Below are 57061 nucleotides of genomic sequence, written 5' to 3' on the forward strand. Positions count from 1 at the left end.
CGATCCCCACACCGCCGTAGCCGATCTCCCCGACCTCCAGGAACGGGTACGGATAGTGCCGCACCACCAGCCCGCGTACCAGCGCGAAGCCGAGGTAGCCCAGCGGGAAGGCGAGCCACCAGAGCGCGTACCGCGGGCGTAGCCGGCCGCGCCGGTCCAACAGCACCCAGTCGGCGAGGGCGAGCAGTGGCACCACGGTGTGCAGGAACTGGTTGCCCAGCGCCTCGCCGAGGGCCCGGTCGGGCTCCGGCATGGCGAACGGGCTGGCCGGGTTGGCCAGCACCAGGTGGTACACCACCGCGGTGATGGTGATGTAGAGGGTCACGGCAGCCGCCGCCGGTCGACGCCGCAGACTCATCGCGGCACGTTACCAACCGGTCGCCCCCGCGGTCACCGTCCGACGGTCGCCGATCCGTCCGCCCGCGATGCCCCGCCGCGCTCCGGCTGGCGCCCGCGTCCGGCCCGCCAGGCCGGATCAGCCGTGCCGGGACACCCCTTCCGGATGCATCCCGGTCGCCTCCTCCAGCGCGTTGTCCGGTAGGTCCTCACCGGCCACGTCGTCCGGGAAGGTACGCCGCGACGGCGCCGGGTCCGGTGGCGCGCCCGGCCCGGCCGCCGGCGTACCGGTCGGCTCCACCGACCCGAATCCGTGCCGGCCGGCGGGCCGGTCCGCGTCGCGGTCCGTCGGTTCGCCCGCTCGCCGCTCACCGCGCCGTCCCTCGGGCACGGCGGTCTCCTCGCTGCCCTCGTCCATCGGCGAGTCCGTACCGGCTCCCCACGGCGGATCGGCGTCGAAGCCGTCCGTGGTGCCCCAGGGCGCGACGCCCTCCGGCCCCCGGTCCTGCCTGTCCCTGTCGGTCATGGCCACCTCGCTGGTCGGTGCGCCGGCGTCGGTGCCGGCCGGCGACTGCGGTCCTGCCGTCGGCGGTCAGCGGCCGGACATCGCCATCTGCCGCCGGACCGCCTTCACCGCCGCGATCCGGCCGGCGTTGCGGCCCATCGCCCGGCCCCCGCTCATCATGCCCATCGCGCGGCCCCCGGCCATCATGCCGTTCGCCCGGCCGAGCATGCCGCGCAACATCTGCCCCGGCTTCTGCTGCTCGCCCATGTACGCGGTGACCACGATCAGCGCGCCGGTCAGCGCCGGGATCGCCCATTGCAGCATCTTCAGCTTGCGCTGGTTGGCCGCCACGCTCGCCGGCGTCTGCTGGTTCGGTTCGGTGACGCCCTGCACGGAGGGCGCACCGGAGCGCGCCAGCCGCATGCCGAGCAGCCGGCTGTAGCCGGTCGCCGCCAGGGCGCTGACGGTCAGCGCGGTCTTCAGCGTGCTGGCCCGCCCCACGCCCGCCTGGGCGGCCATCCGTGGGCTCTCGGTCACCAGCTCACCGACCGCCCCGGCGAGGTGGGCGCCGATCGCCGCCGCGTTGACCGGGGTCCACCGGGCCCAGCCCGCCGACGCGATCGGCAGCCGCTGGGTCGAGTCGTCGATCCGGGCCGCGGCGCCGTTGACGCCGAAGGCCCCCATCAGGGACCCGCCGAACCAGGCCGCCAGTCCCAGGTCGTGCATCGAGCGCAGTGTGGTGTGTGTGTCCGACATTCGGTCCCCTTCCGCCGTCTCGGGCGCAGCGGCTTACCCACGTCCCCGAGGACTAATCCCCGGCCCGCGGGTGACCATGGACGGCGGCGCGGCACCGGGCCGCCCAGAACCGGAAGCCGCTCAGAACGGGAAGGCGCGCGGACTGTCCCTGGTGGTCAGCCACTGGGTCTCGGTGAAGTCGTCGGCGGCGAAGCCGATCCCGAACCGCCCCCAGCCGCTCTCCTTGACCCCACCGAACGGCATCTGCGGCTCGTCGTTCACCGGCTGGTCGTTGACGTGGACGATGCCGGCCTCCAGCCGCCGGGCGATGGCGACGCCACGCTGCGGGTCGCCGGTCAGCACCGCGGCGGTGAGCCCGAAGCGCGACTGGTTCGCCCGGCGCACGGCCTCGTCCGCGTCGGCGACGATCTCAAGCACGACCACCGGGCCGAACGTCTCGTCGAAGGCCAGTTCCGCGTCCGCCGGCACCTCGGTCAGCACGGTCGCCGGATAGCAGGGCGGCACCGGGGCGCCACCGGCGAGCACCCGGGCGCCGGCCGCGACGGCCTCCTCGACGCGACGGGTCAGCAGCGACAGCGACCACTTGTTGATGACCGGCCCGATCACCGTCGCCGGGTCCGCCGGGTCGCCGGTCGGCAGCGTGGCGACCTTGGCGGCGAAGCGCGCGACGAACGGCTCGGCGATCCGGTCCTCCACGTAGATGCGCCGCGCGCACATGCAGACCTGGCCCTGATGGACGAACGCGCCGTAGGTGGCCGCGTCCACCGCGTGGTCGAGGTCGGCGTCGGCCAGCACGATCAGCGGGTTCTGCCCGCTGAGTTGCAGCACGACGCGCTTGAGATGGCGACCGGCCTGCTCGGCGAGGCGCCGGCCGGTGACGGTCGAGCCGGTGAAGTTGATCCGCCGTACCCGCGGGTCGGCGATGAGTTCCGCGCCGATCGCCCCGGCGTCGCCGGGCGCGTGGGTGACCACGTTGAGCGCGCCCGCGGGGAGCCCGGCCTCGGCGAAGATCTCCGCCCAGATCGTGCCGCCGCTGGTCGGCGACTCCTCGGAGGGCTTCAGCACCACGGTGTTGCCCAGCGCCAGCGGGCCGACGATGGCTCGGCCGCCGAGCACCAGCGAGGAGTTCCACGGCGCTATCGCGCCGACCACCCCCACCGGTCGCCGCACCGCGACCGCCGTCGTCCCCGCGACGTCCGAGGGAAGGATCTGCCCTGTCGACTGGTACGGCAGCGCGGCCGCCTGCCGCAGCAGGGAGAGGCTGAAGTCGAGCTGGACGTTGGCGAAGTGGTGCCCGCAGCCGGTCTCGGCGGTGAGCAGCGCCCGGACCTCCTCCCGCCGGCGGGCGAGGATCTCCGCCGCGCGGAGGAAGACCGCCTGCCGCTGGCCCGGGAGGCTGCCGGCCCAGCCGGGGAACGCCTCGTGGGCGGCGTCGATCGCCCGCCGGGCGTCCTCGGCGTCACCGGCGGCGACGGTGGCGAGTACCGCGCCGGACCACGGGTCGTGGTTGGGGTACTCGCCACCGTTGGCCGCGTCGGTCCACCGGCCGCCGATGAAGTGCCTGACCAGGTTCACGGCCGCAGATGGTAGCCGACGGGCAGCAGCCGGACCCGGTCGTCGACCAGGCTCCACAGCCCACGGGGGAGGAAGAGCGCGAAGGCGACCGCGACGAGCCCGAGCCCGATCAGATACCAGGCGCCGAGGTCGGCGAACCAGTACTGGACGGCGAAGAACAGGACGGCCCCGACGATCGGGCCTTCGAAGGTGCCGATCCCGCCGACCAGCACCATGAAGATCATGTATGCCGACCAGTGCACTCCGAAGATGGACTGAGGCTGGATGAAGAGGGTGTTGGCGAGGATCAACGCGCCCGCCGCCCCGCACCCGAAGCCGGCGAGCACGAAGAGCAGGAACTTCACGGGAGCGACCCGCACCCCCAGCGACGCGGCTGCCTCCGGGTCGTCGCGGATCGCCTGTAGGGCCACGCCGGTACGCAGGCGCAACAGCAGGAACACCAGCACCAGCAGGAGCACCGCGACGGTGAGCGCCAGCCAGTAGGTGAGCGCTCGGCGCACCGCGGGGGCGTAGACGTTGAGCCCGCGCAGCGAGATGCCGGTGCCGCCGCCGAGCGTCTCGTCGAGCACCACGATCAGCGCGATGGTCTCGGCGACGACCCAGGTGCCGACCGCGAACTGGCCGCCCCGCAGGCGCAGCACGAGCGGCGCGAGGAGGGCGGCGAGCGCGGCGCAGGCGAGCGCCGCGAGCACCATCGCCAGGTACGGCGGGACCTCCCGCTGGGTCAGGTAGATCGTGCCGTACGCGCCGAAGCCGATGAACGTCTGCTGCCCGACGGAGACCATCCCGCCGTACCCCGCGAGGGCGTTCCACATCACCGCGAGCATCACGAAGATGAGCAGGCTGGTGAGCTGCGCGACGACGTTGGCGGTGAGCACCTGCGGGACGGCGAAGAACGCGACGAGGAGCGCGATCAGCATGGCCCCACCCCAGCGTCCGGTCGCGCCGGTCCGCGAGATGGTCCACGGCCGGGTTTCCCGGGCAGCGGCTGTCGCGGTGGTGCTCACGCCGACCTCCTGCGTGCGACGATCGACCGGCCTCTCGGGCTGGCCAGGATGGCGAGGAAGACGAGGTGCCCGGCGAGCACCGAATACTGCGGGTCGATCGTCGCGCCCACCGTCTGCGCGACGCCGAGCACGATCCCGCCGACGAGGGTGCCCCAGAGCGAGCCGATGCCGCCGATGACGACCGCCTCGAACGCGAAGATGAGCTGCGTCGGCCCGCTCGACGGGTCGAACGTCGAGTGGATGGCGAGGAACGTGCCGGCCACCGCGGCGGTGCCGACGGCGATCGCGGTGGCTCTGGCATAGACCGTGGCGGCCGGCACGCCGACCAGCGTGGCGGTGTCCGGATCCTGGGCCACCGCCCGCAACTCGCGCCCGGCGCCGGTGCGTCGCAGCAGCGCCTGCAACCCGCCGAGGACCGCGACGGCGGTCGCGAGGATCAGCACCCCCAGATAGGGGATCGCGAGCGGGCCGACCTGCCAACTCCCGGTGGCGAGCAGGCCGGTGGCGCCGCCGAGCGACCGCACGTCCGGGGAGAAGACCTGTAGCAGGGCATTCTGTAGGACGATCGCCAGGCCGAACGTGGTGAGCAGCGGGGTCAGCTCGCCCGAGCGGAGGCTGCGGGCGAGCACCGATCTTTGCAGGAAGTAGCCGAGCAGCAGCATGACCGGCAGGGCCGGGACCAGCGCCACGAACGGCGACAGGTTGAGCGAGGTGGCGATCCACCAGACCAGGAAGGCGCCGAGCACGGCGAGGTCGCCGTGCGCGAGGTTGATGATCCGCATGACGCCGAAGAGCAGCGAGAGGCCGCAGGCGAAGAGCGCGTAGACGCCGCCGAGGAAGAAACCCTGGACGACCGCGTTGACCCAGTTCACGAAACCCCACCTCCGCGGGTGCTGTCGGCGGCGGCCCCGCCGGTGGTGCGGGAAAGCCCGAAGTACGCCTCCGTCACCTGCTCGCGGGTCACGTCGGCGGTCGGGGCGTCGAGCACGATCCGGCCCTCCAGGAGGCAGACCACCCGCCCCGCGACCGACATCGCGCGCTGGAGATCCTGCTCGACCAGGATCAGCGTCGCCCCGCTGCGGAGCACGGTGGCAAGTGACGCGTAGACGGTCTCCACGGCCACCGGCGACAGACCCAGCGACACCTCGTCGACCAGGAGCAGGCGCGGATTCGTCAGCAGCGCCCGGGCGATCGAGACCGCCTGCTGCTGGCCGCCGGAGAGCGCGGCGGCGCGCCGGCCGCGCAACTCGGCGAGCATCGGAAAGGCGGCGAGGATTGTGTCGAGCCGCCACGGCCCGGGCCGGGCGCGCCGGGCCGCGACGAGCAGGTTCTCCTCGACGGTGAGGTCGGGGAAGAGTCGCCGGCCCTCCGGGACGAGCGCGATCCCGTCGGCGACCCGCTGGTGGGCCGGGCGGGTGGTGACGTCGTCGGCTCCGAAGTGGATGGCGCCGGCCGCGCTCGGGTGCGCGCCGGCGATCGTGCGCAGCAGCGTCGACTTGCCCGCGCCGTTCGCCCCGACCAGCGCGACCACCTCGCCGTCGTCGACCGTGAGCGAGACCTCCCGTACCGCCGTCAACAGCCCGTGCCGGGCGGTGAGCGACTCGACCCGCAGCGCCTTCGGCCCGTCGCCACGCGCGCTCATCGGTGGGCCTGCCCCAGGTAGGCGTCGATGACGGTGGCATCGCGCAACACCGTGGCGGGTTCGCCGTCGGCGATCACCCGGCCGGCGTCCATGCAGACCAGGCGCTCGATCACCTGGACCAGGACGTGGACGATGTGCTCGATCCAGACGATCGCGATCCCGCGCTCCCTGAGCCGGCTGATCGTGTCGATCAGCTCGGCGGCCTCCGCGTCGGTGAGGCCGCCGCCGATCTCGTCGAGCAGCAGCACCCGGGGGTCGGTCGCCACCGACCGGGCCAGCTCCAGCCGCTTGCGGTGCAGGAGGCCGAGCGTCTCGGCCCGCCGGTTCGCGAGTTCGCGCAGCCCGCAGAGTTCGAGAACCTCGACCGCGCGGGCGTACGCGGCGCGGCGGGCGAGGCCGGCGCCGTAGGTGGCGCCGACCAGCACGTTCTCCAGCACCGTCAGCCCGCCGAACGGCCGGGGCACCTGGTATGCGCGGCCGATCCCCAGCCGGCAACGGGCCTCGGGACGCAGCCGGGTCACGTCGCGGCCGTCGATCCGCACGGTGCCGCCGAGCGGCTTGATCCCGCCCGCGAGCACCCCGAGGAGCGTCGTCTTGCCAGCGCCGTTGGGGCCGACGATGCCGACCGCCTCACCGGGGGCCACCGCGAAGTCGACCGCGTCGAGGACCACCAGGTCGCCGTACCGCTTGACCAGGCCGGCGCCGGCCAGCACGGGAGCGGCTGTCATGAGCCCAGCGGGTAGGGCCGGAGCGTGCTCGCCACCGGCACGTTGGGGTCCGACGAGTTCTCGCAGATCACGAAGTCGAGCTGGTACGGGCTGCCGGCCGGCGAGGGCCGCCACTGCCCACCGAGGATCGGGGTGGCGACCACGTTGGCGTTCGGACCCTTGCCCCACTCCAGCCGGCCGATCGGCGTGTCCACGCCGAGCGTGCCGATCGTGGTCGCCAGCGCCTCCCGGTTCGTCGGGTCCGGCGCGGCCTGGAAGGCGGCTGCGGCCGCGTCGAAGAGCGCGAGGCTGGGTCCGAGCTGCTGGGTCCACTGCTTGCCGGCGGCGGCCTGGTAGCCGGTGGCGAGGTCCGCCGACGAGACCTTCGTCAGCGACGAGGTGTACGGGTAGGTCGGCGTCCAGTAGGCGGCGCTACAGAGCCCGACTCCGATGTCACCGACCGCCTCGACCTGGGACGGGAAGAGACCGGTCTTGGCGAGCTGCGCGATCTTGGGCCGGAACCCCTGCTGGGCGGCCTGCCGCCAGAAGGTGGCGAAGTCCGAGGGGATCGGGAAGGTGTTGAAGATTTCGCAGCTCTCGCGCTTGAAGAGGGCGATCTGGGAGCTGTAGTCGTTGGTGCCGTTGGTGTAGGCGCCCGGGTCGACGATGGTGAACCCGGCCTTCTCCAGCAGCGGGCCGAGCGAGTTGCGGATCGCGTTGCCGTCGGAGTCGTTCGGCCACATCACGCCGACCTTGCGGTTCGTCGCGACCTGCGGCCACAGCGTCGAGTACGCGCTGGCGAACTGCTCGACCCCGAAGCAGAAGTGGTACGTGTACTTGTAGGCGGCCTGCTCGTCCGGCTTCGCGCCCCGCCCGAAATACCACGCCTGCCAGGGCACGACGGTCGAGATGCACGGCACGCCGGCCGCCTCGCAGGCGTCGGAGACCGGGTTGACCGTCTCGGGCGTCGAGGTGGTCAGCATGAGGTTCACGCCGTCGGCGTTGATGAGGTCGTTGGCGACCTGCGCGGAGCGCTGCGGGTTGGACTGGCTGTCCTTCTCGATGATCTCGACGGTGTACTTCGTGCCGCCGACCGTGATGCCGGCGGCGAACGCCTTGCGGGCGAGGTCGAGCACGTACGCGTCGGGTTCGCCGAAGCTGGCGGCCGGGCCGCTTCGGGGGCTGACGAAACCGATCTTCAGGGTCGACGAGCCGCCGGCGGTGGACTCACTGTCTCCCGCACCGATCTCGCAACCGGCGAGTGGGGCGGCGATGGCGGCACCGGTGATGCCGAGTCCAGCGGTCCGGAGCAGTTGGCGGCGGTCGAGACGAAGGGGTCGAGCGGGCTTGGGGGTGGGGGTGGTTGCCATGTCGCCTCCAGGGGCGGGTAGCCGAGGTGCAGGGACCGTACGAAGGGGTGTACCGGAAGTCAACACGGCGTTCGATTATTTGAAACAGTGCGCGTTACCATGCGGCATGACCCGCGAACCTGACATGGCCCCACCCGTGAAGCCGGCGGCGTCCCCCGCCGGCCCGGCGCAACCGGCGTTCTCCCAGTCGCTTGAGCGCGGGCTCCAGATCCTCTCCTCGTTCAGCGAGGTCAGCCCGATGCTCGGCATCGCCGACCTGGCCCGTGCGGTCGGCCTCAACAAGAGCACCACGCACCGGTACGTCGCGACCCTGGCCAAGCTCGGATACGTCCAGCAGGACCCGGAGTCGAAGAAGTACTCCCTCGGGCCGCGGGTGATCGACCTCGGCTTCGCCGCGATCAACTCGATGGAGATCACCCGGGTGGCCGGCGGGCTGCTACAGGCGCTCTCCGACGAGACCGGCTACACGGTGAGCATGGCGGTGCTCGACGGACCCGACATCGTCTACATCGACCGCCGACGCAGCGGCCGGGCCAGCAACTTCGCGATGGCGCTGAACCTCAACGTCGGCTCCCGCCTGCCGGCCTACTGCACCTCGATGGGGAAGGCGTTGCTCGCCTTCAAGGAGCCGGCCGAGCTGCGTACCCTCCTCGATCGCACCGACCTGGCCCGGCGCGGGCCCAAGACGATCACCGCACGGGAGCAGCTCACCGCCGGCCTGGCCCGGGTACGCCACACCGGCATCGCGGTCAACGACGAGGAACTCGCCGCCGGCCTGCGCTCGGTGGCCGCGCCGGTGCGCGACCGCGCCGGACGGGTGGTGGCCGCCGTCAACATCGCGATCCACCTGACCGTCTGGAACGCGTCGGTGGAGTCGGTGGTGAGCCGCCTGGAGGGACCGCTGCGCAACACCGTCACCGAGATCTCCAGCCGGTTGGGCTTCCGCTCCGGCCGGTGAGATGGTGTTCGAGCAATCGAAACGCCATCTCGCTGTCCGCAACGTCAGTCGCGAGGCTCAGCCGATGCGCTCGGCCAACGAGACGATGATCCAGGCTCCAAGATCGCGCCCGATACCGGATCGAGTGGCTATTTCTGCGCTTCGATGCCACTCGATCATGGATCGAGCGCGATTCTGCAGGTGGTCGAGCGATCGTTTCGTGTTGGCGACCGGCGGGATCGGCGTGCTACCGGCCGGACCTGGTGGGGAGCGTGGCAGCGAAGGTGGCGACTCGGGCGGCCAGCGGTTCGGCTGCGCGTACCCAGGTGAAGTGGTCCAGGGTGGCGCCGGGCGGCGCGGGATGGCGCTCGCGCACGACGGGGGCCGCGGTGAGCTTGGCGCAGAGCCGGTCCAGGGTGGGGTGCGGGGTGTACTGGTCACCGTCGACGCTGACCGCCAGCACCGGGGTGCGGATCCGGCCCACGGCGGCCTCGGCGTCCACCCCGTCGAGGTGTGGGAAACGGCCGGTCCGGGCGGTGTGCGCCCAGTCGCGGATCACCCCGCGGGCCTGCCGGCCGCCGAACCCCCACCCGGGCCAGACGCCGAGCAGCCGGGTGGTGGCGGCGATGCCCTGGGTGTACGGCAGCACGCCGTAGCGCCGCGGGCCGGCGAAGTCGCGCCAGTACGGGATGCCGACCGCCACCAGCGCCAGCCCGTCCACCTCCTGCTCGCCGTGCAGCGCCAGGTGCAGCACGGCCGCCTGCCCGCCGAGGGAGTGCCCCAGCAGGAGGGTTCGCCGCCCGGCCAGGCGGGCCGTCAACGCGCTCCGCACGGCCCCGATGTCGGCGGCCAGTTCGGCGTAGCCGTACCGGCAGGCCCGGCTGGGTCGGGGTGTGCTCTCGCCGGTGCCGCGCAGGTCGGCCACGACCACGGCCAGCCCGGCGTCGCGCAGCGCGGCGGCGAGCGGCCGGTAGTAGCGGGCCCGGACGCCCATCGCCGGCACGACCAGCACCACCGGGGCCTCCGTCCCGCCCTCGGGCTCGGGGTAGACCTGGATGCCGAGGCGGGCCCCGTCGACCTGGACGAACTCCTGTGCGTATGCCGGCGTCGCGCTCACGACGCCAGGCTACCGGCCAGTAGCCACGGGGTGTGGGGTGGCCCCGGCGCGGGTGGTGGACGCGCCGGGGCCGGACCCCGCTCAGGAGACGGCGATCGTGCCGTCGGAGCCGCGCAGGCAGGCGACCGAGCGGGCTGCGGCGCCGGCCGCGCCGGCGAGGCACCGCCCGAGCACCTCGTGCCCGGCCGCGTTCGGGTGCCACGACTCCTGGCAGCTCTGGAAGTAGGTCACGCAGGTGTTCGCGATCCGCTGGATGGCGATCTTGTCCTTGCCGGCGAGGCTGGTCACGAAGGTGCCGTTGGGCGGGTTGTCCATCAGCCGGATCGGGGTGGCCAGGGTGCCGGTCGGGCTGTTCGGCCGCTCGCAGAGCCGGGCCCCGTCGAAGGCCCGCTGGACGTCGAGGTAGACCAGGTCGGCGCCGGGGAACTCGGCGGCGAGGGTGTCCCGGGTGGCGCGCACGATGCTGCCGAGACCCTGCGAGAACCGGTGGCCGGGAGCGAGGCTGGCCCGGTGGATCGGGCAGCCGGCCGCGTACCGCTCGGCGCCGAGGGCGCGGAACTTGTCCCGGGTGTCGTCGCGGCCGTCCTCGGAGTGGAACGCCGGGTCGAGTTCGAGCGGCAGCGGGTTGGTGTAGTCCTGGAGCACCACCCGGTGCTGGCCGTCGGCGTCCACCTCGCGCAGGGCGGCCAGGATCTGGCGTACGGCCGCGGTGGTTTCGGCGGTCGCGGCGGCGACCTGGGCGGCGGTGGCCAGGTCGGCGTCCGTGCACGGCTTCTGCTCCACCGGCCCGTTGAGGTACGCCCAGAACTCCCACCAGCCCGTCCAGGCGTCGGCGATGAACCGGTTGGCGCACTTCTCGGCGACCCCGCCGAAGGTGAACGAGCTGTTGTTGGAGCCGAGGCCGATCAGCACCAGGTCGATGTCGTGGGTCCGGGCGACCGCGCGGAGCTGGTCGAGCTGGGCGGCCACCTGCCGCCCGCCGGTCCGGGCCGACGAGGCGGCGGTCACGTCGCGCGGCTGGCCGCCGGAGCAGGCCAGGTTGAACCGGTCCTGGATGCCGGGCAGCGCCGCCCGGTGCAGGGAAGCGTTGGCCGAGCGGTGGCAGAAGAAGGCGTTGCTGTTCGGTGCGGTCCAGCCCGGGAAGCCCTGCGCGACGCCGGCCGCGTCGACCACCGGCTGGTACGCCCCGGCGCCCTCGCCGCTGACGAAGCTGTCGCCGAGGGCGATCGCCGCGGTGGGCATCGCCGCCGTGGCGGGGGCGGATGCGGTGACGGTGGCGGAAACGGCCGACACGGCGATGACCAGGGCCATCGCGACGGTACGACGCAACGGGGACATGACATCCCATCCGTTCATAGAAATATGAAAGATCCTCTCGTATGGTGATGAGACCACGCGGGTGTGACGTACGTCAACAGCGGGAAACAGATGTGACACGTGGGGCGGGAGGCACCATGAGGCGCCCCCGGTACGGTGGGACGGCGGCCCGCCACCTGCCGGACCGGCGACGGCTTCGGGCATAAGGCCCCGGGCCGGGGCGTTGACCGCGACAGGTCCGCCAGCAGCGGCCCGCGGCGTGCCGCGCGGGTGTCCGCGTCGGCTTGTCGGGGCGTACGGCTACGCTCGCTGCGGCGTGCCCGCGCCGGGCCGACCGCCGACGGTGCGGGGGAGCACATCGCCGAGACCGGGAGTACGACCAGTTGACCGCAGAGCCTGAGACCCTGTACGGAGCCGACGACCTCACGCATCTTGAGGGGCTGGATGCCGTCCGCAAGCGGCCCGGCATGTACATCGGCTCCACCGACAGCCGTGGCGTGGGTCACCTCGTCAACGAGATCCTCGACAACTCCACCGACGAGGGCGTCGCCGGCCACGCGACAAAGGTCGAGGTGACGCTGCACGCCGACGGCTCGGTGCAGGTCGACGACGACGGCCGGGGCATCCCCACCGACGTGCACGCCCGCTCCGGCATCTCCGGCGTCGAGCTGGTGCTCACCCGCCTGCACGCCGGCGGCAAGTTCGGCGGCTCCGGCTACAAGACCTCCGGCGGCCTGCACGGCGTGGGCGCCTCCGCGGTCAACGCGCTGTCCCGCCGGTTCGACGTCACCGTCCGCCGGGGCGGCAAGGTGCACGCCATGTCGTTCCGGCACGGCGTGCCGGGCATCTTCGACGGCGACGGACCGGACGCCCCGTTCACCCCCGGCCCCGGGCTCCAGGTGGTCGGGGCCATGAAGCGCGGCCACCGCACCGGCACCTCGATCCGCTACTGGCACGACCACCGCTACTTCGAGACCGGCGCCGCGCTGGACCACGACGCCGTCCGCGCCAAGCTGCGCAACACCGCCTTCCTGGTGCCGGGCGTCAGCTACACGCTGCACGACCGCACCGGCGAGCAGCCGACCGAGGAGCGCTTCCACTACCCCAACGGGCTCACCGACATGGTCGAGTTCCTCGCCCCCGCGGGCGACCGCCCGGTCTCCGGCATCCTGCTGGTGACCGGCGAGGGGACGTACCGGGAGAACGCCGCCGACGCCAACGGCGTCATGCAGTCCAACGTGCAGCGGCGCGCCGAGGTCGAGGTGGCGTTCCGCTGGGGCACCGGCTACGAGCGCACCGTCGAGTGCTTCACCAACACCATCCGCAACGCGCACGGCGGCACCCACCGCAAGGGCTTCGAGCGGGCGTTGGCGCGCACCCTCGCCGACGCCGTCCGCAACACCCGCGGCCTGCTCAAGGCCAAGGAGGACGCTCCCACCCTGGATGACGTCCTGGAGGGGATGACCGCGGTGGTGCACGTACGCGTGCCCGAGCCGCAGTTCACCTCGCAGACCAAGGACGAGCTCTCCACCGCCGGCCTGACCAAGGTGGTGCAGGGCCTGGTCGAGCAGCACGTCAAGTCCTGGCTGGACGACCGGAAGACGAAGACCGAGGCCCGCACGGTCCTCCAGAAGATCGTCGACGCGGCCCGGGTGCGCCTCACCCAGAAGCAGCAGAAGGACGCGGCCCGGCGCAAGACCGCCCTGGAGGGCGCGGCCATGCCGCCCAAGCTGGTCGACTGCCGCGCGACCGGAGTGGACCGCAGCGAGTTGTTCATCGTCGAAGGAGACAGCGCCCTCGGGTGCTTCACCGGCGATACCATGGTCGCGCTGGCCTCCGGGGTGAGCCGCTCGTTCGCCGACCTCGCCGATGACTGGCAGCGGGGGGTCACCCACTTCGGCTACACCACCAACAAGGCTGGCCGCGTCGTCGTCGCACCACTGGTCGAGCCGCGACTCACCAAGCGAGATGCATCGTTGATCCGGGTGACTCTCGACAACGGCGAGTCGGTCAGATGCACCCCGGACCACCTCTTCCGGCTACGCGACGGCTCCTACCGCCGTGCCGATGCCCTTACGCCCGGCGATTCCCTCATGCCGCTCTACCGCAGCCTTTCCAGCAAGGCCGCCGGTCAGAAGCTTCAGGGGTACGAACGGGTCTGGATGAACGACAAGGAAGAGTGGGTGTACACCCACTACCTCGCCGATGCGTGGAACCTGCGACACGGCAGGGACAGCGCGGCCAACGGCAACGTGCGGCACCACATCGACATCGACAAGCGCAACAACGACCCGCGCAATATCCAGCGGATGACCTGGGTCGATCACTCGGCGTTGCACGCTGCGATGATGGGGGAGCACGTCCACGCCGGTTGGCGGGAGTGGTTCGCAAACGGCGGACGAGAGTTCAAGTCTGCGATGCTCACCGCTCAGTGGCGCGATCCCGCCTTCCGCGAGGCATGCCTCGCCCGGCTGTTCGCGCTCAATGAGTCGCCTGCCTTCCGAGCCAAGCTGGAGAAGGCATTCCAGGACTGGTACAAGGCGCTCAGCGATGACGAGCGGCGGGCCTACGCCGACCGGATGCGGGAACGGCAGGCAGGCTACTGGTCGAACCCGGAGCACCGAGCCGCGGCCGCAGACAGGGTTCGGCGGTACTTCACCGATCCGGCCCGCCGCGAGGAATGGCGGGAACGTTCCGTGCGGCAGTGGCAGGACTCCGAGCTGCGTAGCTGGCGCTCGCGGAAGACGAGCGAGCAGTTTTCCGATCCAGCGGAGCGGAATCGGCAACGTAACGCGGTGTTGGCGTGGCATGAGGACAACCCAGAGTTCGGCGAGCGCCACTCCAGCCTCATGAAGCAGCGGTTGGCCGATCCGAGCAATGGTCATCTGGCCAAGGTGCAGGCTGGACGAGCACGTTACGTCGCAAATGTTCCGCGCGAGGCACGGGTGAGCCGCCAGCGGGACGGACGGCGACTCGCGGCGCTGCGGCGAATCGCACCGATGCTTGCGCTGGAAGACGGTGAACTCGCTGCGGCGTACGAAGCTGAGCGGTTGAGGTCGGCTCGCACCGGGTTGCGATTCGACCGGCTCCTCAATCTCTATGACGGCGACTACGCGCGGCTTCGTGAGGCTGCCGCGCTGGTCAACCACCAGGTGGTGGCTGTCGAGCCACTCGATGAGACGGCTGACGTTTATGACCTGACGGTGGAGGGTTACCACAACTTCGCGCTGGAAGCCGGGGTCTTCGTCCACAACAGCGCTCGGGTTGCCCGTACTGCGGAGTATCAGGCGCTTCTTCCGATTCGCGGCAAGATCCTCAACGTGCAGAAGGCCAACCTCCAGCAGGTGCTCGACAACGCCGAGTGCGCGGCGATCGTGCAGGTGCTCGGCGCCGGGTCGGGGCGCACCTTCGACCTCTCCGCGCTGCGGTACGGCCGGGTGCTCATCATGGCCGATGCCGACGTCGACGGCGCGCACATCCGGACGCTGCTGATCACGCTCTTCGCCCGGTACATGCGACCGCTGATCGAGGCGGGTCGGCTCTACGCCGCGATGCCACCCCTGCACAAGATCACGACGAAGGGGCGCAACCCGGAGACCGTCTACACCTACACGCAGGTGGAGATGGAGGCGACGGTGCGCAAGCTGGAGCAGGCCGGCCGGCAGATCGTCACCCCGATCCCACGGTTCAAGGGGCTCGGTGAGATGGACGCCGACGAGCTGTGGGAGACCACGATGAACCCGGCCACCCGGTCGGTCCGCCGGATCACCCTGCACGACGTCGACGCCGCCGAGCGGATCCTCGACCTGCTGATGGGGGAGAAGGTCGAGCCGCGCCGCAACTGGCTGATCGACTCCGCCGACCTCGTCGACCGGGACGCCATCGATGCCTGACCGTCGTTTCTTCCGGAAGGAAAGCTGAGCCATGGCACGCCGCAAGGAGACGAAGGCCGACCATTCCGCGTTCGACCGGGCCGGCGCGCGGGTCATCGACAACCCGCTGACCGCCGAGGTCTCCGACTCCTACCTGGAGTACGCCTTCTCGGTCATCCACTCCCGCGCCCTGCCCGACGCCCGCGACGGTCTCAAGCCGGTGCACCGGCGCATCCTCTGGTCGATGTACGAGCAGGGGCACCGCCCGGACCGGGCGCACGTGAAGTCGGCCCGGATCGTCGGCGACACGATGGGTAAGTACCACCCGCACGGCGACAGCGCGATCTACGACGCGATGGTCCGGATGGCGCAGGACTTCTCGCTGAACGTGCCACTCATCGACGGGCATGGAAATTTTGGATCTCCGGACGACGGACCGGCAGCGGCGCGTTACACCGAGGCCCGGATGTCGCGGGAGGCGATGCTGCTCGTCGGCGAGCTGGGCGAGGAGACGGTCGACGTCGAGCCCAACTACGACGGCTCGCTGACCCAGCCCATCGTGCTGCCGGCCGCCTTCCCCAACCTGCTGGTCAACGGCACCTCCGGGATCGCGGTCGGGATGGCGACCAACATGATCCCGCACAACCTGGGCGAGGTCGTCTCGGCGGCCCGCTGGCTGATCCGGCACCCGAACGCCACCCTCGACCGGCTGATGGAGTTCGTGCCCGGTCCCGACCTGCCCACCGGCGGACTGCTGCTCGGCCTCGACGAGGTGCGCCGGGCGTATGAGACCGGTCGTGGCGTGGTGCGGATGCGCGGCAAGGTGGAGATCGGCCCGCTGGAGGGCAGCCGTGGCCGGCAGGCGATCACCGTGGTCGAGCTGCCGTACGGGGTGGGCGCGGAGAAGGTGATCGCGGCCGTCACCAACGAGGTGAACAAGACCAAGCGGCTCACCGGGATCGCCGACGTCAAGGACCTCACCGACCGGGAGAACGGCACCCGCCTGGTCATCGAGTGCAAGGTCGGGGTCAACCCGCAGGCGCTGCTCGCCGACCTCTACCGGCTCACCCCGCTGGAGCAGTCGTTCGGCGTCAACAACCTGGTGTTGGTCGACGGCCAGCCGCGCACCCTCGGGCTCAAGGAGCTGCTGGAGGTCTTCCTGGCGCACCGCTACGAGGTGGTGACCCGGCGCAGCGCGTACCGCAAGCGCAGGCGGGAGGAGCGGCTGCACCTGGTCGACGGCCTGTTGATCGCCCTGCTCGACATCGACAAGGTGGTCAGGCTGATCCGGGCCAGCGAGGACGCGCAGGCCGCCAAGTCCGGCCTGATGCGGCAGTTCAAGCTCTCCGAGATCCAGGCGACCTACATCCTGGACACTCCGTTGCGCCGGCTGACCCGGTACGACCGGCTGGAGCTGGAGGCGGAGCAGGAGAAGCTGCGCGGCGAGATCGCCGAGCTGTCGACCATCCTGGACGACGAGGACGTGCTGAAGAAGGTCGTCTCCGACGAGTTGTCCGCCGTGGTCAAGCAGTTCGCCGCGCCCCGGCGGACCACCCTGGTCGACGGCGACCTCAAGGAGGTGCTCGCGGCCTCCGTGCCGGCCGGGCCGCTGGAGGTGGCCGACGACCCGTGTCAGGTGATCCTGTCGGCCACCGGGCTGGTCGCCCGCACCGCGGCCGAGTCGGAGGAGGCCGCCGAGGGGCGGCGTCGGCACGGTCGGGTCAAGCACGATGCGGTTCGCGCGGTGGTGCACTCCACCGCCCGGGGGCGGGTGCTGCTGGTGACCAGTGCGGGCCGCGCGTTCAAGGTGGACGTGCTGCCGCTGCCGGTGCTGCCCGAGCAGGCCGGCACGGTGTCGCTGCGCGGCGGGATGTCCGCCGCGGAGCTGGTGCCGCTGGAGCCGGGGGAGACGGTCGTCGGCCTGGCGCCGCTCGGCCCGAACGCCGAGGGTTCGCCTGGGCTGGCGCTGGGCACCCGGCAGGGCGTGGTGAAGGTCTGCGCCCCTGACTGGCCGGTGCGCTCCGACGAGTTCGAGGTGATCGGGCTGCGCGAGGGCGACGAGGTGCTCGGGGCGACCTGGCTGACCGGTGCGGCCGAGTCGTTGACCTTCCTCACCAGCGCGGCGTCGCTGCTGCGCTTTCCGGCCGGAACGGTCCGGCCGCAGGGGCTCAAGGGCGGTGGCATGGCGGGGATCGCCCTGCCGGAGGGCGCGCAGGTGGTCTTCTTCGGCGCGATCCGCACCGACGACCCGGAGCACGGCGACCCGATGGTGGTCACCTCGACGGGTGCGACGGTGAAGGTGACGCCGCTGGCGGCGTACCCGGCGAAGGGGCGGGCGACCGGCGGGGTGCGGGCCCAGCGGTTCCTCAAGGGTGAGACCGACGTGGTCGTCGCCTGGGTCGGTCCGCGTCCGGTCGGCTCCACCGCGACCGGCGAGCCGGTCGAGTTGCCCGCCGCCGACCCGCGCCGTGACGGCTCGGGCTTCGCCGTCATGCTCGGCCCCAGCGTCGTCGGCCACCAGATCGAACGCGGCTAGCCGGCGGAGATCCGGCTAGCCGCGCAGGCCGAGCCGGGCGAGCACGGAGGCCCAGCGGTCGCTCTCCTCGCGCATGAAGGTCCGGAAGGCGGGGCCCGGCAGGTACCCGTCGGTCCAGCCGAAGCGGGTGCGTGCGCTGGCCCAGCCCGGGTAGGCGTGCAGCCGCGCGATCAGCGTGCGGATCGACTCGGCGTCGGAGTCGGCGAGGTCGGGCGGGGCGACGATGCCGCGCCAGTTGTTGAAGACCGTGTCGAACCCGGCGGACCGCATCGTCGGGGCCGGCAGTTGCGGGACGGGGTCGGCGCTGGTCACGGCGAGCGGGCGGAGATGGCCCTCCGAGATCTGGTTGGCGTACTCGCTGAGCCCGGACATGCCGAACGCGACCTCGCGGCCGAGGATCGCCGCCAGCAGGTCGCCGCCGCCGTCGTACCGCCGGTAGGCGACCCTGGTCGGGGCGAGGCCGATGGCGTCGGCGACCAGCATGGTGGCGAGGTGGTCCGGTCCGCCGACCGACGAGCCGCCGCCGATCAGCATGGCGGCCGGGTCGGCGCGCCAGGCCGAGAGGAGCGTGTCCAGGTCGCGGTGGGGCGAGTCGCGGGTCACCACGATGACCGCCGGCTCCTGCACCAGCCGGGCGATCGGTGTCATCTCCTGTAGCGTGACCGGGGATCCGCTGGCGCTCTGTGCCCCGATGACGCCGAGTCCCATCATCATCGCCAGTTGGCCGTTGCCGCGTTCGTAGGCGAGCCGGCGGAGCCCGGCCACCCCGCCGCCGCCGGGCAGGTTGAAGACCTCGATGCCGCGGGCGATCCCGGCCGCGTCGAGGGTGTTCGCGAGCACCCGGGCGGTGATGTCGTATCCGCTGCCCGGTGGGTTGGGCACCATCAGCCGCAGGTCGGACGGGTCGGGCGAGTGGTCGCAGCCGGCCAGGGACCGGCCGGCGACGGCGGTCCCGGCCAGCGTCAGCGCGCCCGCCAGCAGGTTTCTGCGCCGCACGGGTCGATCCTGCAAGAAACATTCTGGCAATACCAGTCTTGCGGCCGGCCGCCGCACGCACTTTGCTGGTCACACGCGGATCGCGGCTACCGCCAAAAACCTCAAAAGCCCATTTGTGGGTACGCATTGCCGCCGCCACCGGTCTCGGGAGGGAGAGGATCGTGCCGCAACGCCTGTCGCTGGCGGGGCAGATGCTCCTCCTGCAACTCGGCATCGTGCTGTTGGTGGTCCTCGCGGTCGCGGCAGTGTCGATCGCGGAGGCCGATGCGGCGTTCCGGCGCGGCGAGGGTGACCGGCTCCGCTCGGTCGGCGAGAACGCGGCGATCAACCGGACGGTACGGCTGGGGCTGAACAATCCGCTCGGCCACGACGCGCTGGAGACGGTGGCGGAGACGGCGCGGGCGGTCTCCGGCGCCTCCTACGTGGTGGTGACCGATGCCCGCGGCACGATCGTCACCGGCCCGGATGCCGGGCAGCCCGCACCGATGGGGGCGAGCACCGGGCTGACCGGGCGCTCCTGGGTCGGCGTGCTCGACGACGGCAACAAGGAGCTGGTCGCCCACGTGCCGGTCCTGGCCGAGGAGGACGGCCGGTTCATCGGCATGATCATCGTCGGTCGTCCCTATCCGACGCTGGTCGACCAGCTCGGTGCGGCGCTGACCAACCTGCTGACCTACCTGGTGGTCGGGGTCGCGCTCGGTGTCGTCGGCTCGTTGCTGCTGGCCCGCCGGGTCAAGTGGCAGACGCTCGGGCTCGAACCGCGCGAGATCAGCGGCCTGGTCGAGCACCGCGAGGCGATGCTGCACGGCATCAAGGAGGGGGTGATCGGCACCGACACCGCGCACCGGGTGACGCTCGTCAACGACGAGGCGATCCGGCTGCTCGGTCTCGACGCCGACCCGGTCGGGCGGTCGCTGCTCGACCAGGGCCTCGAACGGCGGCTGCTGGACGTGCTGACCGGGGAGGTGACCGGGGTCGACCAGGTGGTGCTCAGCGACGACCGGGTCATCGTGCTCAACCGGCAGTCCGTGGCGCTGCGGGGCCGCCCGGTGGGCGCGGTGACCACGCTGCGCGACCGCACCGAGCTGACCGCGCTGCGCCGGGAGTTGGACGTGAGCCGGAACACCACCGACACGCTGCGGGCGCAGGCGCACGAGTTCGTCAACCGGCTGCACACCATCGCCGGCCTGGTCGAGTTGGGTGAGCACGACGAGGTGGTCCGCTACATCACGCGTACCAGCGAGTTGCGGGAGAGCCTGAGCCGGGAGGTGACCCGGCTGATCCGCGATCCGGCGCTGGCCGCTCTGCTGATCGCCAAGGCGAGCCTGGCGGCCGAGCAGGGCGTGACATTGTCCATCATGGACGACTCGGATCTGCCGGCGGTCGGGGAGTTGCCGGGCGGTGGTGACCAGCTCTCCGTGGACCTGGTGACGGTCGCCGGCAACCTGGTCGACAACGCGCTCGACGCGATCGGTCCGGGCGGGCGGGTGGAGGTCTCCGTGGTCGCCGACGCGATCGAGGTCGTGGTGACCGTGCGCGACTCGGGCGCCGGGGTGGCGTCGGCGTTGGTCGAGCGGGTGTTCGAGCAGGGCTACAGCACCAAGGACCGCGAGCAGGGCCACCACGGGCTCGGCCTGGCGATGATCCGGCTGATCTGTGTGCATCGGGGCGGCAGCGTCTCGGTCGACGGTGCGACGTTCGTCGCCCGGCTTCCCTTCGCACTGGAGGCGGTGGCATGACCCGGGTGCTCGTCGTCGACGACGACTTCATGGTGGCCCGGGTGCACTGCGGTTTCGTGGACCGGATCCCCGGCTTCACCGTCGTCGGTGTGGCCCACACGGGGGCCGACGCGCTCGTCCAGATCCCGGCGCTCCGGCCCGACCTGGTGCTGCTCGACATCTACCTGCCCGACATCACCGGCCTGGAGGTGATGCGGCGGCTGCGGGAGTCCGGCGACGGCCCGGACGTGCTGGCCGTGACGGCGGCCCGCGACGTGCCGACCGTACGCGCGGCGCTGCGTGGCGGTGTCGTGCACTACGTCCTGAAGCCGTTCGGTTTCGAGGTGCTCCGGGACCGGTTGGAGCGCTACGCGGCGGCGTACGGGCGGCTCGCCGGCGCCGACTCGGTCGGGCAGGACGACGTCGACGAACTCTTCGTGGCGTTGCGCCCGACCCAGTCGACGCTGCCGAAGGGGCTGACCGCGGCGACCGCCGAGGTGATCGCGGAGACGCTGCGGGAGCACCCCGGCGACCTGTCGGCCGGTGAGTGTGGGGAGAAGACCGGCCTGTCGCGGGTGAGCGTGCGGCGTTACCTTGAGCACTTCGTGAGCACCGGGAAGGCGGAGGTGCGGTTGCGTTACGGAGCTGCCGGCCGCCCGCAACGCCGCTACCGGTGGATCGCGGGACCAGAAGTTTCACAACGAACTCCGGTTACGTAACGGTGACTGGCGTCTTCGGTGTGGGCAGCATCACCGCTCAGCATTATCCGACGCAGCATTCCCGAAACATGTGCTTCACGGCGTGGCAACGCGTCGTGCAAGGAGGTCGATATGGTTCATCCGGTCATCCCTACGAGCCCCGGGCCGGGTCTTCACCGGTCACGTCGGGCGTTCCTGGCCGCCGCCGTGGCAGCGCTGCTGACCACGAACGCCGCCTGTGCGAAGGACACGGCCGACGGTGCCGGCAACGGCGACGCGGCCGCGTACCCGACGAGGACCCTACAGTTGATGGCGCCCGCGGCGCCCGGCGGCGGCTGGGACCTCACCGCCCGGTCGCTCCAGAAGGCGATCACCGACGGCAAGCTGGTGAACCAGTCGGTCGAGGTCTTCAACGTGCCCGGGGCCGCCGGCACGCTCGGTCTCGCCCAGCTGGTGTCGAAGAACAGCGGCGATCCGCACACCCTGATGGTGACCGGGCTGGTCATGGTCGGCGGGGTGGTGACCAACAAGGCGCCGATCAGCCTCGCGGAGGTCACGCCGATCGCCACGCTGACCGCGGAGCAGGAGGTCATCGTCGTCCCGGCGAACTCCAAGTACCAGACCCTCGCCCAGCTCATGGAGGACGCCAAAGCCAACCCCACGTCGATCAACTGGGGTGGCGGCTCGGCGGGCGGCACCGACCAGATCCTCGTCGGCCTGCTCGCCAAGGCGGCGGGCGCAAACCCCAAGCAGATGAAGTACGTCGCCTACTCGGGCGGCGGCGAGTCGAAGGCCGCGCTGCTGGCCGGCGACCTGACCGCCGCGGTCTCCGGGCAGAGCGAGTTCCGGGACCTTGTCGCGAGCGGCAAGGTGCGTGCGCTGGCGGTCTCCGGCAGCACCGGCATCGACCTCGGCAACGGCACCCCGACCAGGACCATCAAGGAGGAGGGGTACGACGTCGAGCTGATGAACTGGCGCGCGCTGGTGGCCCCGCCCCGGATCGACGCCTCGGCCAAGCAGGCGATCACCGACCTGGTCGACCGGGTGCACGCCTCGTCGTCGTGGAAGTCCATCATGGCCGAACAGGGCTGGGAGGACTTCTACAAGAGCGGTGACGAGGCGGTCGCGTTCTTCACGAGCGAGAACACGCGGATCACTGCGGTGCTGACCGAGATCGGCATGGGCTGACCATGGCCGTCACGTTCGGCGAGCCGGTGGGCCGGTCCCGAAAGGACCGGCCCACCGGCCGTTTCCTGGCCCAGACGATCGTTGCGGTCGGGCTGCTGGCCGTCGGGATCGTGCTGTTCTGGATCGCGATAGAGGCGGCGGAGGGCGATTTCGACCCGCAGGGGCCACGCCTGGCGCCGGTCCTCGTGACCGGCGCCTGGGTGGCGGTCTGCGCCGTCTACCTGGTGCAGCTCCGCCCCGGGCGGGCCCCGGCGGCCACCGCCGCCGAGCCCTCCCCCGACGACGCCGAGCCGGCCCGCGATGGGGCCGAGCCGCCCCGCGAAGGCGCTGAGTCGGCCTCCGGCGGCGACGGGTCGGTGCCCGACCCGGACGAACCGGGGCCGGGCGAGCGCGCCCCGGTGACGCTGGGGGCGCCCGTGCTGGTGGCGGCCGGGCTGGTCGGCTTCGCGGTCGCCCTGGAGTACGCCGGCTTCGTCATCTCCGCCGTCGGCTTCTTCGTCTGGACGGCCCGCGTGCTGGGCAGCCGTAACTGGATCCGCGACAGCGTGGTGGCCGTCGCCCTCTCGCTGGCCATCTACCTGTCGTTCACCAGGCTGCTCGACCTCTTCCTGCCCGGCGGTGTCCTGCCGATATGAACGTCTTCGGTGATCTGCTCTCCGGCTTCGGCACGGTGCTGAGCCCGGAATATCTGCTCTACGCCGCGATCGGCGTCACGCTCGGCACCTTCGTCGGCGTGCTGCCCGGCATCGGGCCCGCGCTGACGATCGCGCTCCTGCTGCCGGTGACGTTCAGCCTCGACGAGCCGATCGGCGCGTTCATCATGTTCGCCGGCATCTACTACGGCGCCATGTACGGCGGGTCGACGACCTCGATCCTGCTGAACACCCCGGGCGAGTCGGCCTCGGTGGCGACCGCCATCGAGGGGTACCAGATGGCGCGGCGGGGCCGGGCCAAGGCCGCGTTGGCGACGGCGGCCATCGGTTCGTTCGTCGCCGGCACCATCTCCACCCTGCTGCTGAGCGTCTTCGCGCAGCCGGTGGCGAAGCTCGCCACCACGTTCCGGGCGGCGGACTACTTCGCGTTGACCCTGCTCGCGATGGTGGCGGTGACCGCGCTGGTCGGCCGCTCGCTCGTCCGGGGACTGATCTCCCTGGTCCTCGGGCTCTTCCTCGGTCTCGTCGGCCTCGACGGGCTCACCGGCCAGGCCCGGTTCACCTTCGGCACCATGGAGCTGCTCGAAGGCATCGACGTCGTGGTGGTGATCGTCGGGCTCTTCGCGATCGGCGAGACGCTGCACGTGGCGAGCCGGCTGCGGCAGCTCCCCGAGCACATCGCGCCGCTCTCGACCGGTCGGTCGGCCGGCTTCGGCTGGATGAGCCGGGACGACTGGCGTCGGTCGTGGCGGCCGTGGCTGCGGGGCACCGCGCTCGGCTTCCCGTTCGGCGCGCTGCCCTCCGGCGGAGCCGACGTGCCGACGTTCCTCTCCTACACCTACGAGAAGCACCGGTCGAAGAACAAGGAGCAGTTCGGCAAGGGCGCGATCGAGGGCGTCGCCGGGCCGGAGGCCGCGAACAACGCGGCGTTCTCCGGCGTACTGGTGCCGATGCTGACGCTCGGCATCCCGACGTCGGCGACGGCGGCGGTCATGCTCGCCGCGTTCCAGATCTTCAACCTGCAACCCGGGCCGCAGCTCTTCGACCGGTCACCCGAGCTGGTCTGGGCGCTGATCGCGTCGCTCTACATCGGCAACGTGCTGCTGCTGGCGCTGAACCTGCCGCTGATCAAGCTCTGGGTCAAGGTGCTCCAGATCCCCCGACCGTTGCTCTACTCCGGCATCCTGCTCTTCGCCACGCTCGGCGTGTACGCCGCGACGAGCAGCGTGAACCAGGTCTTCATCGCGTACGCCATCGGGGTGCTCGGGTGGGGGATGCGCCACTTCGACTTCCCGATCGCGCCGGTCATCCTCGGTGTGATCCTCGGACCGATGATGGAGTTGCAGTTCCGGCGGGCGCTGCTGGTCGGCAACGGCGATCTGACGATCTTCGTGACCCGGCCGCTCACCCTCACCCTGCTGGTGCTCACCGTGCTGGCGCTGGTGGTGCCCTACCTGCCGCGCATCATCGCGCGGCTGCGCGGCCGGCGCACCACGCCGGACCGGCTGGTCTTCGCCGAGGACGACTGACCGGACCGGCCTTGGACACCGGGCGCCCCCGATGCCGTTCCACCGGCACGGGGGCGCCCCTCACCAGGTGAGGCCGCAGGTCAGGCGACGCCGGTGGGGCGGAACTGGACGCTGACCCGGGGACCGACCGGGCGGGCGGTCTTGGGCACCGCGTGCTCCCAGGTGCGCTGGCAGGAACCGCCCATCACGACCAGGTCGCCGTGGCCGAGCGGGAGACGCAGGCCGGCCCCGCCGCCGCGCGGGCGCAGCAGCAGGTGGCGGGGCGAGCCGAAGGAGACGATGGCGACCATCGTGTCGGTGTGCGCGGAGCGGCCGTGGGTGTCGCCGTGCCAGGCCACGCTGTCCCGCCCGTCGCGGTAGAGGCACATGCCGGCGGTGACGAAGGGCTCGCCCAGCTCGTCGGCGTAGTGCCGGGTCAGCGCCGCCCGCGCGGCCAGCAACACCGGATGCGGCAACGGCCGGCCGCTGCCGTACCAGCAGAGCAGCCGGGGCACGTCCACCTCGGAGTCGTACATGGTGCGCCGCTCGGCCCGCCACGGCACCTCCCGCAGCAGCACGTCGAGCACCTGGTCGGAGCCCTGCACCCAGCCCGGCAGATGGTCGACCCAGGCCCCCCGGTCGAGCGGCTGCCGGCGCAACCGCCCGCCCAGCGCCCCAAGAGCGGGCGGCGCGTCGGTGACGTCAAGCATCGACGGCTGGTACGCAACCTGCGACATGAGCCCACCCTAGCAGGGGATTAGCACACCCGTGCGAACGGCGGATCTGGGGACGTGGCGTGCCGTGCCCGTCGTGCTGCCTGATCGGGCTACCCTCACCCGGTTGCTCGCTGGACCGGGACTGGAGCGAAGGCGTGGGTCAATCGCGAGAGATCGAGGTCAAGTACCGCGTCGGCGACCTGGCCGCACTGGAGGCCGAGCTGCACCGTCGAGGCGTCGCCGTATCGCCCCCGGTACACCAGGACGACCAGGCGTACGCCCAGGACGGCTGGCGCTACGGCATGAGCAAGCTCGGTGTCAGCTTCGCCAGGCTCCGCACCCAGGACGGTCGCTACCTGTTCACCCTCAAGCGGCCCACAGACAACGAGCTGGCCTGCCTGGAGTTCGAGACCGAGGTGGCCGACCGCGACCAGATGCACGAAGCTATCCAGTACATGGGCTTCCGTCCCACGGTCCGAATCGTCAAGACGCGTCGCACAGCTCGGCTCGGCCAGCGGTCCCTGTGCCTTGACGACGTCGAGCACCTCGGGGCGTTCCTGGAAGTCGAGGAGGTCATCGGGTCGGGGCGGTCGGGCGAGGCCGTACAAGCCGAGCTGCACGCCTTCGCACTCTCCCTCGGGGTCGAGTTGGCACGCACCACCGACACGTACGACTCGCTCATCCGCGCGGCGTCGGCTGGCGTCTAGGTCGAAGTCACACCCGGCCAAGGGCCGTCGCCGCCATCGGTGAACTGGCCGCTGGTCGGCCTACGATTCGTAGCAAGAACGGAGTTCGGGCCGAAACACACGAATTCAGCCGAGACAACCACGCCGATCACACGGACCACGCCAGCGACCATGATCATTGACCCGCGATGACCGACGTGGCCCCGGTTGACCCCCGGTGGTACCTGCTGGAGAGCACACAGCGCACACATCAAAACAAGATCGTGAGCCCCGCCAGCTCCCTGGCTCGGGCGTCACCGGTTGGAAGAAGCTGGCAGGCGTCGTCTTTCCACTCGGACCCTGTCGGCAGTCGGCTCAGTCGGCGTGATCACGTGGCAACGTGGATCCCGAGGTCAACGATTGTGTCGGCGCGCATGGTGTCGGTTGGCTGCGGCCTTTCGGCGGCCTTGGTGGCCACGAGGTCGGCCACGTGTTCCAGCGGGACGTCGGCCGCCAAGGTCAGTCTGAACTCGACCGCCACCGTTGTGCCTTCCCTTGGTCTCGCCGTGCGGTCTGCACGATGTCTTGGTTAGAGATGAAGGATCGTGTCGTAGTCGTCGTCGTACCATCCGTCCCTGTTGTGTAGCTGGATGGTTCCCGCGACACGCGTGAGCATCAGGACGTCGCCGTTGAGAGTCAGGCCGGCGTCCTGGGTCGTGCCGGCAAGAATCGTGGCAACGGTCGCGAGCATATGAGGTTTGCCCTTGTCGGCGATGGTATCTTTCCGCATGTAGAAGTTGACGTCGACGTAGGCCTCCGGCTCCCATTCCCACAGGGCGCCACCGTCGTCTTCGGCGCAGTAGTAGCCGTGTCTGCCCCCGGTGATGTCGATGACGTACCCGTGCTCGTCGTTGAGGTCGGCGGTGAGCATCCGGCCGCCGGAGGCTGTGGACGTCTCGGTAGCTCCGGGAACAGCAAGCTGCGCTACCTGCTCCAGTGGGAGGTCTCCCGCGAGCGTCAGCCGGTACTCGATAGCCATCCGCATCCCTTCATCAGCTTCTCCGGATGATCTGAATGATCGCACCGTGGCGCGTTACCGCAGCAAGTTCCTTGAGCCCGGTGATGGGCCAGTCGTGGAACTGTTTGTGCAGGGCAGCAACGTCTCCTCGCCAATCGTGGAGGTTCAGCATCACCCGTTGGGTCTGCTGTGCGTCGATCTTCTTGGACACCGCACTCCAGACGGCGCGTGGCGGCACGGTCGGCGTGGGCGCGTAGCAGTCGAAGACGTGCCCCTCGATGAGGAAGTCGGGTGCCTTCTCTGGCTTCCCGGTGTCCCCGGTGTGGAGTCGAGCGTCCGCGACCTCCTGCCTCGTAGGGTTCTGGTGAACCCGGTACCCGTGGCTGGCGACCCGGTCGGCACACTCGTTCTCCAACTCCAGGGAGCGCCGTTCCCGTGGCTTCTCGTTTGCTGAGATGCGAGTTCGGGACCCGGTAGGTGATCCGCCGGGAGGGCCGGTGGGACGCCTGCTCCAAGGGGTTCCCGCGTGAGCATCTATGGATGCGGCGCCGCCCAGGTCTGGGATCGTCGGAGGCGGGCCGCCGGTGGTCGCCGGAGTAGGGCTGGCCGGTGTCTGACCTCCAGCCCACGCTAGTTTCCCGACGACCCCAACTGCCGTGCCTCGGCGATCGCGGCTTCGATGTGCTGGCGGGCGCCGCCGGTGCGGGTGACGACGAGTGCCAGGACCTGTTTGATGCTGTCGAGGGCTTGCAGGAGCGGTCCGGGTTGCCCGCCCTGCAAAGTCATGGTCACGAGTTTCTGAGCCTCGCCGACATGACCGATGGTCACGGCAGCGGCATCCCGAGCGTTGTCGACAGCGCTCTGCACAGGGGCGAGTCCGGCGATTGTCTGCTGCGGGGTGGCTTCCTGGGGCACTGCCGTGGTGGCTTTCGTCGCCTCACCGATCGCGTTGGCGATGTTTCCCAGGCCGCCCTGAATGCTGGTGATCGCGTCGCGTACCCGGGCCATGCCCGCCGCGACGACGACGAAGCCGGCACCCGCGGCCCGCATCGCCACCTGCTGCGCCTGATTGTCGGCACCGGCTGCCAGCCCTTGGGCCCGTTCGACCCCGGTCATCAACACGCGGAGCTCACCGGTGATCTTCTCGATATGCGACACGTAGCCGGCATCCCCTGATCAAAGTCACTGAAGGTATTTCACGGCTGAAACTACCGGGGTCCACGCACAGGCACCAGACGCTGACAGGCGGCCGGAACCGCGGGCGGCCGCCGTGCGCGGTGGCTCCGCAGCGAACGGTCACCTTGATGGGGACCGCTTTCCGTCGCCCGAGTTTGTCGAGGCTTGCGACAGAGCGCTGAGGACCGACGGTGCCTTGATGCGGCTGCTCCCGCAGCTCGAAAAGCGGCGGGAAGGCGAGCGCGAGCGTGCAGCCACCTCTGCGAGCAGCCATGCTGGTGTCAGCGGCCTGCTGCCGGCGTCCGCATCGCTGGCTGACATGGTCATCCGGGTTCCGTTCCAGCCAGGCGTCCTCGACCGTGCCGCCCTGGACTGGCTGAACACTCCCGCCGCGCGCCCTTGGTCCGCGACCCAACGATCCGATTCGCCTGACGGGACTACCGAAGAAGATCTCTTCTCCGCCGAAACCGCCCTGACCATGTTTCGGCAACTGGACCACACCCACGGCGCCGGACGGGTCCATGTCAAGGTGCAGCGATATGTCGAAGGCGAGCTGAACCGGCTGCTGGCGAACAGCCCTGCCTCGGAAGCCATTGGCGCTGCACTGTGGTGATCCCGAGCCGGCGCTGCGGATGGCGCTCTCGGCGGTAACAGGAAGTGAACCCCAGGCGACACCAGCGGTGAGCGCCGCACTGCACGCCGTGGTAGCACGCGCGTACGCCCGCCTCGGACGCGAACGCGACTGCCTGACCCACCTCGACATCGCAGAGGGACAACTGGGCAGCAGTACCCCCGACGACGAACCGACTTGGATCCGTTACCTCACTCCGGCGTACCTGGCTGACGAGGTCGCACACTGCTTTCACGATCTGGGCAGACCACAGCAGACCCAACGGCACCTGAGTGATGCTCTCGCCGCGCTGGATCCCACTCATGTCCGTCGACTCGCCATCGACACCGCGCTCCTGGCGTCGTCGCTGGCTGCCGCCGGACACATCGATGAAGCGTGCGCGACCGCCCGGGTAGCGGTGGATCACGCCGCGAGGACTGCATCGCACCGTTGCTTGCAGCGCATCGTCGAGGTGCAGGCCGACCTTGAGCCTTACCGGTGCGAACCAGAGGTTCGGGTGTTCGGCGAGTACGTACGGCACCAACTGCCGCTCGCGGCCGTCTGATGCCGCCTATCCGTTCGCCGCAGCCATCACTACGGTGCGGTAGTGCGCCAGTTCCGCCTCCAGAGCCGTGCCCGCCGCTGCGGACGTCGCCACGTAGTGACCGACACCGGAAAGAAGCAGCAGTCTGTGGGTCACATCGCGAGCCGCCAACTGGTCGGTGAGTCGCCGGACGTCCTCGACCACGGCCACGTTGTCGGCAGTGCCGTGAATGAACAGCACAGGTCGTTGGAGGGCGGTGGCCTGGACGCGCCCGGCACCGCCTCGCAGTCGCATGGCATGTGCACGCTGGAACCGTGGCACCGTCTCGGCCCACCGATCTGGATCCACGATCGCCGACACAGCGGTGGCAGCGGCGAAGGGTCCGTTCCGGGAAACCGCGTGCAGCGCGGTGTGTCCACCGGCGCTGGCGCCACGGATGAAGATCTGTCCTGGTATCGCCTGTCCGGCCGCCAGCAGATGGGTCGCCACTGCCGTGCAGTCGTCGACGTCGTCCAAGCCCCACCGGCCATACAGCGATTCGCGAAAGGCGCGGCCGTAGCCGGTGCTGCCGAGGTAGTCGACGTCTACGACGGCGAACCCGCGACTGGTGAAGAACTGTGCCTGCCAGTCCAGGCGCAGCAGGCAGGAGGCAGTGGGCCCAGGATGAGCCCGAACGATCACGGGTGCCCGCCAGTCCGCCGTCGAGTCCGTCGGCGGATACATCAGGGCCAACACCTCGCGGCCACCTGCGACCTGGACCCGCAGCTCCGTTGGCGTCGACACCCGGGCACCGGAGAGTTCGGCGTGCTCTGACTTGGCGAGCACCTCTACCCGCGGATTGTCATGAGCCAGGTGCACCAACGCGACCTGGGGCGCAGCCGTCGGCGACGAACCGATCAATGCCACCGTCGTTCCTTGCGTCGCCAGGTAGGGCTTGATCGACGTGTACGGGAGATCGACAGGGCGAACCGCGCCACGAGGGTCGATGACGACCAGACGGTGCCGCGGGCCTTCCTGTACCGCCATGACGATTCGGTCATCGCCGAGAAAGTCATAGGACGTGTAGCCCAGCTCCCACGGCTCCGCGGCGCACTCACCCGCGATTGGTGCCACCGCCTCGACCTCGTGGCCATCCCACCGGAACAGGTTCCACCAGCCGTCGCGATCTGACACGAAGTACAGCGCTCCGTCAGGCCCCCACCTGGGTTCCACCGCCGACTCGCCCCGGCCGCCGGCAACCTTCGACGGGCTTTCGATGTGCCCCTGGGACGAATACGGGGCGACCCACAGCTCACAGGCGTCCCAGGGCATGTCGCGCTCACTCCAAGCGGACCAGGCCAACAAGCCTGGCCCCGGCCGAGGCGCACTCAGGAATCCCCTGCTCGCGATGAGGGTGCGCTGCCGCGGTGTGCCGGTGAGCGGCATCGCAACCAGTTCGTCTCCGCGCTCTGTCTCCCGCACCGCCAGCAACTCGCCGTCGCCAGCAGTCAAATCTCCCATCGATACCGGACTGACCAGTTCGAGTTCATCGCCATGACGACGAGTCCGGTAAAGACCACCTGCGCCAACGCACCAAAGCGTCCCATCCGCGATAACGAACGATCCGCCACCGTATGCGTGAACGTCGTTGGTGACGTCGAACCCCACGGGGCTGACGTCACGTGTGCCCTCGTCGCGTCTCCACCGGGTCAGTGTCGCGACCCCGCCAGCGTCGGGCCGAGTCTCCAGCCAATAGAGGGAGCCGTTCAAGGCGCGGAGCTGGTCATAGCTCACCGAGGCGCGGACGGCGTCTGCCACCGAGACCACGGCGATGTCATCCGCCAGTCCCACGGCGCCTCCTCAAACAACTCTGTGTCGTGACACTAACGACACGATCCTGCGTCAAGCGGGCCCAGCGCTTCGGCGGACCCGGGGATTGGGTTGCGAGGTCCTCGCGTCTGGCCGACTCTACGCCCAAACCTCCGAGCCTTGCGCTGGGGCGTTCTGTCTCAGCTGCCCATCGGGGTGCCACTCCTCGCTCGACAACTTCGATGCGGACAACTGCCTCCGTCCGCATTCTCGATGTCGACCAGGCATTCAATCCGAGCGACAATTTTCTGGAAGGATCCTTTCTGGCCGTTCGGCAATCTGCGTCTGTGCGATCAAGATCGCAAGTTTGGGGCGAAGTGCAATGAAATTGCGTACGGAGGCTGGCGCGGAATGGCGAACCCGGCAGCCGCCCGCCCTGGCGCCTGCGATTCCACACGACTGGCTTCATCTGCTGGCGATCGCCGTCGGCCAGCAGCTATCCGTTGCATCCCATCCAAGAAGGACGTTCCTCATGCTGTCCGCAGTAATCCGTCCGGCCGCCTTACCTCCGCCGCTCGGACGCAACATGATGAGGTGGCTAACTGCTCGGCTTGCCACCGTTTTTGCCGCCGCTACCGTGACCGAGACGGGCGATACGGCGTCGTCGTGCGCGTGGGGGTACGCGGTCCGGCGTGAGTGTTCCGGGTGCAAGCGGTCAGTGTGGGCAACGGTCAGCCTAGCGGACCGTCGTTGACGGTATTCAAGATGAACCGGGCGCGGTCGCGGCAGCGGGCGTATGGGACACGGATGATCGGTATCGCTGCGGACTGGTAAACCTCGTCGATGGCCTGCACCAGACGCTGACAGAACCGTGTCTCCGTCCGATTGAGTGTCGGGACGCGGCCCGGCGGCTCCTCGACCAGGAACGCCGTATCGTAGCGAGAGGTGCGGCAGGCATTCTCGTTTAGTCAGGGCTCAACGGCCATCGCCCAACGCACGAGTAGGCCAGGTGATCTCTGTTCGTGTCAGTCCGCTTTCTCTTTCGTCGTGGCGAGCTACCAATCAAGGGACTTCCGTTGGAAGAAGAGTCCTCCGGTTGGCCCGTCTGACGGCAACGTGGCAAGCCATACGAAGGTTTCCGAGGCTTCGTCGGGCGTTTGGGTCGCCTTTCCGTAGGCCATACGGGTGTCAACCTTTCCTGGTGAAGCGGCGTTCACGAGGATTCCGTCGTTCTTGAGCTCAGCCGCGAGGATGCAGGTCAGAGCGTTTATCCCGACCTTGGACACCCGGTAGGAAACGCTGCCTGTGCCCATCTCGCCGAATGTGCCCATGTGGCTGGTGACGTTGACGATTCTGCCGTAGCCGTTCTTTCTCATCTCGGGTATGGCTGCGGTGCAGCAGCGCCAGGTTCCCAGGATGTTGGTGTCCAGTGTGGATCGCACCTTCTCGATGTCGGCGCTGGCTGCTGCTTGGCCACGGTCGATGGCGATGCCGGCGTTGTTCACGAGGATGTCCAAGCGCCCGTACTGATAGCCGACGTCCGCCATGGCGCGAGCGACGCTCGCTGGATCGGCGACGTCGAGTTGATGGCTAGATGCAGACAGTCCTTGCGCGCACAGCTCGTCGGCGGCCCGCGCAGCGGCTTCCTCGGTGCGGGCCGTCACGACCACATGGGCACCTGTCTTGGCAATTCCCCGGGCAATGGCCTTCCCGAGTCCGCGGTTGGAGCCAGTGACAACGGCGACTCGCTTGGACTCACTCATGCGAGCAGACTACGCACGCGTTCGTCCAGCGCGGGTACGGCAGGGTGTCGATGTGCCATGAAGCGACCGTGGATGTCCAGCAAGCGGCGGTCATTGCGCAGATAGGTTGCTCGGTCCCTCGGGAACCCGCAGTGTGGCTGTCGTCCCAACCGTGCCCTTACTCTGAAAAGTCAAGGTGGCGCAATATGTCCTGAGCAAGCTCGAGGTTACCTGCGGCAACAAACTTCTGTCGTCTATCCATTGCTCGTGCGATGTCCGACAATGACTGCAAATTGTAGTCGAGAGTAACCGGTTCGCCTGTAAGATCAAGAACGGTGCCCCCAGTTGAATGTAGAATGTAGTGGCCTGGAGCTAAATCCCATATTGCGAAGCCCTTGGCAAACTCCAGAACGCCTTCTGTGAAGCCTGCCGCGACATGGCAAAGGCTTACCGAACCGAAATCAACCCCGATCCTGCCCCGGCTCTTGCCGTCGCCGTCAGGGCGGTCTAGAGCGTCCATCAGCCGCTCTTGGCGGCTTAAGGGAAGAAATCGCTCACGGGGGCGCATGAGATAGTTCGTGAGAAGCGCGTCCGATAGACGTTTTGGCTTTCGCTGGCCAAGCCTAAAGCAATGACCATCCGCGGTAAACGCGTAAGCGTGGTCTACGCCATCGTCGTCTCGCGTTGCGAGATAGAGCCGAACATGATGGTAGATGTCGCCGACTACCGATACAATCGGCCGCGCGAGTGAGCGTGAGTAGATCATGACGTGCGTGTATCCGAGAAGTCCTCGCACGGCCAGCTCGCTGGTGTCAAGCGGATCAACAAGAATGCACAGATCTGGATCGCTCTCTTTGCCAACCACTTGCGGATCCGCTTCCTCGGAGGCGTAAACGAACGAGTCTATGTGGCGACTTAATAGCTCGCGGTATCGCTCATGCATCCACAAATCATGGACTGACAAAAAGTTGTCCGAGTGCCGTAGGTTCTCGCTCTCGCCGGCCTTACCCGAAAAGGCGGCATCCATCAGTATCGGACGAATCTCAAGCATAAGAGTTTCCACCACATCCGCAGTTCGGCTGGCGAGTTCAGGCAGGTGGGCTGCGCTTCTCATGGCACCTCCAAGGTGGTTACCGTAGTTCGAGGGGTGGTTCGATGCCGGGCGGGTTCATTGTTGCGGCGATGAACACGGCCGAGAAGTCTGCCGCCCGCATTATTTGTGCGCCGGTAAGGTCGTCGAAGCTGGTAGTCTCAAGCTCTGAACCCTTTGTCATCGCGCCGAAAACCGCGAAGTAAAGCAGAGCCTTTGGGTACCTGCGCCGAATTTCGCTAGCGACGAAGCCGACCACGTCCGCGTGCTTGACTTCGAAGTCACAGATAAGGATCGTAGGGGCCTCGCCTGCCTCAGGGTAAAAGGAGCTTGAGGAAAGGGCAATGCTGTCGCGCACTTTGTTGCAGCGGAGGTATCCTATGGCGCATCGGGAGAACTGGGCGGAGGCCAAGAAGCTGGCCATGACCAAGCCCGCTTCGTTGACACCAAAGCAGATGTCAACCTCAAGGCGTCTCCCCAAGTTCTTGATTTGTTTTATAAGGCGCTCGATTCCAAAGCCAAAAGTGGCCCAATCGAGATTTAGTAGATTTCCGGGATGGGGGTTCGGTAATGAAAATACGCATATTTCGGGGTTCCCGTAGTCGACAGTGGGAACGATAAGGTTAAAGTCGGGGCCAGCGCTGTGATCGCGGTGCCCGATTTGTCGATCTGGTTGGGCGGTTGGGTCGGCGATTGCCTGTGCGTGATCACTGGTTTTCGCTGAAAACCTCTTCAGCGACAGCTGCTCCTCGGGAGGGAGGCGCTCGTATGCCTCTGACACCAGATCGCCAGGTGAGATATCTTCAGCGGCGACTCCGAGTGGCCCCCGTCCATATGCTTCGGCAAGGATCAGTAAGCTAGGAAAGGTTGGCGGTGATCCTGAACCTCGGGTGCGTGCCCACGTCTCCCATGCATTGATGGTTGTTCCCCCGAGGGTTGTCTGGTATTCGGTCACCTCGTTATAGCGCAATGCCGCTTGGTCTTGCGAAAGCCCGGCCGCATAGCGATATGCCTGGATGCTGGGAACGTCCGGGTGTCGACTTATCAGCTCGGCCGCGACGGCCTTGACGGATCCCGCCTCCTGCCACAGCTTCTTGCCAAGTCGAGCCAACTCGCGCCCCCGCGCCTGTGGACTTGCGCCCGGACCAGTGGACGTTGATGTACCCATGAAGCCCCCTCTCAGCAGGTGCTGGGCGGTGTGACGGACGACGATCGAGAGCACCATACCCATCCTGATGGGCAAAGGTGGTTCTACGACGCGTTTAGGCTGGTCAGGATTGCCCACAGACCAGCCCGTCTTCGGTCGTTGCCGTAGGTGTGTCTCCATGCTTGAGCTGGCAGTGTCTTCTTCACACAGCTACCAACCGTAAGGGGCGACCGATGTCTCCCTTGATCTGGTCGGGTCGGTTGTGAGGAATGTGCAATCAAGCTCCGGTGCCGTTCGGTCGCGGCCGCAGGCCCTGCTAGAGGGGATGTGACTGCCCTGGTCGAGGCCTGCTGGATCGGCTTGATTGCCGCTAACGGCACAGTCGAGCCCTCGCCGTTCGAGGCCTGGAGCACGGCTGCAAGAAGGATGGGGTTCGCTGGATGAAGTGGTTTATCCCGGTCGATGATCGTCCGTTCGATCCCACCTGTAGCGCTGGCGCTTGCGACGGCGCTTTTATGGCACCCAAGCACCTCGTAGCGCCTACTCGGAAGCCGGCCCGGACGGGACTCAGTGCTTGCCGCGTGGACGTGCCCACTGGCCCCGACGGCATTCCGTCTGTCCAGCGTTCTCGCCTTGTTCCTCGGCGGCCCTGGCCCGCGGCACCCGCGGGATATCGTCGTCCTGGGACTGGTCGGCGTGATGACTGATCTTGAGCTGTCGTGGTCGGGCGCTCTTTCGGTGCATGACCGCGCTGCCGACTACCTCTGGTCGCACTTGGAGGACCGGAGCGTGCGGTTTCTGCCGTCGCAGTTTGCGTCGATGTTCTTCTCGACACTCGGGCAGTTGGTCGTCGGGAGGGGTGATCCGGCGGGTCGGCGGGCTGGGCTGGCGGTGTTGGGTCGCATGTACCAGCGCTTCAAGCTTCATCCCTATCACGACACCGTCATCGCGGCGGCGATGGTCGACACGGTAGGCCGCTTCGCGGGTGACTGTTGGGTGCCGGAGTTGGCCGGTGTCTGGGAGCGGGGCTGTCGTCGTGCTCTGCGGTTGGCGGAGCGGGCGGCGGGGGCGTTGGGCGACGGTCCGCAGGTCACGGTCGGCGAGATCGAGGCCAGCGAGGCGGTGTCCGACGGCGTAGCGGTGTTGACCGTCCGGCCGATGCGGCGGTTGCGGTATCTGCCGGGTCAAGCGTTGCCGGTTTGTACGCCACGCCTGCCGGGGTTGTGGCGGTGGTACTCGCCAGCGAATGCTCCCCGACCGGACGGGACCGTGGAGTTCCACGTCCGCGCGGTCTCGGGAGGTGTGGTCTCGCCGGTCCTAGTGGAGCGGCTCGCACCGGGGGAGCAGTTGTGGCTGGGGTCCGCGTGTGATGTGGGGTTGTCGCTGGAGGCGGCAGCAGGTGGTGCTGACCTGCTGCTGGCTGCAGGTGGTACGGGCCTTGCGCCGCTGCGGGCGCTGGTCGAGCAGGTCGGGACGGCACCGGCCGGGCGGCAAGTGACGTTGGTGGTGGGGTCGCGGACGTTGCTGGACCTGTATGACGCGGTGGCGCTCGACAAACTTGCTGAGGCGCATCGTGACTGGCTCACGGTCGTGTTGGCCTTCGCCGACGACGATGAGGTGGAGCCCGCCGCGCAGGGCGACCTGCTCAGTGTGGCCCTGTATCACTACCGGCGAGGACAGGCGGTCTATGTCTGCGGTCCGCCGCGGCTGATTGAGGCAGCCCGACATCGCTTGCCCGCAGCGGGGGTCGCTCTCGAAAGCCTGCACCTCGCTGTCACCTTCGAGCGCGCGCTCGGCCCGGCGCAGCTGACCCGCCAACGGTCATCACGTTCTTGCCAGGTGGAGCCGGCGCTGGGCGACGACGCGCCGCGTGACGGCATCAGTCAACCCTCGGGGAGCTGACATGCGGTTGATGAATTTCCGGGTCCGCCGCGCGACCGAAGAGGATGTCGTCGGGCTGTCCGACGTCGTGGCCGAGGCGCTGGCGACCGAGCGCTTGGGTGCGTGGCTGGTGTCGGATGCGGCCGAGCGTCTTGACGTATTGCGCCGCTATTCGCGGTTCGTGTTGACGCGTGGGTTGGAGTACGGCCAGGTCGACACGATCGACGACCACGCCGCTGTCACGGTCTGGTTCGCGCGGCGGGAACCACTGCCGCCGTCGGCCGAATGGGCTCACGACCTGCATCGGCTACTCGGGGCGCACGCGGCCCGGTTCGCCCTGCTTCACTCCTACGTCGACGCCGTGGTGCCGTACATACCGCACCATCATCTCGCCCAGGTCGCGGCCCGTGCTGGGCAGAGCGTCGCCGCGCGGGCGTTGCTGGCCAGCTACCACCGTGCGCTGGACGCCGACGGGCTACCCGCGTACGCGGAAATCAGCAGCGACCAGCCCCAGGACGGCCTGCTTGGCCGCTTGGGTTACCAGCCGCGGTCGCCGATCCTGCTGGACCCCGGTGGCCCAATGATTTGGCGAATGTGGCGGCCTCGGCCCGGCGGCGGGCAGTTCGGCGGGCTGCCGCGCCGAGTTCGGCTGTACCGGACCGCGACGCCGTTTCAGGGCCAGTTGATCCCAGCGGCAGCGATGCGCTTCCCCTGACCCGTCACACGCATCAATTTGATCATCCTGCTGGCGATGCACGGCCAGCAGGTCACCTCTGCGTAGCTCAATCTCCAAAGGAGGACATCCTTCATGCTGATCGCAGGCATCCGATCCCTGACCTGCGCGCCACCACGACGGCTCACCGTGAATCGGCGGCTGCCGGCACGGCTGACCGCCACACGCACCAACGTCGGCGTCACGAATGGGGAAGACGTGATGACGTCGTACACGTGGGGTTATGCGGTTCGGCGCGAGTGGCCGGGCGGCGCGCATGACCTGTTCGGGTTCACGTCCGACAGGGAGGACGCGGAGCGGCAGCTTGCCCGCGACGAGGGCTTCTGGCGGGCGGGACCGGTGCGACCGGTCACGGTGTACGTGGTTGCGGCCAGTGCTTCGGACGTGGACCAACACCCGCTGGATGGCTGCCTTGGCTCGACATGCCCGAACGCGCCGCAGCGGGGGCAGTCGCGGTGACGGCGCAGGTGCAGGTGGCTCTGGCCCGTCGGACGCTGACCCCGTTCGGCTTGTGGACATATGGTGCGGCGGCGTCGGCACCGATGGTGGTGCTCGTCGGGGGCATTCCCGCGATCTATGCGACCACTGGCGTGATCGCCCTGCCACTGACCTTCGTACTGGTCGCCGGTGTGGTGGCGGTGCTCGCGGTCGGGTACACGGCGATGGCCCGTCAGGTCGGGCATCCGGCCGCCTACTACGGCATCCTCGCTCACGGCCTCGGTCGGGGTTGGGGTGTGGCGGCCGGCATGGTTGCCCTGGTCGCCTACAACGCGATCCAGACCAGCCTGCACGGCCTGCTGGGGGCGACGCTGGCCGAGCAACTCGGCGGCGCGTGGTGGGTGTGGTCGGGCATTGCCGTGGCCGTCGTCGGGGTGTTGGGCGTTCGGGCGATCGTCCTGTCGACCCGGGTCCTGGCTGCCGTGCTGGCGGTGTCGCTGCTGATCGTCGCCGTGTTCGTGTGGGCCGGCTTGCGGCAGCCGGCGGCCGGTGGGCTGTCCTGGGAGGGCTTCGACGCGCCCGGCCTGATGGTCAGCGGCATCGGTGGGGCGGTCGCGTTCTGCGTGGCCGCGTTCATGGGGGTCGACGCCCCGGGCTCGTTCGTCGAGGAAGCCGTCGATCGCCGTTCGATCGGCCGGGCCACGATCGCCGGGGCACTGGTGCTCGGTGGGGTGTATGCCGTGGCCGCGTGGGCGATGGGGGTGGGCGTCGGCCCCGACGTCGTCGCCGGGTTGGCGGCGGATCCGGCGGCCGGGCTGCCGTTCTCGGTGCTCGACCGCGCCGGTGGCGGGTGGGTCGTGGTGGCGGGCGTGGTGCTGCTCTTCGCCATCGTCACCTCGATGCTGGCCTTCCACAGTGTGGTCGCCCGGTACGTGTTCGCGATGGCACGCGAAGGGGTGCTGCCCGCCGGGCTCGCGCGGGCGGATGGTGGGGCGCGGGTCAGCGCGCCGCGCCGCGGGTCGTTGACGCAGACCGTTGTCGCGGCGGTCGTGGTGGCCGCGTTCGCGGTCGCTGGCGCCGACCCGATCGGGACGATGTTCACCTGGCTTTCGAGCCTGGGGGCGACGGGCCTGCTGTGTCTGCTGCTGGCCGCGTCGATGGCGGCGATGACCGCCCCGGCCAGCGTGCGCGGCGAACGGCCCGGCACATGGGAGTGGCGGTTCGCTCCCGTGCTGGGTGTGCTCGGCGGGTCGGCGGTGCTGGTGTTGATGGTCGGCAATGTCGGGTCGCTCCTCGGTGCCGGACCCGGATCGGCACACCCGTTGCTGCTGCCCGCGATCCTTGCCGGCACCGCCGTGCTGGGCGGGATGTGGGCCGAGCACCTGCGCCAGGTCCGGCCTGAGGTCTATGCCGGTATCGGCCGTGGCACACCCGCGACGCACGCCGTGCCCGACGACATCAACGTCTCGATCTGAAGGAGCAGGCGATGATGACCCACGCGGCCATGCCCGCCGGACGTCACGGCCCCGACCCGCTGCACCCAGGCTGGCGGCCGGAGCACCCTGCGGCGGCGCTTCCCGCCGCCCACCCCCGCCAAACCGGTCAGGTGCAGCCGCCCGGCTACCGTCCGGCCCCCACCAGCTACCAGCGTCCACCGGAGACCCCGATCCCGCCGCCCCCGACCACGCACGGGAACATGCCAGAGCCGGAGGACGAGGCGGCTGCCGGTGAGGTCCGCTGGTGGGCGGATCTGCGCCGGCAGGTGGCGTTCCGGTCCAAGCGGCTCAACTCCGGTCACATGATCGAGGCCGACCAGCGGCTCGGGGTGCGCGACGCCCTCGGCCCGCACGGCGTGATGCTGTTCTTCACGTCCGGTGCGGCGGCCGAGCCGCACGGCTACCGGCTGCACACCGCCTACCGGTTGTTCCTCGCCTCGCCCGAGTCGAACGACCTGCCTCGGCTGCTCGCCGACCTGGCCGTGGTGGCGGCGACCAACATCGCCCGCGCGTCCGCCTTCGGGCGCAGGTGGCATCCGCTCGGTCCAGACGGGTCGATGGTCAACGGCGGGGAGATGAGCGTGCCCGATCACGCGTGCTATGTCGGTGCCGGCGTCACCACCCTCGACTCGGACGAGGGCCGCTGGGAGCAGGTCGCCCGAACGTTGCGCGAGGCGTCGGCCAGCGTCCGGCACCGGTCCGCGTGGGACCTCAAGGGCCAGTGCTACGTGCTGCTGACCGACGGCACCGCCCTGCACATCGACCGCGACCCACACGCCCGGCTCGGCGACGACGGCATCCGCAGCACCCGCACCCTTGACGCGGACCGACCCTCCTACTACCACAATCCCCACGCCGATCTGACCGAGCAGGGCGACTACGCCACCCGCGAGGTGTGGCGGCACCTCGCCACCCTGCACGACATCCTCACCACCCACCTGTGCGGAAGGCGGGCGGCGTGACCCACACTCACCCGTTCGACCTCGCCCTTGCCGCAGACCTCAGCCAGGCGTCGATCGACGTCACCGTCGTGCTCGACCAGCTCGTCCAGGACGCCGAGCGCGCCGCGTCGACGAGCGTCGGCTACCCGGGCGCGGTGGACCTCGATCACAGCGCGGTGATGGGCCGCCTCGGCAGCAGGTTGTGGAACAACATCGGCGACCCCTCCGATCCGGGCGGAACCGCGCACACGCGGGTGCTGGAGCAGGCCGTGATCGCGTGGGTCGCCGACCTGCTCGCCATGCCCGCCGGTGAGCGGTGGGGGTACGTCACCACCGGCGGCACCGAAGGCAACCTCTCCGCCCTGCACGCCGCCTACCGCCGATGGCCGACCGCCCGCATCTACTACTCCACCGCCGCCCACTACTCCATTCCGAAGGTGGTGGGAATTCTCGGTGCCCGTGGGGTGGCCGTGGAGGCGGGTCCGGACGGCGAGATGGACTACACCCAGTTGGCCGCAGAGCTGCGTCGACGGCGACGCTATCCCGCGATCGTGGTCGCCACCGCCGGCACCACCATGACCGAGGCCGTGGACGACACCACCCGTATCGGCGCCGTCCTCGACGAGTACGGCATCCGGGGGCACCTGCACGTCGACGCGGCGCTGTCCGGTATCCCCCTCGCCCTCGACGGTCTGCTTCGCCTCGACGACGCCGTCGGCTCGGTCGCCATCTCCGGTCACAAGTTCCTCGGCATTCCCACTCCATGTGGAGTGGTGCTGGTCCGCGACCGCATCCGTCGGATCCACGGCAGCCACGTCGCCTACACCAACAGCGCTGACACCACCATCACCGGCTCCCGCTGCGGCCTGGCCGCCGCCCTGCTGTGGCACGCCATCGCCGTACATGGCCGCGAGGGCCACCGCTGGCGCGTCGCCGAGGCCCGCCGCCTCGCCGAGTACACGGTCGAGCGGATCAATGCGACCGGCTGGTCCGCGTGGCGGCACCCGCACGCCTTCACCGTCGTGCTACCCACACCCCCCATCGCCGTACGTAACAAATGGCTGCTCGCCACCGACGGGCCGGTCAGCCACCTGATCTGCATGCCCGGCATCAGCAGGAGCCAGATCCATGCCTTCGCCGCCGACCTGGCCGCCGCTGTCACGGCCCCGCCGCCGGTTCCAAGACCTCGCACGCAGACCGCCGCCGCATCCCGTCCGGAGGAACCCCATGACCACCACGCTGAGCCCCAACCTGCTGGCTGACCTCCTTGATCCGATCATCGGCAGGGAGTTGGACCGCCTCGACATCCGCCCCGGCCACCGCGTCCTGGACATCGGCGCCGGCACCGGCTCCATCACCGCGCGCCTGGCCCGCCTCGTTGGCCCGCACGGCACGGTCAGCGCCGTCGACCGGGACACCGGATACCTCAACCCGACCTCCGTCATCGACGTCTACCAGCGGACCCTCGACGCAGATGCCCTGCCCGGCGATCCCTACAGCCACCATCTCGTCATCGCCCGCTGGCCTCACCCGCTCGACGATCCGGCGAGCGTGCTCGATCAGCTGACGGTCCGACTGCGGCCCGGCGGTCGGCTCGTCCTCGCCGACATCACGCCCACTTCACCCCGCATCTACCGGGCCACCGGCGACGACACCGACGGCCACCTGATCCACACCGTGATGCAGTGGATCCAGGGCACGGTCAGCAATCCGGGTGGCGGAACCTGGGGTGCCGACGTCGATGCCCTGCTGCTCGGCAACCGCATGACACAGGTCTGCGTCCACACCGGCACCGAAACCTGGGCTGGCGGTGGCAAGGGTTGCCGTCTTCTCGCCGACACCGTCCAGCATCTCGGCCCGGCCCTGACCAGCAGCGGCATCACCACCGACGAGCTGGATCGGTTCACCGCACTGATGGGCCACGCCCGCGTCGTCCTCGGCTCCTTCGAGCGTCGCGTCATCTGTGCCCGAAAGGTCACCTGAGGGCTAGCGGACCTGGGCGACGTGGGGGTGGAGGGCGTCGAGTATCGCGTCGACTACTCGGGTGCGGCCGTGGCCGTCGATCGCCGAGCGGGCGCGGGTGGACAGCTCGGCCCGGCGGGCGGCGCTGCCGAGCAGCCCGTCCAGGGTGTGGATGGCGGTGGCGCGGGCGGTGCCGTCGGCGATCAGCTGTGGCAGTTCGCCGAGGCCGGCGACCAGTCCGGCGGCGACCACCCGGTGGTACGACTCGCGCTGGTTGTCGACCACGCAGACCAGCGCCGACGGCGCGGCCAGGCAGCACAGTTCCCAGGTCGACGTGCCGGCCGCGCTGACCACCAGGTCCGCCGCGGCGATCAGGGCGGGCAGCCGGTCGGTGGGCGGCACCGGGCGCAGCGACTGACCCGGGCCGGGTGTCATCCGGGCGAGCCGGGCGGCCATCTCGGGCCGTCCGGCGACGACGGTGAGGTCCATCGGCCGGCCGGTGGCGAGCAGCAGCTCGGTCAGCACCGGTGCCGCGCCGGCCGCGTCGGTGCCGCCGAAGAAGGCCAGCATCGACGGGCGGTCCACCTCCGTCGCCGGTCGGGCGGTGGCCGGTCGGGCGGCCAGCACCTCCTCGCGCAGCAGGGCGTACTCGCTGCCGGCCAGCAGCCGCCCCGCCGGCGCCACCAGGTCGGTGCCGAAGTTCTGGTCGAGGTAGAGGTCGGCGTCCTGGCCCCGGGTGTCGCCGTCGACGATCGCCAGGGTCACCACGCCCGCCGCGCGCAGCGCGCCCGCCCCGGCCGGATCCAGCTCGTACGAGTCGAGCACCAGCACGTCCAGGTCGTGCCGGCGGGCCGCCTCGACCAGCCCGTCGGGGGTGTCCGGGCCGGGGTGCAGCGGGATTCCGCGGGCGGCCAGCTGACCGGCCGCCCAGCCGACCCCGTCGACCGTGCCGAAGACCTCGACCGTGGCACCCCGGGCCAGGAACTCCTCGCCGAGGGCGAGGCAGCGGACCAGATGCCCGACACCGCGCTGTGGCCCGGCGTCGCAGCGCAGTCCGACGCGTACCGTGCTCAGCACTCCTCCAGCTGCTTCTGCCGCACCTCGGAGTTGAGCGCGCGTAGCCTCGGCTGCCCGTCGAGCCAGTCGGCGAGCTTGGCCAGCGGCACGCTGACGTCGCCGAAGTGGTCCGCCACCGCGCGGATCAGCTCCCAGTCCCGATCGGTGTCGAGGGTGAGCCGCAACGGGGAGCGGTCCGGCGTGAGGGTCACGCCGAGCACCCGGAACAGCTCGGGATGAGCGTACGCGTACGAGGTCACGTGCACCCGGTGGTGGTCGGTGGCGAGCCGGTCCAGGGTACGCAGCGCGCCGGCCCGGATGATCTCCACGTCCAGCCCTCGCGGCAGGGTACGGGCGATCGAGGTGCTGGCGTAGTCGAGTCCCGGCACCGCGCGGTACACCGACGCGACCAGCGTGACGATCTCCGGATCCAGCAGCGGACAGTCCGCGGTGAACCGCATGACGGCGTCCCCGGGGTGCGCGTCGAGGGCGCCGACGAACCGGGTCAGCACGTCGTCGACCGGACCCCGGTGCCAGGCCACCCCGAGCCGGTCGCACTCGGCGACGACCGGGTCGTCGATGGGGTCGGTGCTCGTCGCCACCACCAGGTCGGCGAGCACCCCGCTGTCCTGGGCGGCGCGGACCACCCGGCCGAGGACGCTGCGCCCGGCCAGCGGGCGCAGCACCTTGCCGGGCAGCCGGGACGAGCCCATCCGGGCCTGCACGATCCCGACGATCTCCGTCACTGCTACACCTCCTCCTGCTTCGGCCGGGACTGCTGTTTCGCGGCGATGGCGGCGCGGGCCCGGCGCTTGGCGGCGCCGGCGCCCCGCCGGGCCATCCGGACCGGGGTGATCGCCAGCCGGCCGACCTTGTAGCTGAGGGAGCCGCTGAGCAGGTTGATCTTCGCTTCGGCCCGGCGCAGCGCGCGTTCGCGCGAGGTGAGCAGCTCCTCGGTCCACCTCAGCAGCGCGGTCAGTCGGGTGTTCTCGTCCCGCTCGCGCCGCCACGCCTCACGTAGCTGTTGGTAGCTGCGCGGTCCGGGCGGCGGGTCGGTCGGGGTGATCGCCCGCAGTTCGGTGTCGAGGCCGACCCGCCCGTCGGCGTCCAGCCCGCGCATCGCGGCGCTGACCGCGGCCTCGGTCTCCACCGCGGCGTCCACCACGGCCCGGTCGAAGTCCCGCCCGGCCACCCCGCCGAGCACCACGGTCAGCCCCGCCACGTCCAGGGTGGAGGTCCACGGGTGGGCGTAGCCGCCGGTGAGCAGCTCGGCGGCGAAGCGCCACAGGGTCCGGGCCAGCACCACGTCGACCGGTAACGGCGCGTCGGCCCGCCAGGTCGGGTCGAGCACCGCGAACCGGTCGGCGGCGACGACCAGGTTGTCCGCCCCGGCCAGCGCCACCGTGCCGGCGAGCCGCCCGTCGTCGGCCTGCCCGGTGAGCCAGTCGGCGTAGCCGCGCAGCAGCCGGCGCAGCAGGGACGTGTCGCGGCGGAGGCAGCCGTCGAGCAGCAGGCTGCGCAGCAGACGTCCGTCGGGCACCGGCCCGTCCGGCGCGGCCGGGTCGCGGTAGGCGGCCTCCCGGCTGGCGTACGGCCCGGATGCCGGCCCGGTGCGGTCGCCCGGGTCGGGGCGGCGCCAGTGCCAGCCCTGCGGCCCGTCGACGACCTCGACCACCGTGCTGCCCGGCCCGCCGGCCTGCACCAGCGCCACCGGCAGCCGGCCCGGCGGGACACCGTCGGGATCGGCGCCCTCGTCGGCCCGGTGGGCGAGCACCAGCCAGGCCGGGGCCAGCTCGGCCGCCCGGCCGGCGTGCAACGCGTCCACGGCCAGCCGGGCCGGGTCGGCGAGCACGAACCGGCCGGTGAAGCCGGTGGTGCAGGCGTCGTGCAGCACCGCGTCGAAGAGCCCGGAGCCGCTCCGCCGGGCCAGCTGGTCGGTGGCCAGCAACGCGGTGGTCAGGTCGGGCCGGGGGTACGCGGCGTAGCCGGCTCCGGCCCGCAACCCGGTCGCGCCCAGCCGGGCGTGCAGCTGGTCCAGACTGGCCGGCCGGTTGGCGTCGAGCGCCCCGCCGACCGTCCACTCGGCATCGTCCCGGCCGGCGTACCAGCTCTCGGCGGCGACCAGCCGGTGCACCCCGAGCGGATTGTCCAGCCGCAGCAGCAGCTTGCCGCCGGGACGGACGGCCGCCGCCAGGCGGGCCAGCGTCCCGTCCCAGCCCAGCCGGGCACCCTCGACCGACTCGACGGCGTCCAGCCCGCCGCCGGCGATCACCATGTCGTACTCCTCGCCGGGCGGCAGGCCGTGCGGGCCGGCCACCAGCACCCGGTCGGCCCGGCCGGCGACCGCCGCCGCGTCGGGGTAGCCGCGCAGCAGGCAGGTGACCCGGGCGTGCGCCAGCGCGTCGAGCAGCGCCAAGTGGTGCGGCCCGGCCAGCAGCACCTGGGCGCCGGCCGGCACCAGCCGGGCGGCCAGGGCCGCGAGCGGGTCGTTGCCGGCCCCGCCGCGCTGGTCGGACCAGCCCAGCATCTCGCCGCCGGGTAGCGCCACCGGCGGCGCCGTCTCGGTTGTCACGTCGTCTCCTTCTGCCGGTGCGCCCAGCCGAGCAGTTCCCGCAGCGCCCCGGGTGGGTAGCGGTGGTCGGTGCCCAGCTCGGCGCGGGCCAGCTCCACGGCGGTCGGCAGGTGCACCTGTTCGCCGTGCAGCTCGGGCCACTGTCGCCGGATCCGGGCGGTGCCGCCGAAGGTCGGATCCTCGTCGGCCAGCACCATCGGGTCGCCGTACACGGCCGGTTCGCAGCCGGCGGCGATGCCGTAGAAGATGGCGCTGGTCAGCCGGTTCGAGGCGACCCGGGCATGCCGGCGCAGCTCGGCCAGCTGGCGGTCCAGGAACTCCGGGTCGGTGTCTTTCCACCAGTGGCCGCGGTAGCCGTGGCAGATGACCCGGAAGCCGGCGTTCTCGTAGAGCCGGCGGACCCGGCGCATCCGGTGCTCGTGCCAGTAGAGGCAGATGGTCACCGGCCCGGGTTCGGTGTTCCGGATGTGCGCGATCAGCCTCTTGTGGTCGCCCCTGACGTGCTGGCCCTCCCAGCCGTGGAACGGGTACCAGATGGTGCCCTCCCGTCCGGGGCGAGGCTTCTCGTCCGGCCGGATGGCCAGCAGGTAGACGAAGGGGGCCCCGATCACGGTGACGTTGCGCCGCCCGACCGACCAGGCCCGCCGCCGGGTCTGCTCGGACCAGAGCAGGCTCGGCGTCCGCTCGGCGTACGGGTGCCCGGCGGCGAGACCGTCACCGATGTTCCAGCCGTGCTGGAGGTACCCGTTGATCCGGGGCGGATGCCCGTCCCCCAGCCCCGCGTACCGGGCCAGCACGTGTGCGTGGCCGTAGAAGTGGTTCGCGTGGTGCATCGGCGTCCCCCCTCAGGCGGCGGGCCGAACCGGGACGCCACGCAGCGCCGCGGCGAGCGCGTCGACGACGCGGTCCTGGTCGGCGTCGCGCAGTCCGGGGTAGAGCGGCAGCGACAGCTGCTGGGCGTAGAACCCCTCGGCCACCGGGCAGCTGCCCCGCCGGTAACCGAGGTCGGCGAAGGCGGGGTGCCAGTGCACGGGGATGTAGTTGACCTGCACCCCGATGCCGGCGGCGCGCATCCGGTCGTACACCTCGCGGCGACGGCCGTCGAGCACCCGGATCGGGTAGAGGTGCCAGGCCGGCGCGGCCCAGTCCCGCCGGACCGGGGTCAGCACGCCGGGCAGCCCGGCGAGGGCCTCGTCGTAGCGGGCCACCAGCTCGGCGCGGCGGGCCAGGAAGTCACCGAGGCGGCGCAGCTGGCTGCGGCCGAGCGCGCAGAGCACGTCGGGTAGCCGGTAGTTCAGCCCGAACTCGTGCACCTCCTGGTGCCAGCCACCCTCGTCCGGCCAGCGCTGCTCGTCGCGTTCCCGGACCAGCCCGATGTTGCGGAACCGGCGGGCCCGGTCGAGCAGCTCCGGGTCGCCGGTGGCGACCGCGCCGCCCTCGGCGGTGGTGAGGTTCTTGGTGGGGAAGAACGAGAACGTGGTCAGGTCGGCCAGCGACCCGACCGGCCGGCCCCGGTAGGTGGCCCCGATCGAGTGGGCGGCGTCGGCGAGCAGCAGCGCCTCGCTGCCGGCGAGCGCGGCGCGCAGCGCGTCGTAGTCGGCCGGGTGGCCGGCGTAGTCCACCGCCGCGACGACCTTCGTCCGTTCGGTGGTCGCCGCCGCCACCGCGGCCGGGTCGAGGGTGAAGGTCTCCTCCGCCACGTCGGCGAAGACGATCCGCGCGCCCAGGGCCGCCGCGCTGCTGGCGGTGGCGACGAACGTCATCGGCGGCACGATCACCTCGTCGCCGGGGCCGACCCCAGCCGCCGCGTACGCCACGTGCAGCGCGGCGGTGCCGTTGGAGACGGTGGCCACCCCGGCCCCGCCGGCCCAGGCGGAGATGTCCGCCTCGAAGGCGGCGACCTCCGGGCCGGTGGTGAGCCAGTCGCTGCGCAGGGCGGCGACCACGGCGGCGACGTCGTCCTCGGTGACCGACTGCCGGCCGTACGGGAGGAAGGAACTCACGCCGCGATACCGAGCATGTCGCGCAGCTGCGGCACGGTGAGCCACTCGTCGTTGGTGTCCGACTGGTACGCGAAGCCGTCCTGCACCGGCTCGCAGCCGACCGGCGGCTGGTAGCCCCAGGTGGCGATGGTCGGCTGGACGATGAAGCGGTCCTTGGCGATCAGCGTCCGGCGGCTGTCGTCCGGCGCGATCATCTCCTCGTGCAGCTTCTCGCCGGGGCGGATGCCGATCTCGTGCGTGGTGGCGTCCGGGGCGACCGCCTCGACCAGGTCGAGGATGCGCATGCTGGGGATACGCGGCACGAACAGCTCGCCACCCTGCATCTGGTCGAACGAGTCGATGACGAACTGCACGGCCTGGTCCAGGGTGATCCAGAAGCGGGTCATCCGCTTGTCCGTGATCGGCAGGCTCTTGCCCTCGGTGGCGAGGCGGCGGAACAGCGGCACCACCGAGCCACGGCTGCCGACCACGTTGCCGTAGCGCACCACCGCGAAGCGGGTCGGGTGCTGTGCGGCGTAGTGGTTGGCGGAGACGAAGAGCTTGTCGCCGACCAGCTTCGTCGCGCCGTACAGGTTGATCGGGCTGGACGCCTTGTCGGTGGAGAGGGCGATGACCTTCTTCACCCCGGCCTCGATCGCCGCGTCGGCGACGTGCTGCGAGCCGGTGATGTTGGTGGCGATGAACTCCGAGGGGTTGTACTCGGCCGTGTCGACCTGCTTGAGGGCGGCGGCGTGCACGACGTGGTCGACGCCGTGCATGGCCCGGGTCAGCCGGTGCCGGTCCCGGATGTCGCCGATGAACCAGCGCAGCCGGGGGTCGTCGCCGAGCTGCTGGCGCAGCTCGTACTGCTTGAGTTCGTCACGGGAGAAGACCACCACCCGAGCCGGGTCGACCTCGGCGAGGAGGTGCCGGAGGAAGGTCCGGCCGAAGGAACCCGTTCCTCCGGTGACGAGGATGGACGATCCGCTCAGCTCGCTCAATGTGGTGCTCCCGTGTCGTCGGTGATCCGGCGGGGCCTCGGGCGGCCAGCCGGGTGGGAACGCTAGACGCGGCGGGTTAACGTGCCCACGCTCTGCGGTTAACCGGATCCGCGCGGGTGGTGAATGGCGGGGATCCGGTAGGCGAACATCCCGGCCGACCCGGGCGCGGCGGTTGGTCTGTGGCGGCCCGGTCGATAACGTCCCCTCCCCGGCCAGCGATCATGGGAGTGACGATGACCGTCGGAGCCCCGGCGACCCGCCCAGCGGCCACGGCCGGCACGGCGGCCCCGGCCCGCCGACGGCTGGGACTGCCGCTGCTGCTGGTGCTCGGTTGGCTGCTCGGGGTGGCCTGGCGGATCTGGCTGGCCCGGTACTCGGCCATGCCGATCGGGCACACCGACGAGGACAGCTACCTCAACACGGCCCGCGCGCTGGCCGGCGGGCCGGGCGGGTTCAGCAGCGAGAACGAGACGCTGCGCCGGATCGGCTACCCGCTGCTGATCGCGCCGGCCTTCCTGCTCGACCGGGACTTCGTCGACACGTACCTGCTGGTGCGGCTGATCAACGCGGCGCTGAACGCGGCCCTCTTCCCGCTGGCCTTCCTGCTCGGCCGGCGGCTGCTGGGGCTGTCCCGGTGGGCTGCGCTGGCGGCGGCCGGGGTGGCGGCGACGCTGCCGGCGGCGCTCCTCTACGCCGGGATGGCCATGACCGACGCGGTGCTCGCCCCGCTGCTGCTGGCCTGGCTGCTCGCGGCGCACCGGCTGGTCGAGCGTCCCGGCCCGGCCGCCGCGGCGGTGGGCGGCGCGCTCGCCGGCGCGTTCCATCTGGTGCACTCGCGCGGGGTGGTGGTCGTCGCCGGGTACGCCGTGCTGCTGCTGGCCCTGGTCGTCCGCCGCCGGCTCGGCCCGGCCGGGCTGCTGGCCGCGACGCTGCCGGTGCTGGCCGCGGCGGTCGGCAACGAGGCCGGGGTGCGCCTGCTCGGCGACACGGTCCAGTTGCTCGGCAACCCGCCCGACGGCGGCAGCCTGCGGTCCGTCCTCTCCGGCCGGGGGCTGTCGCAGGTGCTGGCGTCGGCCGGCACGCAGCTGTGGTACCTGATGGTCGTCACCTTCGGGCTGGCCGGGCTGGCCGGCGCCGACGCCGTGACGCGGCTGCGCCGACGGGGTGACGACGCCGCCCGCTGGACGCTCGGCCTGGCCCTGCTGACCACCGTCGGGGTCGCCGTCGGCGCGGAGGTCGTCCTCGCCGCCGTCCCGGGCCGGGTGCCGGACGCCATCTACGCCCGGTACGTGCAGACGCTCGCCCCGTTCTGGCTGCTCGTCGGGGTCGGCGTGCTCTTCGGGGTGGCGTACCGGCCGCTGCTGCGCCGGGCCGCCGTCACGGTCGTGCTGCTCGCCGCCGGCGGGTGGCTGGTCCAGCTCCGGCTGGCCGACGCCGTGGCCGGCGGCGCGCCACTGCGCTACGGCATGTTCAGCGCGCCGGATCTGATGGTGCTGACCGGCGGCTGGCCGCAGATGCGACCGCTGGTCGGTGCGGCAGTCGGCGCGGGTGGCTGTCTGCTGCTCGTGCTCGCGGCGCGGCGGGCCCGGCTACGGGCGATCATGCTGGCCGTGCTGCTGGTGGTCAACGTGGCGACCACGCAGGTGATCATGCACCGGCTGGTGCGTCCGTTGGGGGTCGCCGGCACGCCGGCGCCGAGCGTCACCGAACTGGGGATCCGGCCGGGGGAGCGGGTCGCCGCCGCCAAGGCGGTGCCCTACGCGATCCGGCACAACCTGAGCCACCAGGTCACCTGGACCGAGGTGCCGTGGTTCACCGACCGGCCGCCGGCCGCGGCCGGCGTGGTCTTCGCGCGGTGGGTGCCGGGCCGGCCGGGGGACTGGGACGGCACCCGGTACGGTTTCGACCGGATCGGCGGCAATGCCGCGCAGGAATGGGCGGCCTGGCGACGCCGCTGACGCAATTCCCGTCGCCTCCAGCCAACGCCGGGCGAACATTACATGAACGATGCGTGGATGGCGAAAGAATCAGCGGGTCCGGCGGTTCGACCGATCCAGAGAAATGGGGATGACGGTGATTTCCCGACCGTCGTGGATCTCCTGCCGACCGGGTCCCTCGACGAAACGGAACCGGCGGTTCATCTGGCGCACGACGGTGTTGTGGGCGAGTACCTCGCCGTCGAGGCGGTCCAGCTTCAACACGTCGAAGGCGTGGTCGACCGCATCCCGCATCACCTCCAGCCAGGCGGGCAGCGTCTCGCCCCGCTCGGCCAGCCCGTCGGCGTCCAGGTAGAAGCCCCACGAGCCGGTACGCGGACCATCCAGCCGCAGGTCGAAGTAGGTGACCGCGCCGCAGGGCAGCCCGTCGCGCAGGTAGGTGAGCACCCGGCGGGTGGGATCGGCGCGTACCGCCGACCACCATGCCGCGTGCTCCTCGGCGCCGATGACGTGGCTGGTCTTGCTGACCTGTCGGTTGATTTCCTGATTACGCCAGGACAACATCAGGTTAACGTCGTCCCCGGTGGCGTCACGCAGCACGTACCGCTCGCTTTCCTATCTGTTTCTCCGGCCACCGGGCACCCTAATCCCGATTCACCTGGCTGTACACTCCGCCGCATGACGGAATTGAGTCGTGCGCAGATTCGCGACCTCATGGGGCAGGTCCTCAAGAACCAGGGCAAGGCGCTGCCCGACGACGACGCCGCGGATCTGCGGGAGGTCGGCTTCCGGTCGCTGGACTTCTCCGAGCTGGCGCTGCGGGTGGAGGACGAGACGGGGGAGGAGCTGAACTTCGACGCCCCCGGGCTGCGCCGGATCGCCACCGTCGGCGACGTGCTCGACTTCCTCGTCGAACTCCAGCAGCGGTGAGCGTCGCGACCGACCAGCGGGCCGACCGGCGCCCGGCCGGCGCCGACAACCGCATCGTCGTCGACGGCACGGTGCTGACCTGGCGGGAACTGCCGCAGCTGGCCCTGCCGGGCCCGGCCGCGGTGCTCGCCCACTCCGCCCGGTACGCGCTCGCAGCCGCCCGCCAGCACGCCGTGCACGGCACCGAGCTGCTGCTCAGCACGGCCAGCCGGGTCGACGCGGCGCTGCGGGCCGAGCTGCGCGACGCCGGGTTCACCCTGACCGAGGTCGGCGCAGCCGCCCCAGGCGACCCAGCCGCCCCAGCCGACCCGGGCGGCGCAAGCGGCGCGACCGGCGGGGCCGGCGCGACCGACTCGGGCGGCGCGGCCGGCGGGGCCGGTGACGAGGCCGCCCACCTGGTGACCCCGGCCCGCCCGCGCCCGGAGGAGGCCGGCCGGCTCTGGCTGCTCACCTCCGGTTCCACCGGTCGCCCCAAGCGGGTCGGGCACACCCTGGAGTCGCTGACCACCGTCCGCGCGCCGCAGCCCGACCGGACCTGGCTCTGCCCCTACGCCCCGGGCACGTACGCCTGGTGGCAGGTGGTCACGCTGTCGCTGACCCAGCCGGGGCAGCACCTGGTGCTGGTCGAGCCGGAGCAGCTCGACGACTGGCCGGCGCTGGCCGCCGCGCACGGCGTGGACGCCGCCTCCGGCACGCCGACCTTCTGGCGTCGGGCCCTGCACCGCGACCCGGCCGCGCTGGCCCGGGTGCCGCTGCGTCAGCTGACCCTCGGCGGCGAACCGGTCGACCAGGCGATCCTGGACCGGCTGCGGGAGGTCTTCCCGGCGGCCCGGATCTCCTGGATCTACGCCTCCTCGGAGGTCGGCGCGGCCATCGTGGTGCACGACGGGCGGGCCGGGTTCCCGGTCGAGTGGCTGGACCGGGCCGCTCCCGACCGCCCCACCCTCGGCGTACGCGACGGGGAGCTGGTGGTCACCTCGCCGTACCACGGGGCCGGGCTGGCCGGTCCGGTCCGCACCGGCGACCGGGTGCAGATCGTCGACGACCGGGTGTTGATCACCGGTCGGCTCGACTCCGACGAGATCAACGTCGGCGGCAGCAAGGTCTCCGCCGGCCTGGTCCGCGACGTGCTCACCGCCCACCCGCGGGTGGCCTGGGCGCGGGTCACCGGCCGGCGCGCACCGCTGCTCGGCCACATGGTCGTCGCCGAGGTGGTACCCACCCCCGCCGGCCCGCCGGCCCCCGCCGGCCCCGCCGATCCGGCTGCGCCGGCCGTCCCGGCCGGGACCGGGTTGGACGAGGCGGAGCTGGTGCGCTGGTGCGCCGACCGGCTGCCCGAGTACGCCGTTCCCCGCCGGATCCGGGTGCTGACCGAGATCCCCGTCAAGGAGACCCTGAAGAGCGATGTCTGACCCCGCCACCAACGTCCAGCTCGTCCCGCCCTGCTCCGTGGTGCTCGTCTCCGGCGGATCCCGCGGGCTGGGCCTCGCCATCGTCACGGACCTGCTCGAAGCGGGGGTGAAGGTGGCCGCCTTCGCCCGTACCGTCACCCCCGAACTGGCCAAGCTCGCCGACGCCCATCCGGACCGGTCGCACGTGGCTTCGGTCGACGTCACCGACCTCGCCGCCGCGCAGGCGTTCGTCCGGGCGGCGGAGCAGCGGCTCGGGCCGATCGACGGTGTCGTCAACAACGCCGCCGTCGGGCAGGACTCGCTGCACGTGCACACCGCCACCGCCGACATCGCCCGGATCATCGAGACCAACCTGACCGCGCCGTTGCAGCTCACCCGGCTCGCCGTGCGGCGGATGCTGGGTCAGGGGCTACGCGGCCGGATCGTCAACATCACCTCGATCTGCGCGCAGCGCGGCTTCCCCGGCCTGGTCGCGTACTCCGCCACCAAGGGTGGGATGGACGCGGCGACCCGCTCGCTGGCCCGCGAGCTGGGTGGCCGGGTGCTGGTCAACGCCGTCGCGCCCGGCTTCTTCGCCTCGGAGATGTCGGCGGTGCTCGGCCAGACCCAGCTCGACCAGATCGTGCGCCGCACCCCGACCGGTCACCTCACCGAGCCGGAGGAGGTGGTGCCGGTGGTGCGGATGCTGCTGCGCGACCAGACCAACATCAACGGCCAGGTCATCGTGGTCGACGGTGCCGCCTCGATCTGAACCGGTGGCCGTGCTGCTCGCCACCGCGCCGCGGCACCTGCGGGTGGCGTCGGCGGCCGATTCGGGCGGCGCGGTGACCCGCAGCCACCTGGCCGATGGGCGCTGCGTCGGCTGGTACGCCCCACCGGCGCCGGGCTGGCGGGTGGCGGTCGACGCCGAGCAGGCCGCCGGCCCGCTGCCGCCCGCGCTGGCCCGCCGGTTCGGCGCAGCCGACTTCTGGGCCCGGTGGACCCGCGCCGAGTGTCTCTCCAAGCTGGCCGACGTGCCGGTGGCGGCCTGGTGGCAGCGGCACGGCCTGGAGGTGCCGTCCGGCACCCCGTGGCTGTGGCGCACCCTGACCCTGGCGGACCTGGTCGTCACCGTCGCCTTCGCCACCGATCCCCACCGTCGCTGAGGATCCCGACGCCGGGTGACCGGACTTCGCGCTCACGACTCCTGTCACCGCTGTTCGAATCGGTTGGGGTGCAGGTCCCGTCAGATGTCTCTTGTTGATAAGATAAATTAGGTTCCCGGAGGATGTATCAACTAGAGGTGAGGCTTCATGGCGCGAGGGCGTCCATCGCGTGCGACCGTCTACGGGCGCCTTGAAGGGGCGGTTGAAGAGCTGAAGAAGCGCCTGGGTGGCCTTCCCTCACCCAAAGAGGCTGAGTTGATCTGGGCCGACATCTGGCACCTGGAAGCGCATCACTCGACCGCGCTGGAGGGAAACACGCTCGTGCTCAGCGAGGTGGAGGCCCTCCTGGAGCGCGGGCGCGCGGTCGGCGCGAAGCCGCTCAAGGAGTACATGGAGGTCCAAGGCTACGGTGCTGCCGCCCGTTGGGTCTACGGACAGGCCCTCGAACCGGGAGACTGGCATACCGGTGAGCTCATCAGCTGCTACGAGGTTCGCCAGGTGCACAACCGTGCGATGTCGCCGGTCTGGGAAGTGGCTCCACACCCAGATGCGACTCCCGCCGAAGGGCCTGGAAATTTCCGTGAGCATGACATCCGGCCGTTTGACGGCGGGATGACGCCGCCAGCCTGGCCGCTGGTGCCAGCTGCCGTGAGTGAATGGGTGGACTTCGTCAACGATCATGCCGACGAACTGGACAGTCGCGAGGCGTCGGTGCCGTGGCCTGAGCGGCTGGCTGAGGTGCACAACAGGTTCGAGAAGGTCCACCCGTTCATAGACGGCAACGGACGGGCTGGTCGCCTGCTGCTCAACCTCATCCTCGTCCGGCTCGGCTACCCTCCGGTCATCATCCTGAAGCGACAGCGTCCGAGCTATCTCGCAGCCATGCAGCGCGCCGACGACGGCGACTGTGGTCCGCTCGGCGAGATCCTGGCCCGGGCGATGTACGACAACCTCAACCGGTTTATCGTGCCCAATGTCGCAGGGCCGGCTCGTCTTGTGCCGTTGACCGCCCTGGCCAACGAAGAGTTCAGTCTCGCTGCCCTGAGGCAGGCGGCCCAGCGCGGGCGGCTTGACGCCGTGCAAGAGTCAGACGGGGTATGGCGGAGTTCCCGCCACGCGGTCGAACAGTACAAGAAGAACAAGGGGCGTCGCTCTCAGCGAGACCGGCAATAGGACTGGCGGGGCTGCGGCGCGCCCTGGCGCTTCGGCTCGCGGCGTTGTCGTCGCGAGCATGGTCGGCACCGAGAGTGGCGAACAACTCTGGTTTCGTCAGGGCCTCGTCAGATCAGGTCCCAGCTCAGCGGGGTGCCGCGGGCGACGTCGGTGGTGAAGCGGCGGCCCAGCACCCGGTCGATCTCCACCGGGGGCAGGCCGCCGGCCGGTCGGATGGAGCGGACGTTGTGGGCGGTGACCTCGTCGCCGGCACGTACGTCGGCCACCACGTAGAGCGACCGGCGGAAGCGCAACCCCTCCTGCTCGGCCGGGGTCGGGCCGACGGCGGTGCCGCCGAGCGCCGCGTAGGCCCGCTCCGACTCGACCACTAGGGCCGCCAGCTCCGCCGGGTTCAGGGAGAAGTCGGAATCCACGCCGCCGTCGGCGCGGTCGAGCGTGACGTGCTTCTCGATGAAGCACGCCCCGAGCGCCACCGAGGCGACCGGCACGCCGATGCCGGGGGTGTGGTCGGAGAGGCCGACCGGCACGCCGAACGCGTCCGCCAGCACCGGGATGCGCCGCAGGTTGCTGTCGGCGGGCGGTGCCGGGTACGACGCGGTGCAGGCCAGCAGCACGATCCCGCCGGCGCCGCCGGCCCGGGCGGTGCCGACCGCGGCGTCGATCTCGGCCAGCGTGGCCATCCCGGTGGAGATGACCATCGGCTTGCCGGTCGCCGCGACCAGCCGGATCAACGGCAGGTCGACCAGCTCCGACGATGCGATCTTGTACGCGGGCGCGTCCAGCTCCTCCAGCAGCTCCACCGCCGTGGCGTCGAACGGCGAGGAGAAGACGGTCAACCCCTGTGCGCGGGCCCGCTCGAAGATCGGCCGGTGCCACTCGTACGGGGTGTGGGCCTTCTCGTAGAGCCGGTAGAGGTTCTGGCCGCCCCACAGCTCGTGCCCGCCGGAGATGCGGAAATCCGGGGTGTCGACGTCGATGGTGATCGTGTCCGGGCGGTACGTCTGGAGCTTCAGCGCGTGTGCGCCGCTGGCCGCCACGGCGTCCACGATGGCCAGGGCCCGATCCAGGTCACCGTTGTGGTTCCCGGACATCTCGGCCACCACGAAGGGGCGTTCCCCGGCACCGACCAGATGCGGCCCGATCTTGAGCGTCGTCATTCCGTTCCGTTTCCGTGCGCCCGCACCAGCGTGCGGCTCTCCGTAGTGGACTCCGGCGCCGCGTCGGCGGTGACCGGTGCGGTCGAGGTGGTCGTCGCGGGGCCGCGCAACCGGCCGGCCAGCCGGTGGGCCCGGCGCAGCGCCGCGTACGCCAGGTAGCTGTCCCGCCCGACCAGCCGGTGCTTGAGCCCGGCCACCCCGCCCGGTCGCGGGTAGCCGCCACCCGGCAGGTACCGGCGGTAGTGCGCGGCGACCCGGCGGAAGAAGGACCGCCGCAGGTGCGGGTGCAACCGGTCGTCGTTGCCCACCAC

50 protein-coding genes and 5 pseudogenes (2 of these 55 running past the window's edge) are annotated in these 57061 nt (G+C 70.6%); 25 read left to right on the top strand and 30 right to left on the bottom strand.

What is annotated here, in order from left to right:
- The 9 genes from ACQPYA_RS09895 to ACQPYA_RS09935 all read right to left on the bottom strand — a co-directional run.
- Positions 1-358, bottom strand: partial view of a Pr6Pr family membrane protein gene (locus ACQPYA_RS09895; protein ID WP_433532314.1) — the 5' portion only. It extends 194 nt beyond the left edge of the window; 358 of the gene's 552 nt are visible here — the first part of the coding sequence; the start codon lies at positions 356-358; the stop codon falls past the left edge of the window.
- Positions 359-475: 117 nt separating this feature from the next.
- Entirely contained in the window at positions 476-862 is a 387-nt protein-coding gene (locus ACQPYA_RS09900) for a hypothetical protein (protein ID WP_433532315.1), read from the bottom strand.
- A 66-nt stretch (positions 863-928) separates the two neighbouring features.
- The gene (locus tag ACQPYA_RS09905; RefSeq protein WP_433532316.1) at positions 929-1597 is read right to left on the bottom strand and encodes a hypothetical protein; all 669 of its coding nucleotides are present in this window, start codon (positions 1595-1597) and stop codon (positions 929-931) included.
- 120 nt (positions 1598-1717) lie between these two features.
- The gene (locus ACQPYA_RS09910) at positions 1718-3172 is read right to left on the bottom strand and encodes an aldehyde dehydrogenase family protein (RefSeq protein ID WP_433532317.1); all 1455 of its coding nucleotides are present in this window, start codon (positions 3170-3172) and stop codon (positions 1718-1720) included.
- A complete protein-coding gene (locus ACQPYA_RS09915) occupies positions 3169-4179 on the bottom strand; it encodes a branched-chain amino acid ABC transporter permease (RefSeq protein WP_433532318.1) in 1011 nt (336 codons plus the stop codon). The genes ACQPYA_RS09910 and ACQPYA_RS09915 overlap by 4 nt, the downstream gene beginning before the upstream one ends.
- Positions 4176-5051, bottom strand: a complete 876-nt coding sequence (locus tag ACQPYA_RS09920; protein ID WP_433532319.1) for a branched-chain amino acid ABC transporter permease — start codon at positions 5049-5051, stop codon at positions 4176-4178. Before ACQPYA_RS09920 ends, ACQPYA_RS09915 begins: the two co-directional genes overlap by 4 nt.
- The gene (locus ACQPYA_RS09925; protein WP_433532320.1) at positions 5048-5821 is read right to left on the bottom strand and encodes an ABC transporter ATP-binding protein; all 774 of its coding nucleotides are present in this window, start codon (positions 5819-5821) and stop codon (positions 5048-5050) included. Before ACQPYA_RS09925 ends, ACQPYA_RS09920 begins: the two co-directional genes overlap by 4 nt.
- Complete coding sequence (locus ACQPYA_RS09930) at positions 5818-6549, bottom strand: ABC transporter ATP-binding protein (RefSeq protein ID WP_433532321.1); 732 nt, start codon at positions 6547-6549, stop codon at positions 5818-5820. Before ACQPYA_RS09930 ends, ACQPYA_RS09925 begins: the two co-directional genes overlap by 4 nt.
- Entirely contained in the window at positions 6546-7898 is a 1353-nt protein-coding gene (locus ACQPYA_RS09935; protein ID WP_433532322.1) for an ABC transporter substrate-binding protein, read from the bottom strand. The genes ACQPYA_RS09930 and ACQPYA_RS09935 overlap by 4 nt, the downstream gene beginning before the upstream one ends.
- A 106-nt stretch (positions 7899-8004) precedes the next feature.
- On the opposite strand from ACQPYA_RS09935, the gene ACQPYA_RS09940 reads away from it, so the two are divergent.
- A complete protein-coding gene (locus ACQPYA_RS09940) occupies positions 8005-8856 on the top strand; it encodes an IclR family transcriptional regulator (protein ID WP_433532323.1) in 852 nt (283 codons plus the stop codon).
- Between the two features lie 226 nt (positions 8857-9082).
- Here ACQPYA_RS09940 and ACQPYA_RS09945 read toward each other — a convergent pair whose 3' ends face one another.
- Positions 9083-9952: an alpha/beta hydrolase family protein gene (locus ACQPYA_RS09945; protein ID WP_433532324.1), complete on the bottom strand. Its 870-nt coding sequence runs from the start codon at positions 9950-9952 to the stop codon at positions 9083-9085.
- Between the two features lie 81 nt (positions 9953-10033).
- On the bottom strand, positions 10034-11290 hold the full coding sequence (locus tag ACQPYA_RS09950; RefSeq protein WP_433532325.1) for a hypothetical protein: 1257 nt from the start codon (positions 11288-11290) through the stop codon (positions 10034-10036).
- 362 nt (positions 11291-11652) lie between these two features.
- Here ACQPYA_RS09950 and ACQPYA_RS09955 point away from each other — a divergent pair.
- The 4 genes and pseudogenes from ACQPYA_RS09955 to ACQPYA_RS09970 form a co-directional block, all read left to right on the top strand.
- Positions 11653-13071, top strand: a pseudogene (locus tag ACQPYA_RS09955) (ATP-binding protein); the annotation flags it as partial.
- Positions 13045-14517, top strand: a pseudogene (locus ACQPYA_RS09960) (ATP-binding protein); the annotation flags it as partial. The pseudogenes ACQPYA_RS09955 and ACQPYA_RS09960, both read left to right, overlap by 27 nt.
- A 6-nt stretch (positions 14518-14523) precedes the next feature.
- A pseudogene (locus tag ACQPYA_RS09965) lies at positions 14524-15162 on the top strand (toprim domain-containing protein); the annotation flags it as partial.
- A 31-nt stretch (positions 15163-15193) separates the two neighbouring features.
- Complete coding sequence (locus ACQPYA_RS09970) at positions 15194-17677, top strand: DNA gyrase/topoisomerase IV subunit A (RefSeq protein WP_433532326.1); 2484 nt, start codon at positions 15194-15196, stop codon at positions 17675-17677.
- Positions 17678-17692: 15 nt separating this feature from the next.
- Here the strand turns inward: ACQPYA_RS09970 and ACQPYA_RS09975 are convergent, their stop codons facing one another.
- Positions 17693-18673 (bottom strand): Bug family tripartite tricarboxylate transporter substrate binding protein, encoded by a 981-nt coding sequence (locus ACQPYA_RS09975; protein ID WP_433532327.1) that lies wholly within the window; start codon positions 18671-18673, stop codon positions 17693-17695.
- 161 nt (positions 18674-18834) lie between these two features.
- Between ACQPYA_RS09975 and ACQPYA_RS09980 the strand changes: the two genes are divergently transcribed.
- The 5 genes from ACQPYA_RS09980 to ACQPYA_RS10000 all read left to right on the top strand — a co-directional run bounded on the left by ACQPYA_RS09980 (position 18835) and on the right by ACQPYA_RS10000 (position 24459).
- On the top strand, positions 18835-20412 hold the full coding sequence (locus ACQPYA_RS09980) for an ATP-binding protein (protein WP_433532328.1): 1578 nt from the start codon (positions 18835-18837) through the stop codon (positions 20410-20412).
- On the top strand, positions 20409-21110 hold the full coding sequence (locus tag ACQPYA_RS09985) for a response regulator (RefSeq protein ID WP_433532329.1): 702 nt from the start codon (positions 20409-20411) through the stop codon (positions 21108-21110). The genes ACQPYA_RS09980 and ACQPYA_RS09985 overlap by 4 nt, the downstream gene beginning before the upstream one ends.
- A 111-nt stretch (positions 21111-21221) precedes the next feature.
- Positions 21222-22277 (top strand): Bug family tripartite tricarboxylate transporter substrate binding protein, encoded by a 1056-nt coding sequence (locus ACQPYA_RS09990; RefSeq protein WP_433532330.1) that lies wholly within the window; start codon positions 21222-21224, stop codon positions 22275-22277.
- A gap of 2 nt (positions 22278-22279) precedes the next feature.
- Positions 22280-22912 carry a tripartite tricarboxylate transporter TctB family protein gene (locus tag ACQPYA_RS09995; RefSeq protein WP_433532331.1) on the top strand — a complete coding sequence of 211 codons (633 nt, stop codon included), beginning with the start codon at positions 22280-22282 and terminating at the stop codon, positions 22910-22912.
- Positions 22909-24459 (top strand): tripartite tricarboxylate transporter permease, encoded by a 1551-nt coding sequence (locus ACQPYA_RS10000; protein ID WP_433532332.1) that lies wholly within the window; start codon positions 22909-22911, stop codon positions 24457-24459. Before ACQPYA_RS09995 ends, ACQPYA_RS10000 begins: the two co-directional genes overlap by 4 nt.
- Positions 24460-24539: 80 nt before the next feature.
- Here ACQPYA_RS10000 and ACQPYA_RS10005 read toward each other — a convergent pair whose 3' ends face one another.
- Positions 24540-25175 carry an alpha-ketoglutarate-dependent dioxygenase AlkB gene (locus tag ACQPYA_RS10005; RefSeq protein ID WP_433532333.1) on the bottom strand — a complete coding sequence of 212 codons (636 nt, stop codon included), beginning with the start codon at positions 25173-25175 and terminating at the stop codon, positions 24540-24542.
- 134 nt (positions 25176-25309) lie between these two features.
- Here ACQPYA_RS10005 and ACQPYA_RS10010 point away from each other — a divergent pair, with 134 nt between their 5' ends.
- Positions 25310-25861 (top strand): class IV adenylate cyclase, encoded by a 552-nt coding sequence (locus tag ACQPYA_RS10010; protein WP_433532334.1) that lies wholly within the window; start codon positions 25310-25312, stop codon positions 25859-25861.
- 394 nt (positions 25862-26255) lie between these two features.
- On the opposite strand, the pseudogene ACQPYA_RS10015 reads toward ACQPYA_RS10010, so the two are convergent.
- From ACQPYA_RS10015 to ACQPYA_RS10030, 4 genes and pseudogenes are all read right to left on the bottom strand, one after another.
- Positions 26256-26360: pseudogene (locus ACQPYA_RS10015) on the bottom strand (SitI3 family protein); the annotation flags it as partial.
- A gap of 48 nt (positions 26361-26408) precedes the next feature.
- On the bottom strand, positions 26409-26858 hold the full coding sequence (locus ACQPYA_RS10020; RefSeq protein ID WP_433532335.1) for a SitI3 family protein: 450 nt from the start codon (positions 26856-26858) through the stop codon (positions 26409-26411).
- Positions 26859-26871: 13 nt separating this feature from the next.
- Positions 26872-27294, bottom strand: coding sequence for a hypothetical protein (locus ACQPYA_RS10025; RefSeq protein ID WP_433533449.1), 423 nt, complete (start codon positions 27292-27294; stop codon positions 26872-26874).
- 173 nt (positions 27295-27467) lie between these two features.
- On the bottom strand, positions 27468-27995 hold the full coding sequence (locus ACQPYA_RS10030) for a DUF6244 family protein (RefSeq protein ID WP_433532336.1): 528 nt from the start codon (positions 27993-27995) through the stop codon (positions 27468-27470).
- Between the two features lie 151 nt (positions 27996-28146).
- Between ACQPYA_RS10030 and ACQPYA_RS10035 the strand changes: the two are divergent.
- Positions 28147-29188, top strand: a pseudogene (locus ACQPYA_RS10035) (helix-turn-helix domain-containing protein); the annotation flags it as partial.
- A 6-nt stretch (positions 29189-29194) separates the two neighbouring features.
- Here ACQPYA_RS10035 and ACQPYA_RS10040 read toward each other — a convergent pair.
- The 4 genes from ACQPYA_RS10040 to ACQPYA_RS10055 form a co-directional block, all read right to left on the bottom strand.
- Positions 29195-30997, bottom strand: a complete 1803-nt coding sequence (locus ACQPYA_RS10040) for a prolyl oligopeptidase family serine peptidase (protein ID WP_433532337.1) — start codon at positions 30995-30997, stop codon at positions 29195-29197.
- Positions 30998-32010: 1013 nt separating this feature from the next.
- Positions 32011-32718, bottom strand: a complete 708-nt coding sequence (locus ACQPYA_RS10045; RefSeq protein WP_433532338.1) for an SDR family NAD(P)-dependent oxidoreductase — start codon at positions 32716-32718, stop codon at positions 32011-32013.
- 157 nt (positions 32719-32875) lie between these two features.
- Positions 32876-33811 carry an inositol monophosphatase family protein gene (locus tag ACQPYA_RS10050; RefSeq protein ID WP_433532339.1) on the bottom strand — a complete coding sequence of 312 codons (936 nt, stop codon included), beginning with the start codon at positions 33809-33811 and terminating at the stop codon, positions 32876-32878.
- A gap of 16 nt (positions 33812-33827) precedes the next feature.
- Positions 33828-35012, bottom strand: coding sequence for a hypothetical protein (locus ACQPYA_RS10055; protein ID WP_433532340.1), 1185 nt, complete (start codon positions 35010-35012; stop codon positions 33828-33830).
- A gap of 555 nt (positions 35013-35567) precedes the next feature.
- Here ACQPYA_RS10055 and ACQPYA_RS10060 point away from each other — a divergent pair.
- The 7 genes from ACQPYA_RS10060 to ACQPYA_RS10090 all read left to right on the top strand — a co-directional run bounded on the left by ACQPYA_RS10060 (position 35568) and on the right by ACQPYA_RS10090 (position 42406).
- A complete protein-coding gene (locus tag ACQPYA_RS10060) occupies positions 35568-36836 on the top strand; it encodes an FAD-binding oxidoreductase (RefSeq protein WP_433532341.1) in 1269 nt (422 codons plus the stop codon).
- Between the two features lies 1 nt (position 36837).
- Positions 36838-37530 carry an N-acetyltransferase gene (locus ACQPYA_RS10065; protein WP_433532342.1) on the top strand — a complete coding sequence of 231 codons (693 nt, stop codon included), beginning with the start codon at positions 36838-36840 and terminating at the stop codon, positions 37528-37530.
- Positions 37531-37623: 93 nt separating this feature from the next.
- A complete protein-coding gene (locus tag ACQPYA_RS10070; RefSeq protein ID WP_433532343.1) occupies positions 37624-38007 on the top strand; it encodes a hypothetical protein in 384 nt (127 codons plus the stop codon).
- Entirely contained in the window at positions 37971-39461 is a 1491-nt protein-coding gene (locus ACQPYA_RS10075) for an APC family permease (protein WP_433532344.1), read from the top strand. Before ACQPYA_RS10070 ends, ACQPYA_RS10075 begins: the two co-directional genes overlap by 37 nt.
- 11 nt (positions 39462-39472) lie before the next feature.
- Positions 39473-40444, top strand: coding sequence for a hypothetical protein (locus ACQPYA_RS10080; protein WP_433532345.1), 972 nt, complete (start codon positions 39473-39475; stop codon positions 40442-40444).
- Positions 40441-41685, top strand: a complete 1245-nt coding sequence (locus tag ACQPYA_RS10085) for a histidine decarboxylase (protein ID WP_433532346.1) — start codon at positions 40441-40443, stop codon at positions 41683-41685. Before ACQPYA_RS10080 ends, ACQPYA_RS10085 begins: the two co-directional genes overlap by 4 nt.
- Complete coding sequence (locus tag ACQPYA_RS10090) at positions 41651-42406, top strand: class I SAM-dependent methyltransferase (RefSeq protein WP_433532347.1); 756 nt, start codon at positions 41651-41653, stop codon at positions 42404-42406. The genes ACQPYA_RS10085 and ACQPYA_RS10090 overlap by 35 nt, the downstream gene beginning before the upstream one ends.
- Positions 42407-42409: 3 nt before the next feature.
- Here ACQPYA_RS10090 and ACQPYA_RS10095 read toward each other — a convergent pair whose 3' ends face one another.
- Genes ACQPYA_RS10095 through pseB form a run of 6 tightly spaced genes read right to left on the bottom strand, consistent with a single transcriptional unit; the run spans position 42410 to position 48996 of the window.
- Positions 42410-43459, bottom strand: a complete 1050-nt coding sequence (locus ACQPYA_RS10095; RefSeq protein ID WP_433533450.1) for a PseG/SpsG family protein — start codon at positions 43457-43459, stop codon at positions 42410-42412.
- Positions 43456-44187 carry a cytidylyltransferase domain-containing protein gene (locus ACQPYA_RS10100; RefSeq protein WP_433532348.1) on the bottom strand — a complete coding sequence of 244 codons (732 nt, stop codon included), beginning with the start codon at positions 44185-44187 and terminating at the stop codon, positions 43456-43458. Before ACQPYA_RS10100 ends, ACQPYA_RS10095 begins: the two co-directional genes overlap by 4 nt.
- A 2-nt stretch (positions 44188-44189) precedes the next feature.
- Positions 44190-46013, bottom strand: a complete 1824-nt coding sequence (locus tag ACQPYA_RS10105) for a class I SAM-dependent methyltransferase (RefSeq protein ID WP_433532349.1) — start codon at positions 46011-46013, stop codon at positions 44190-44192.
- Complete coding sequence (locus ACQPYA_RS10110; protein ID WP_433532350.1) at positions 46010-46846, bottom strand: hypothetical protein; 837 nt, start codon at positions 46844-46846, stop codon at positions 46010-46012. The genes ACQPYA_RS10105 and ACQPYA_RS10110 overlap by 4 nt, the downstream gene beginning before the upstream one ends.
- 12 nt (positions 46847-46858) lie before the next feature.
- Positions 46859-48016, bottom strand: a complete 1158-nt coding sequence (locus ACQPYA_RS10115) for a DegT/DnrJ/EryC1/StrS family aminotransferase (RefSeq protein ID WP_433532351.1) — start codon at positions 48014-48016, stop codon at positions 46859-46861.
- The gene (gene pseB / locus ACQPYA_RS10120) at positions 48013-48996 is read right to left on the bottom strand and encodes a UDP-N-acetylglucosamine 4,6-dehydratase (inverting) (protein ID WP_433532352.1); all 984 of its coding nucleotides are present in this window, start codon (positions 48994-48996) and stop codon (positions 48013-48015) included. The genes ACQPYA_RS10115 and pseB overlap by 4 nt, the downstream gene beginning before the upstream one ends.
- A gap of 233 nt (positions 48997-49229) precedes the next feature.
- Between pseB and ACQPYA_RS10125 the strand changes: the two genes are divergently transcribed.
- Entirely contained in the window at positions 49230-50954 is a 1725-nt protein-coding gene (locus ACQPYA_RS10125) for a hypothetical protein (protein WP_433532353.1), read from the top strand.
- A gap of 69 nt (positions 50955-51023) precedes the next feature.
- Here the strand turns inward: ACQPYA_RS10125 and ACQPYA_RS10130 are convergent, their stop codons facing one another.
- Positions 51024-51533, bottom strand: coding sequence for a GNAT family N-acetyltransferase (locus tag ACQPYA_RS10130; protein WP_433532354.1), 510 nt, complete (start codon positions 51531-51533; stop codon positions 51024-51026).
- A 78-nt stretch (positions 51534-51611) separates the two neighbouring features.
- Between ACQPYA_RS10130 and ACQPYA_RS10135 the strand changes: the two genes are divergently transcribed.
- The 5 genes from ACQPYA_RS10135 (at position 51612) to ACQPYA_RS10155 (ending at position 55593) form a co-directional block, all read left to right on the top strand.
- Positions 51612-51863: an acyl carrier protein gene (locus ACQPYA_RS10135; protein ID WP_433532355.1), complete on the top strand. Its 252-nt coding sequence runs from the start codon at positions 51612-51614 to the stop codon at positions 51861-51863.
- Entirely contained in the window at positions 51860-53275 is a 1416-nt protein-coding gene (locus ACQPYA_RS10140; protein WP_433532356.1) for an AMP-binding protein, read from the top strand. The genes ACQPYA_RS10135 and ACQPYA_RS10140 overlap by 4 nt, the downstream gene beginning before the upstream one ends.
- Complete coding sequence (locus ACQPYA_RS10145; protein WP_433532357.1) at positions 53268-54026, top strand: SDR family NAD(P)-dependent oxidoreductase; 759 nt, start codon at positions 53268-53270, stop codon at positions 54024-54026. Before ACQPYA_RS10140 ends, ACQPYA_RS10145 begins: the two co-directional genes overlap by 8 nt.
- Positions 54010-54420, top strand: a complete 411-nt coding sequence (locus ACQPYA_RS10150; protein WP_433532358.1) for a hypothetical protein — start codon at positions 54010-54012, stop codon at positions 54418-54420. The genes ACQPYA_RS10145 and ACQPYA_RS10150 overlap by 17 nt, the downstream gene beginning before the upstream one ends.
- Positions 54421-54567: 147 nt before the next feature.
- A complete protein-coding gene (locus ACQPYA_RS10155; RefSeq protein ID WP_433532359.1) occupies positions 54568-55593 on the top strand; it encodes a Fic family protein in 1026 nt (341 codons plus the stop codon).
- Between the two features lie 107 nt (positions 55594-55700).
- Here ACQPYA_RS10155 and pseI read toward each other — a convergent pair whose 3' ends face one another.
- Together pseI and ACQPYA_RS10165 are read right to left on the bottom strand one after the other, a co-directional pair.
- Positions 55701-56750: a pseudaminic acid synthase gene (gene pseI, locus ACQPYA_RS10160; RefSeq protein WP_433532360.1), complete on the bottom strand. Its 1050-nt coding sequence runs from the start codon at positions 56748-56750 to the stop codon at positions 55701-55703.
- Positions 56747-57061: the end of a glycosyltransferase gene (locus ACQPYA_RS10165; RefSeq protein ID WP_433532361.1), read on the bottom strand. Its footprint extends 813 nt past the window's final position; the window shows 315 of its 1128 coding nt (coding positions 814-1128); its start codon lies off the right edge, out of view; the stop codon is at positions 56747-56749. The genes pseI and ACQPYA_RS10165 overlap by 4 nt, the downstream gene beginning before the upstream one ends.

Source organism: Micromonospora sp. CA-263727, from assembly GCF_050942455.1.
Classification (GTDB): Bacteria; Actinomycetota; Actinomycetes; order Mycobacteriales; family Micromonosporaceae; genus Micromonospora.

Excerpts from the sequence above, each read along its gene's own strand:
- ACQPYA_RS09900 (WP_433532315.1), bottom strand. The coding sequence starts at position 862 with ATGACCGACAGGGACAGGCAGGACCGGGGGCCGGAGGGCGTCGCGCCC.
- ACQPYA_RS09905 (WP_433532316.1), bottom strand. The coding sequence starts at position 1,597 with ATGTCGGACACACACACCACACTGCGCTCGATGCACGACCTGGGACTG.
- ACQPYA_RS09925 (WP_433532320.1), bottom strand. The coding sequence starts at position 5,821 with ATGAGCGCGCGTGGCGACGGGCCGAAGGCGCTGCGGGTCGAGTCGCTC.
- ACQPYA_RS09930 (WP_433532321.1), bottom strand. The coding sequence starts at position 6,549 with ATGACAGCCGCTCCCGTGCTGGCCGGCGCCGGCCTGGTCAAGCGGTAC.
- ACQPYA_RS09935 (WP_433532322.1), bottom strand. The coding sequence starts at position 7,898 with ATGGCAACCACCCCCACCCCCAAGCCCGCTCGACCCCTTCGTCTCGAC.
- ACQPYA_RS09940 (WP_433532323.1), top strand. The coding sequence starts at position 8,005 with ATGACCCGCGAACCTGACATGGCCCCACCCGTGAAGCCGGCGGCGTCC.
- ACQPYA_RS09950 (WP_433532325.1), bottom strand. The coding sequence starts at position 11,290 with ATGTCCCCGTTGCGTCGTACCGTCGCGATGGCCCTGGTCATCGCCGTG.
- ACQPYA_RS09970 (WP_433532326.1), top strand. The coding sequence starts at position 15,194 with ATGGCACGCCGCAAGGAGACGAAGGCCGACCATTCCGCGTTCGACCGG.
- ACQPYA_RS09985 (WP_433532329.1), top strand. The coding sequence starts at position 20,409 with ATGACCCGGGTGCTCGTCGTCGACGACGACTTCATGGTGGCCCGGGTG.
- ACQPYA_RS09990 (WP_433532330.1), top strand. The coding sequence starts at position 21,222 with ATGGTTCATCCGGTCATCCCTACGAGCCCCGGGCCGGGTCTTCACCGG.
- ACQPYA_RS09995 (WP_433532331.1), top strand. The coding sequence starts at position 22,280 with ATGGCCGTCACGTTCGGCGAGCCGGTGGGCCGGTCCCGAAAGGACCGG.
- ACQPYA_RS10000 (WP_433532332.1), top strand. The coding sequence starts at position 22,909 with ATGAACGTCTTCGGTGATCTGCTCTCCGGCTTCGGCACGGTGCTGAGC.
- ACQPYA_RS10005 (WP_433532333.1), bottom strand. The coding sequence starts at position 25,175 with ATGTCGCAGGTTGCGTACCAGCCGTCGATGCTTGACGTCACCGACGCG.
- ACQPYA_RS10020 (WP_433532335.1), bottom strand. The coding sequence starts at position 26,858 with ATGGCTATCGAGTACCGGCTGACGCTCGCGGGAGACCTCCCACTGGAG.
- ACQPYA_RS10045 (WP_433532338.1), bottom strand. The coding sequence starts at position 32,718 with ATGAGTGAGTCCAAGCGAGTCGCCGTTGTCACTGGCTCCAACCGCGGA.
- ACQPYA_RS10050 (WP_433532339.1), bottom strand. The coding sequence starts at position 33,811 with ATGAGAAGCGCAGCCCACCTGCCTGAACTCGCCAGCCGAACTGCGGAT.
- ACQPYA_RS10055 (WP_433532340.1), bottom strand. The coding sequence starts at position 35,012 with ATGGTGCTCTCGATCGTCGTCCGTCACACCGCCCAGCACCTGCTGAGA.
- ACQPYA_RS10065 (WP_433532342.1), top strand. The coding sequence starts at position 36,838 with ATGCGGTTGATGAATTTCCGGGTCCGCCGCGCGACCGAAGAGGATGTC.
- ACQPYA_RS10070 (WP_433532343.1), top strand. The coding sequence starts at position 37,624 with ATGCTGATCGCAGGCATCCGATCCCTGACCTGCGCGCCACCACGACGG.
- ACQPYA_RS10075 (WP_433532344.1), top strand. The coding sequence starts at position 37,971 with ATGCCCGAACGCGCCGCAGCGGGGGCAGTCGCGGTGACGGCGCAGGTG.
- ACQPYA_RS10080 (WP_433532345.1), top strand. The coding sequence starts at position 39,473 with ATGATGACCCACGCGGCCATGCCCGCCGGACGTCACGGCCCCGACCCG.
- ACQPYA_RS10090 (WP_433532347.1), top strand. The coding sequence starts at position 41,651 with ATGACCACCACGCTGAGCCCCAACCTGCTGGCTGACCTCCTTGATCCG.
- ACQPYA_RS10110 (WP_433532350.1), bottom strand. The coding sequence starts at position 46,846 with ATGCACCACGCGAACCACTTCTACGGCCACGCACACGTGCTGGCCCGG.
- ACQPYA_RS10125 (WP_433532353.1), top strand. The coding sequence starts at position 49,230 with ATGACCGTCGGAGCCCCGGCGACCCGCCCAGCGGCCACGGCCGGCACG.
- ACQPYA_RS10135 (WP_433532355.1), top strand. The coding sequence starts at position 51,612 with ATGACGGAATTGAGTCGTGCGCAGATTCGCGACCTCATGGGGCAGGTC.
- ACQPYA_RS10145 (WP_433532357.1), top strand. The coding sequence starts at position 53,268 with ATGTCTGACCCCGCCACCAACGTCCAGCTCGTCCCGCCCTGCTCCGTG.
- ACQPYA_RS10155 (WP_433532359.1), top strand. The coding sequence starts at position 54,568 with ATGGCGCGAGGGCGTCCATCGCGTGCGACCGTCTACGGGCGCCTTGAA.
- pseI (WP_433532360.1), bottom strand. The coding sequence starts at position 56,750 with ATGACGACGCTCAAGATCGGGCCGCATCTGGTCGGTGCCGGGGAACGC.